A 57671-nucleotide genomic window follows, 5' to 3' on the forward strand; every position below is an offset into this window, starting at 1 on the left:
CTCAACAAGTTGAGGAATTGTTCTCTCTTGAGCGCGTTGCAATTATCCAACAAGGAAACTGGGCTTACGGTTCAATCGCAGGTATCGATCCTGAACTTGCAGACAACGGCATCGGTCTTATGCCAATTCCTGTTGAAGGCGTAGAAGATACAGGCTTACCAGTAGGCGTACCAATGTATTGGGGCGTAAACAAAAAAGCAGACGAAGCCGTCATTAAAGAATCAAAAGATTTTTTAGATTGGTTATACACATCTGATGCAGGTAAAACAGCTGTAATAGAAGACTTTAAATTTATTCCGGCCTACGAAGGCTACGACACATCAAAAATTTCTGATCCAATGTCGAAAGCAATCTATGATGCTTCCGAGTCAGGTAACACAATTGGCTGGGTATTTATGGGCTATCCAACTGGATGGGGAGAAGATGCACTTGGTTCAGGCATCCAAAAATACTTGAGCGACGAAGCAACATGGGACGAAGTTATCGACTCAGCAAAAGAAGCTTGGAAAACAGACCGAGCTAAATAAGCAACACATAAGTTAATCATCATTATGAGTGGTTCAAACAAAGTAGCCTCTGTGCTACTTTGTTTTGGTATTAGAGAAAATTGTACTGGCTTCACTTTTATAAACCGCTTCGCCGAGGAGAACCTCCGCCTGTAGCGATTAATTTACTCACTCATAAAATCTTACTGAATGAATCATGAAAGGAATGGTGCCTGTATGCGTACAAAAGATTTATCTTATTGGTTGTTTTTAGCCCCGGTATTGCTGGCACTTACGCTAGTTGTCGTTGTTCCAATGCTACTCGGCGTTTATTATTCATTCACTACTTGGAATGGCATCGACACTGGAGAGTTTGTCGGCTTCCAAAACTATATCGACTTGTTCAAAGATCAGCGTTTCCTCGATTCGCTTTGGTTCACCACAAAATTTTCGATTGTCTCTGTTATTTTAATTAATGTCATTGGCCTGTCGTTAGCACTTCTTGTTACGGGGCGCGTGCGTTCAAGTAAATTACTACGTACGACATTTTTCATGCCGAACTTAATCGGCGGCTTGATCTTAGGTTTCATTTGGCAATTCATTTTTATCAAAGTATTTGCAAGTGTCGGCGAAATTATTGGCATGGAAGGCTTGCAAGGCTGGTTGTCTACAACGAACACGGGGTTCTGGGGCTTGGTCATTTTGATGAGCTGGCAAATGGCGGGGTACATCATGGTCATCTATATTGCTTATTTAGAAGGGATGCCAAAAGAATTGCTCGAGGCGTCTGAAATTGATGGAGCTTCTCCATTCCAACGTTTCCGTTATGTCGTCTTTCCGCTTGTTGCTCCTGCATTCACGGTCAGCATGTTCTTAACACTATCGAATACCTTCAAACTGTACGACCAAAACTTGTCGTTAACAGCTGGTGGACCTTATAATTCTACGGAAATGGTTGCGATGGAAATTTTTAAGACCGCGTTTGCACAAAATGCTTTTGCCTATGCACAAGCGAAAGCTGTCATTTTCTTCGTTATCGTAGCACTCATCGCTCTTGTTCAGGTTTATCTGAACAAACGCAAGGAGGTTGAAATGTAATGAAGAAAAAATGGAATGTGAAACTAGAAGTTCTAGGGTTATTGTTGGCAATTTTGTGGCTAGCACCTTTTTACTTAATGTTCGTCAACTCATTCAAATCCAAAAAAGAAATTTTTATGGATACGATTAGCCCTCCGGAAAATTGGAGTTTTGATAATTACATTACGGCATTTGAAGAACTAGATTTCATGCAAACATTATTTAATTCTTTATTAATTACCGTCATTAGTGTGGTTTTGATCATTATTTTCTCAGCAATGGCAGCCTATGCGTTATCACGCGCTAAAAGCAAACTCAGTACAGTGCTGTTTTTCACATTCGTTGCAGCGATGTTAATACCGTTTCAATCGGTTATGATTCCGCTCGTAACAGTATTCGGTAAGTTTGAAATGTTAAACCGCGGAGGATTAATTTTTATGTATATTGGTTTTGGCGCAAGCTTGTCGATATTCTTATATCATGGTGCACTGAACAATATTCCGCGCTCGCTTGATGAAGCAGCGACAATTGACGGTGCCAACCGCTTTCAAGTATTCTGGTACATCATTTTCCCAATCTTAAAACCTATTACAGTGACAGTAGCCATTCTGAATATTATTTGGATTTGGAACGATTATTTATTGCCATCACTCGTTATCAATACGCCTGGAAGTGAAACAATTCCTTTGAAGATGTTCTTCTTCTTTGGTGAATACACCAAGCAATGGCATTTAGCACTTGCTGGATTGACGCTCGCAATCATTCCGGTTATCATTTTCTACTTTTTTGCTCAACGCGAAATCATCAAAGGGGTATCGGATGGAGCAGTAAAATAAGGGAGACAGTCAAATGGCAATCACGATTAAAGACGTTGCAAAAAAAGCGGGTGTATCGCCGGCTACCGTATCTCGCGTAATTGCTGACAATCCACGAATTAGTATTAAAACAAAACAAAAAGTACGAGAAGTAATGGAAACGATGGGCTATTATCCAAATTTCCAAGCCCGTAATTTAGTAGCGAATAATACTAGAACGCTGGGTGTTATTATGGAAAACTCGGCGGCACTTGCTTTCCAAAATCCGTTCTTTCCAGAAGTGTTGCGTGGTATATCTACACAAGCGCATGATAGCAAATACGGTTTGTATTTATCAACGGGTGCCACGCAAGAAGAGATTTATCAAGAAGTAGTTGAAATGGTCCAAGGCAGACGAGTGGACGGAATCATTCTTCTTTATTCAAAGATTAATGATCCGGTTTTAGAGTATTTAAGCCAAAGCAGCTTGCCATTTGCTGTCGTTGGGCGGCCTTACAAAAATCCGAAATCTGTAAGTCATGTCAATAACGACAATATCCAGACGGCCAAAGAAACGGTAGAATACTTAATCGATTTGGGTCATCAACACATTGCATTTGTCGGAGGGGCTTCTGATTTTGTCGTATCAATCGACCGAATGCAAGGGTATAAGCAAGCACTCAGTGAACATCAAATCTCGTTTGATGCAAATTACACGGTTAATCAAGACTTTATACAAGGCAATGAACAAGACTCGATTCGTCGTTTGATGGCGCTCGAAGTTCCGCCAACCGCTATTGTTACGCATGATGATATGGTGGCGTACGAAGTGATTGGTTATCTAGAAGATTTGGAAATACGAGTACCAGAAGATGTCTCCATCATTGGATTTAACAACCACACCATTTCAAAACACTTAAAGCCGCCGCTTAGCACAGTGGACATTTCAATTTATGAACTTGGACTACATGCAACCGAATTAGTCGTAGAGAAAATAACAGACGAATCGACACCTCCGAAACAAGTCGTGGTTCCTTCCAGACTAATTGAAAGAGGCTCTTGCCGACGTCTTTGAGAGGGATCGAATATGAACAAAACATGGTGGAAAGAAGCAGTTGTTTATCAAGTCTACCCACGTAGCTTTATGGATTCAAACGATGATGGCTTGGGTGACATTAATGGTGTCACCAGCAAATTGGATTATTTGAAAGACATGGGCATTAACGTCATTTGGATTTGCCCAATGTACAAATCACCAAATGATGACAACGGTTATGATATTAGTGATTATCAATCCATTTTAGAAGAGTTCGGTACAATGGATGATTTTGAACGTTTAATGGAAGAAGTACATGCGCGCGACATGAAACTAATTATCGACTTGGTCATCAATCATACAAGCGATGAACATCCATGGTTTTTGGAATCAAAATCATCTCGCGACAATCCAAAGCGCGATTGGTACATTTGGCAAGATAAACCATTAAATTGGGAAAGTATATTCGGTGGACCTGCTTGGGAATACGATGAACAAACCAAGCAGTATTATTTGCACATCTTTTCGAAAAAACAGCCTGATTTAAATTGGGAAAACCCCGAAGTTCGCAACGAACTCTACAAAATGATTAATTGGTGGATTGCTAAAGGAATTGATGGTTTCCGTGTAGATGCTATTAGCCACATCAAAAAACAGTACGTGAATACAGAAGAAGCAGGCGAGCAGTTATTCGTTCCTTCGTGGGATAAGTTCATGAATGTCGATGGTATCCAGCCATTTCTACAAGAATTATACGATGAAACATTCAGCAAACACGACATCATGACAGTTGGTGAAGCAAACGGTGTTTCAGCAGATGAAATCGATGAATGGGTCAACGAAGAAACCGGCAAATTCGATATGATTTTCCAGTTCGAAGACATCGACTTGTGGAACGTCGAAATCAGTAATGGCGTAAACGTACCTGAGTTAAAAAAAGTACTTAGCAAATGGCAAGAAAAAGTAAACGGCATTGGCTGGAATGCATTATTCATTGAAAACCACGATAAGCCGCGCGTCGTTTCCACTTGGGGCGACGATCAAATCTATTGGCGCGAAAGTGCAACCGCATTAGCATGCATGTATTTCTTCATGCAAGGAACCCCGTTTATTTACCAAGGTCAAGAAATTGGAATGTCGAACGCACCATTCGAAAAACTTGATCATTTCGACGACGTTCATACGCACAACTTGTATTTCCACAAAAAAGAAACGGGTATGGAACATGAATCTATCATGACATTGCTGCGCGCAACAAGCCGCGATCACTCGCGAACGCCAATGCAATGGAACGCTAGCGCGAACGCCGGATTTTCTGGCAACAGACCGTGGATAGGTGTCAACCCAAACTATACGTGGCTAAATGTAGAAGCACAAAAAGACGATCCACATTCAGTGCTCGCTTTCTATAAACAAATGATTTGGCTTCGAAAACACATGGACGTTTTCGTCTACGGAGAATATAAATTAATTGAATTAGGGCACGAATCCGTGTTTGCATACACGCGTGAATCTGCTGACGAAAAAGTACTCATCGTCACTAACCTCGGTCAACATGCTTGCTTATGCGGCATCGATTCTGAAGACTTCACATTACTTTTAGCAAATTATCAAAACATCGATCCCGCACAACTGCTTCCATACGAAGCACGCGTCTATAAAATTCCAAAAGACGCGTTTGTTGGATGAAACTAGATGCTGTTGTCGAACAAAAGCCAGAGAAAGCTTAGACTTTCTTTGGCTTTTTATTTTGGATGCTTTTGTATGAAGTTTGTGAAAAGAAGAAAATTCTTATCCGAAGTTTTAGCATCTTTACCCACGCGTTTAGAGTCTATACATGAACTGTTCAAGCTGTTATATGAACAATCAAAGTTTTTACACGATTCTCTTTAAACTCCTCTCACACAAAAAGATTCGCGTACCTACTTCAAGGGTATATCCCTAACAACGAAAAGGACAAAGGAGTCGATGACGATGGCGTTTGATTATGACTTGGATTATGAAAATCTCGATTTGCGAAAACATCCCGAGCTGTACCGCGTAGGCAAAGGCGAGCAAGGTGTACTCATGGTACAGCCATATAAAGGAGAAATTTTGCCGCATTGGCGTTTCAAGACACCGGACATTGCGCAAGAGTCGTGCGATAAAATTTCTGAGTTGTTTGAAGAGTATCGCAAGCAAGATGATTTTGTCGGCATGGACATGGCGCGAAAGTTTATTCAAATGGGCTATACGCGTGCACGACGCTATACGAATTACAAAGGTGGACGCAAATACAATGAAGACGGCAGCATTAAAGAACGCGACATTGATCCGGTAAAAGCCGAGTCAGCCGCAATTTTCAAAAAACGCTGGGATGAAATTCGTGAAGATGAAGATTATTTAAAACGCAAAAAGAAGCACCAAAAAGAATTTGGCTGAGATGCATCTTTTACAAATAGCGTGCGTCAAATAGCATAACAACATACAGAAAATAGGTGGCGCAATGAAAAAAATCGTTTTAGCTGGAGGAACAGGATTTGTTGGGCAATACTTAGAAAAAAAGTTTAGAGAGCAAGGCTATCAAGTCGTTATCATTTCACGAAAGCCGCATCATGTAAATTGGACGGATTATGCCGGTATGCTCAACGCATTAGAAGGCGCGGAAATGCTCATTAATTTGGCAGGGAAATCAGTGAATTGTCGATACACTGAAGCCAACAAACGTGAGATTTTCGATTCGCGTATGAAGACAACCGAAGCGTTAGGAGCAGCGATTTTAAACTGTGATAACCCGCCACCATTATGGATCAATTCCAGTACGTCGACGATTTACCGTCATGCGGAAGATCGGCCGATGACAGAAGCCAGTGGCGAATTTGGCAAAGGTTTTTCTGTAGAAGTTGGCAAGGCGTGGGAACAAGCACTGTTTTCGTTTTACTTACCAGAAACACGTCAAGTCGCGTTAAGGCTATCGATCGTTCTTGGCAAAGGCGGCGGTGTTATGGTGCCTTATGAAAACATGGTGCGTTTTGGTCTTGGCGGCAAGCAAGGAAACGGCAACCAACTGTTTAGCTGGATTCACATAGAAGACGTTTACAAAATCATTTTATACTTGCGCGACAATGATCAGATGAGTGGCATTATCAATACCACATCACCCACACCTGTCACTAACCGCGAATTGATGAAGGCATTGCGAAAAGCAATGAACCGCAAAGTCGGATTACCGACAACAAAATGGATGTTGAGTATTGGCGGCGTCATTATTCGCACAGAGCCAGAACTGATTTTGAAGAGTCGTTGGATTTTGCCTGCACGGCTAGAACAAGATGGCTTCCAATTTGCTTACCCGACACTTGATCGGGCGCTTCACAATATTCTTCATGAATAAAAATAAGCATATAGCACTAGAAAGTTCTTCATTAGAAAGACTTTCCATGTGCTATTTTTTTATTTCAACTTAATTCCTTTATTTCGAGATATATGGGTTTGAGATAATTGTTTAGAGGAAATACCTACAAGAAGGGGGTGACAAATTGACCATAGACGAAAAATTGATGATGGGTATTCGCAACCGAGAAGAGCAAGCATTATCCGATTTGTACGACCGCTACCACCGCGTTATTTGGAAAATTGCCCACCAGGCTGATCCCAATCATTCTGTCTGTGAGCAACTTGTTACTCATGTGTTTCGAGCAGTTTGGACAAAGCCACAAGATTTTATGCAAAATCGAAAATTAGTGGCAATACTGATTGAGTATTGTCTAGCACAAAGCGCCATTCATGTTCAAAAAATCTAACAATCTAAATCAACTCTTGCAAGTCGAGAGTTGATTTTTTTTTTTGCGGTTCTTCCTAGTTGACGAAGCTGAAAAAAGAGCGTAGGTTAAAGAATATAGAAATGATTGTTCCATTTGGAACGGTTCGAAAATGAAAGATGGTGCTAACATGCAAAACAATAAAGAGCCAGATAATTACATGAAGTTAATGTTGTCTTTTGGCCATGTCCAAAAAAATATGGTACGCCTTATTCAAAAAGCAGCAGCAGAAAAAGAGTTATCAGTTCCACAATATTCGATTTTAATGACCATCTTTAATTGCGATGAAATGACACAAAAAAAAGTTGGAGAAAAAACTTTTTTGCCGAAAAGTACATTAAGTCAATCAGTGGATGGACTGGTGAAAGAAGGCTATATCGACCGTCAACAAGTGGCGTGCAATCGTCGGGAAATGATGTTGTCACTTAGCGATCGAGGACGAGCATTAGTAAATGGCTTCCACTTGCAAGAAGACGGAGTGTATCAAGTGTTTAAAGCAGCAAGCGAGCAATTTACTGAAGAACAAGTAGAGGAACTTTTACGTGCTCATCAGAAAATCTCAGAGTACTTAACCAGAACAGAGGTAGAGGTGACGATAAAATGATTAAAGTGTTAAAAAACTTAAGTCCGTATAAATGGATTGTTTTTAGCGTTATCGCCTTGGTATTTGCTCAATCCATGGCAGAGCTGTTTTTGCCGACATTGATGGCTGACATTATTGATAATGGTGTTGTCAAAGGAGACATCCCGTATATTTGGAAAATTGGTTTATGGATGTTATTGGTATCAGCCATTGGTGCAACAGCAGCTGTTTTTGCGAGTTTTTACTCTTCTAAAGCGGCCATGGGACTTGGTCGTGACTTGCGACAAAAAGTCTTCAAGCATGTGGGGCAATTTTCACTTCAAGAGTTTGACGAAGTGGGAACGGCATCGCTGATTACACGTACGACAAACGATATTACACAAGTGCAACAAGTAACCATTATGATGTTGCGCATGGTCATTAGTGCACCGATTATGTTAGTCGGCGGAGTCATACTAGCGGTTTCAAAAGACGCGAAACTATCGCTCGTTATTATCGGTGCTATGCCATTTTTGGTTATTGCGATTTTGTTGATCTTGAAATACGCAATGCCATTGTTCCAACAAGTTCAGAAAAAAATAGACGGCTTAAACCTAGTAGTGCGTGAAAACTTAACTGGTATTCGCGTCATTCGTGCGTTTAACCGTGAAACAGAAGAAAAAGCACGTCTTCAAACAGCTAATCGTGATTTAGCGGATGTGTCGATCAAAGTCAATAAAGTGATGGCATTTTTAATGCCGGTCATGATGTTGGTGATGAACATTACCGTGGTTGCAGTTATTTGGTTTGGCGGAATTCGCATTAGTAATGGCGCCATGCAAATTGGTGATTTAATGGCGTTTATTCAATACGTGATGATGATTATGTTTGCCTTACTGACGGCATCGTTTATGTTCGTGATGATTCCACGTGCTGCCGTGTCAGCTAAACGAATCAATGAAGTACTAGAAATGCAGCCAGCGTTTAAAGATGACGGAACCCAAAAAGCCAATCTTGCCCGCGGGACTTTAGAATTTGAAGACGTCACTTTCTACTACCCAGGAGCAGAAGAAGCTGCGCTATCGCATATTAGTTTTACTGCAAAACCAGGTGAAATCACAGCAATTATTGGAGGAACAGGTTCTGGGAAGTCGACACTTGTAAATCTTGTACCACGCTTTTATGAGGTAAAGAGCGGAACGATTCGCGTTAACGGTGTTGACATTCGTAAAGCTCCTCAACAAGAAATTCGTTCGAAAATTGGTTTTGTGCCACAAAAATCGGTATTGTTCACCGGATCTATTGCGGACAATATTCGCTTTGGAAAACAAGACGCCAGTGAACAAGAGCTAAAAAATGCTGCAGCGATTGCACAAGCAACAGAGTTTATTGACCACATTGAAGGTGGGTATTCAGCTAGTGTTGAACAAGGCGGTTCGAATTTATCAGGCGGTCAAAAGCAACGGTTATCCATTGCTCGTGCATTGATTCGCAAACCGGACTTGTATATTTTTGATGATAGTTTTTCGGCACTCGATTTCAAAACGGATGCCAAACTGCGAAAAGCATTAGAAAACGAAACAAAACATGCAACGGTGCTACTCGTAGCACAACGTGTAAGTACAGTAGTTGACGCAGATCGCATTATCGTTTTAGAAAAAGGCGAAATGGTGGGCATAGGTACACATAAAGAACTCTTAGAGAATAACGAAGTGTATCGTGAAATTGCCTTATCTCAATTGTCAGAGGAGGAAATCGCATGAGTAGAATGGGTCCTCCACAAGGTGGGAATATGCCACCGCAAAAAGCGAAAAACTTCAAAGGGACGTTTCGACGTCTTGTATCTTATTTAAGACCTCGCCGTAAAAAACTAGCAGCTGTCTTTATCGTTGCAATTCTCAGCACGGTATTTACAATTGTTGGTCCTAAAATTATGGGGATGGCCATTACTGAATTATTCGAAGGTGCTTATGGACAACTGCAAGGCGTGCCAGGCGGCGGTATTGATTTTGGTGTCATCGGACAAATTCTGGCGCTGCTTGCAGGATTGTATGTACTAAGTAGTATATTCAGTTATATTCAGCAATACATGATGTCTACAGTAGCGCAAGATACCGTCTACGATTTGCGACAAGACGTCAATAAAAAACTAGGGAAATTACCACTTAAATATTTTGATGGCCGATCAAACGGAGAAACTTTGAGTCGCATGACCAATGACATCGATACCATTGGCAGTACGTTGCAACAAAGCTTGACGCAATTTATTACGTCAATTGTGACCATCGTTGGGATATTGGTGATGATGTTAACCATCAGTCCATTATTAACATTGATCGCAGTGGTTAGCTTGCCGCTATCTCTGTTCGTTATCAAACCAGTCTTAAAAAGATCACAAAAGTATTTTGCCAGTCAACAAAAAAATCTGGGCCGTTTAAATGGGCACGTCGAAGAAATGTACACAGGTCATCAAGTGGTCAAAGCGTTTGGACACGAAGAAAAGTCCAACGAACAATTTGATGCGGTCAACGAAGAACTATACGAAGCAGGACGCAAAGCGCAGTTTATTTCAGGCATCATTATGCCAATGATGACGTTAATCGGGAATTTAAGTTATGTCTTGATCAGTATTGTTGGAGGTATTTTGGTAACACAACGTGCGATTTCCATTGGGGACATTCAAGCGTTTATCACGTATTCCAAACAGTTTACACAGCCTATTACGCAAACGGCGAATATTGCTAATATTATTCAATCCACAATAGCGGCGGCTGAACGTGTGTTTGAATTGCTCGATGAAGAAGAAGAAATCACAGAAGTCACAACTTCAGTACTCGAACGTGCGAAAGGTGCTGTCGCTTTTGAAGACGTTGACTTTGGCTACGACAACGAATTGTTGATCGAAAAAATGAACATCGCTGTTTCACCAGGTCAAACGGTTGCCATCGTTGGACCAACGGGCGCTGGGAAAACAACGTTGATCAATTTATTGATGCGTTTTTATGAATTAAACGCAGGACGGATTTTGATCGATGGACTGGATTCGCGTAATATGTCGAGACACGAGTTGCGTCAAAACTTCGGAATGGTATTGCAAGACACATGGCTCTTTAACGGGACCATTCGCGATAATATTGCATACGGGAAAACAGGTGCAACAGAAGACGAAGTTCGAAAAGCAGCAAAAGCAGCACATGCCGATCACTTTATCCGCACCTTGCCAGACGGCTACGATACTATTTTAAATCAAGAAGTATCAAATATTTCACAAGGACAAAAGCAGTTATTGACCATTGCACGTGCCATTCTTGCGGATCCACCTATCATGATTTTAGATGAAGCGACGTCAAGTGTGGATACACGTACAGAAATTTTTATTCAAAAAGCGATGAACCAATTAATGGCAGGACGCACAAGTTTTGTAATTGCGCATCGCTTGTCAACGATTAAAGACGCTGATTTGATCTTGGTTATGGATCAAGGAAAAGTGATTGAACAAGGCACACACCGACAACTGCTTGACAAAAACGGCTTTTACGCCGATTTGTATCAAAGTCAGTTTGCAGCAAAATTGGCTGTGTAAAACGAAAAGGTCTACTGCTTTGGCTATTTTTCGACAGCTGAGCAAAAACACGTTATGCTTACATTAGTTTACTTGACCGCTCTAGCGGCAAGACAAACGGAAGGATGATTCACATGGCATTTCTAGACAAGCTCAACCAAATCAAAGACAAGTCGATCGAAAAAGGCAAAGCCCATTGGGAAGAAAACAAAGACGACTACAAAGAAAAAGCCACCACTTATAAAGAAAAAGCACTCGTCATGAAAGACGACGTTGCGAATAAAATAAAAGAAAAAACAAAAAAATGATTGATCGCATGGCCAAGCTAATAAAGCTTGGCTTTTTTTGTGGAGTTTTTATTGTTTTTCACTAGTTAACGAGTGATGGAATGCATTTTTTGACTTGATCGCAAGCTGTGGATCAAACGGAACTTAATTTCCAGCGGAACGTACAATAAAGAAGCACCAAGAGAGGAGCAAAGCCGTGCAAAATTTTACATTGTTCGTTAGTGTGGTGGGAACGATTGTGTTGATAGCGATGATTACTCCTTATTTTAACTGGTGGGTGAAAAGCCTTGTCGTCATTTATTACGGCAGCTTGTCTTTTATGTTTATCCACAAGTACACCACTATCAATGACACATATAAAGACATCGCACCTGTTCCTGCTGCCTACTGGGAAGAAAATTCGCAATGGGTGTGGATTGCATCAAATCTGATTTTTTGGCCATTCGGAATAATTTTGTTGTATCTTTCTTACCGTGGATTTCAACGAGTTCAAACGCTTCCTGCTAAAATCTTCATTGCTAGTGGACTTTTGCTAGGGGCTTTACTGATATTGTTCTTTAAATTCGTCTTTAATCTTGAGTACGGTTACCGTCCATAAAAATTTTTTACTTTTTTTGAAACATTTAGACAATATAACCGTATTAAGACTATAGACGCTAATACATAAAAAAATGAGTTGCGTCAATCAGCCAAAAGGGAGTGGGAAAAGCATGCAATCAATAGGAGTTATTACTGTCGTTATCGCATTAGTCATTATCGCTGCACTCGCAGGACTTGGGTATTTTTTCTGGATGAAAGTTCGTTACCGCACGGCAAAATCCAATGAAGCGTTAATCATTACTGGACCGAAACTAGGAGACCCCGCAAAAGACACCAATATTTTCACTGACGACGAAGGACGTTCGATGAAAATCATTCGAGGTGGCGGTTATTTATTGAGACGTTTCCAAACGTCCACGCCAGTTAGTTTAACGTCGTTTCAGTTGAAACTTGCAACACCACGCGTTTACACCAATGCGGGTGTGCCAATTGTGGCGGATGCGGTAGCAATGGTCAAAGTAGCGGACACATTAAACGGCATTGCCAATTACGCTGAGCAGTTTCTTGGAAAAAAACAAGAGGAAATTGAAATAGAGATTATTGAAGTGCTTGGCAGTAACTTACGTGCGATCCTGTCGAAAATGACCGTAGAAGACATCAACAGCGACCGCGAGAAATTCAACACGGACGTACAAGACATCGCACAAAAACAACTCGACTTGATGGGCTTTAAAATCACTTCGCTCGGCTTGACCGATTTGCGAGATGCGGATGAAAATAACGGATACTTGGAGAACTTAGGTCGACCGCGTATCGCAGAAGTGCGGAAACTTGCTGAAATCGCCGAAGCCAATACGGAACGTGAAACACGTATTCACCGTGCGCAAACCGATCAAGAAGCGAAAGAAGAAGAATACTTGCGCCAAATTTCTACCGCTCAGTCGAAAAAAGAAAAAGACATTAAAGACGCCGCATTTAAAGAAGAAACCGAACGTGCACGCGCCAAGTCGGAACAATCGTATGAGTTGGAAAAAGCCAAGCTGGCAATGGAAATTCAAGAAGAGCAACTAAACTTGGAATTCGTGGCAAGAGAACGTGCTGTTAAATTAGAAGAAGAAGAAAGTAAAGTTCGTAAAACAAAAGCAGACGCCACGTACTATGAAACCACACGTTCCGCTGAAGGAGACGCGCGTCGTGCTGTGGTTGATGGAGAAGCGAAAGCTAAAATCAGACGTGACGAAGGAGCTGCAGAAGCAGAAGTGATCCGCGAACGCGGTAAAGCTGAAGCCGAGTCCCGCAAATTGCTTGCTGAAGCAATGGAAGAACACGGCGACGTCATCATCACCGAAAAACTAATCGATATGCTGCCAGTCTTTGCTGAAAAAGTAGCCTTGCCACTGAGCAACATCGAATCGGTGAAAATCATTGATTCTGGCAATGGCCAAGGCATTCCGTCGTTCGGCCGAAGCGTCACGAAAACCATGGTTGACATGCAAGAGCCACTCAAAGAAATGACCGGCATCGACATTGGAGAGTTATTGAAGTCTTACGTCAATCGCAACACAAAGCCTGCAGAACAAGCACCGGTCGCGACAATGCCCATGTTACAAAAAGAAGAAGTCGAGGATTCGACTACATCCCCTGAAGAGCTATAGAAGAATAGCATGAAGTATAAAACCCAGGTGGAAATTGCTTTTAAGAGCAATTTCCACCTGGGTTTTTCATATTCCGTACTAGCTTGAAAATGTTTAACAGGTACACGTACGTGTTAAAAAAGACATGAACGCCAGATCTTTCTATGATAAACTATGTAAATCTTATATGGTTTGATTAAAAAGGAGGGATACAGATGAAAGAAGAAAAAAAGAATGGCTATGTCATACGTGCAGAACGAACACGGAAAAAAATTCTAGATGCTGCTAGAGAGGTATTTAAAGAAAATGGTTTTAGAAATACGACCATCACATTGATCGCTGAAACAGCAGAAGTGGGTTATGGAACTGTTTACTCTCATTTTAATAACGGAAAAGATGAAGTGCTCATGAACATCATGGAAGATATTATGGATGACTTTTACCAAGTGGCTTCAGTAGCTTATACGCCAACTACGAAAGAAGATGCCCTTAAGTTTACAGAAAAAAACATTTCAGATTTTCTTGAATTGGCAATTGCGCATAAAGAATGGCTTGCTCTTTTTTATAAAGCCTTTGGTCACTCTGAAATGGTGCTTACTAGATGGGAAGAAATCACAGAACGCTTTATTGAACGGATTTCTAAAAACGTAGACTTGGTTAAAGAAAGAGGATTGAGCCGAAACTCCGATTACAATTCGCGTATTGTAGCAGGCTCGCTGTACTATCCGGGTGAAAAGTTTTTATGGAAGATTGTTTTAGGGAACACGACTCAAGATCATACAGAAATCGCACGTAATATTGCTGAAATCTACAATTTTGGTTTGTATAAGTAAGATTGAAAATCCGCTTTAACAAGCAGGGTTTTTTATTTTCAAAGAAGTTGACACGATGTCAATATCTTTGTACAATAAATTAACAGAAAATATTGAAAAATAGAAAGAGGGGTCAATTCATGTGGATTGAACAAAACCAATTAGATATCAAAACCATTAAATACATTGATGAAAAGGGAAAAGCGCTACAGACAGATATTTCACTAAGTGAGCAGCAACTTCTTGAAATGTACAAGGGAATGGTAAAAGCTCGAGTTTTTGATGTGCGAGCTATGAAACTGCAGCGACAAGGAAGAATCGGAACGTATGCACCTTTACAAGGACAAGAAGCTGCACAAATTGGAAGCGCTTACGCGACGGGTGAAAAGGATTGGATTTATCCAAGCTACAGAGAGATAGGAGTCTCTATCATGAAAGGAATGCCTATGGAAAGACTCTTTATGTATACAATGGGCCACTTAGAAGGACTGGCTCAACATGCAGCTAATGTCTTTCCTGTTCAAATCATTATCGGAGCGCAATACCTCCACGCAGTAGGCGGAGCATGGGCAAGTCAATATCAAAAAGAAGACAGTGTAGCAGTTGCCTATATTGGAGATGGTGGAACTTCAGAAGGAGATTTTCACGAAGCACTTAATTTTGCAGGTGTTTACAAATTACCGATTGTATTTGTTGTCCAAAACAATCAATGGGCAATCAGTGTGCCGTTTGAAAAACAAACGGCCAGTAAAACAATTGCTCAAAAAGCTTTAGCGTACGGCATTACGGGTGTGAGAGTAGATGGCAATGATGTAGTTGCCATGTACATGACGATGAAACAAGCAATTGAAAAAGCAAAAGCTGGTGAGCCGGTATTGATCGAAGCGGTTACATTCAGACAAGGACCTCATACTACGGCGGATGATCCAACAAAATACCGCCTACCCGATGAAGAGTCAGAGTGGGGTGAGAAAGACCCGTTAGTTCGTATAAAAAAATACTTAACAGAATCAGGTAGTTGGAATGAAGAAAAAGACCAACAGCTATTTGATGAAATGGCAGAATTGGTGACACAGGCATTTACTAAAGCACAATCAGAGGAACCAAGCCAATTAACGGATGTATTTGAACATATCTATAAAGAAAAAACACCGCAGTTAGTAGAACAGCAAGTACAAGCGGAAGGAGAGAAGCGTCCATGACGATGATGACTATAGTTCAAGCGATCAATCAAGCACTTGAAAGTGAAATGGAAAAAGATGAACGAATTATTTTACTGGGAGAAGACATTGGTAAAAATGGCGGTGTCTTTCGCGTGACCGATCGATTGTTTGAAAAGTTTGGCGAACGCCGTGTAGTAGATACACCCATTGCAGAATCGGCCATTATTGGCGCAGCTGTTGGGATGGCTGCGAGAGGCTTGAGACCCATTGCTGAAATTCAATTTATGGGCTTTGTGTTCGAAGCAATGGATCAATTGGTAGCACAGGCTGCCCGTCTACGGTTCCGCTCAGGAGGAACTCAAACAGCGCCGATGGTCATTCGAGTGCCATACGGCGGAGGCATCCGGGCACCAGAGTTGCATTCTGACTCTCTTGAAAGTGTATTTGCTCATTCGCCAGGACTGAAAATTGTCATGCCAAGTAGCCCGTACGACGCTAAAGGATTGTTAATTGCGGCCATGCGTGACCCGGATCCGGTATTGTTTCTAGAGCCTATGAAGCTATATCGTGCTTTTCAAGAAGAAGTGCCAGAAGAAGAGTACACAGTTGAAATTGGCAAAGCCAATAAGCTGCGTGAAGGAGAAGACCTTACAATTATTACGTGGGGACCGCCGGTTTATACCGTTAAAGCGGTAGCAGAAAAATGGTGGACAGAAAAAGGCGTCTCCATCGAAATTATCGATCTTAGAACGGTAGCACCGCTCGATATAGAAACTATCATCGCTTCGGTAGAAAAAACCGAACACGTCATCATCGTGCACGAAGCGGTCAAAACCGGTGGAATCGGTGCCGAAATTGCAGCAGTGATTAGTGAGAAAGCATTATACAGTTTAGCAGCGCCTATTCTTCGCGTCGCAGGTTATGACACTCCGTATCCAACGGCAATGGTAGAAGAAGAGTGGCTGCCAAATGAAAAACGAATTAACGCGGCAATTACAGCTGTGTTGGAGGAATAACACAAAAGAAAGGAGGACTTACATGTCTATCTATGAGTTTAAACTTCCTGACATTGGAGAAGGGTTGCATGAAGCAGAAATTGTAAGTTGGTTGGTTAAAGAAGGCGATCTAGTAAAAGAAAATGACAGCATCGTAGAAGTTCAAACCGATAAAGCCGTTGTTGAAATATCTGCCCCTGTTTCTGGAGAAATCGACAAGCTAGGTGGTGAAGAAGGAACAGTCATCAAAGTAGGCCAAGTGCTTGTTCGATTTTCTGGGATTTCAGATGAAAGAACACAAGGAGCTACTGCACAAGACACAGAACTTCCGACGCCACTTGACGAAATCCCAGCACCGACTACTGCTACTGAAGAAACGGCAAAAAAGAATCCGAACGACAGAATAGTAGCGGCACCTTCTGTACGGAAAGCTGCAAGAGATGCGGGAGTTAACTTAAGAGAAGTAGAGCCTACTGGCAAAAGTGGTAAAATTTTAGCGAAAGATTTGCAGCGGTTTATTGAAAATGGACAGCACATTCAACAAAAACAAGCGCAAAAGCTGGATTCAGTAGCAACGACTCAAACCGCAGTGTTCTCGGCAAGTGAAGACCGTGTAGAAAAAATTACCGGAACACGCAAACTTATTTTTGAAAAAATGACAAAAGCGCAACAACATGCAGTGATGTGCACAGGAATGGATGAAATCAACGTCAGTTCACTCGTTCAAATGCGTAAAACACTCTTGCTAACCGCAGAACAACAAAAACTAAAATTAACGTATTTGCCTTTTATTATTAAAGCAGTCACACATGCATTGAAAAAATACCCGATTTTCAATTCTTCTATCGATGAAGAAAACATGGCAATTCACTATCATCAAGGGATTCATATCGGCATAGCGACAGCTACTGAAAATGGATTGCTTGTGCCGGTCATCAAACATGCCGATAAAAAATCCATTCTCGAAATAGCAAAAGAACTTGAAGAACTAACGCAAAAAGCACGTGATAAAAAGCTTAAGTCAACAGACCTTACTGGAAGCACATTTACCATTTCCAATACAGGTAGCCAAGGCGGTTGGTATGCAACACCCATCATCAATTATCCAGAAGTATCGATTCTGGGAATCCACAAAATTAAAAAAGAAGCGATTGTTGTTGGAGATGACATTCAAATCGGTCACATGATGGGAATGTCGTTAACATTTGATCACCGCGTGATTGACGGAGAGCCTTCCGGAAGATTTATGCACAGCATTAAAGAATTATTGGAAAAACCCGAGTTGCTCATTTTAGAAGCAAAATAAATGCAACGAAAAAAGGAGAGAATGAGATGAAAAAATTTCTGTTATTATTGATGATTGCGGGACTGACGTTATTAGCCGCGTGTGGTAGCGAAGAAACAGCTAGTTCAACAACCGGTACAGAAGATAATGCTGAGCCAATCGAGTTAAGAATTGGGGTAGTCGTTGGGGATTGGAGTCCTCATTACAAAGGCGCACAAGCATTAGCTGATGCACTTGATGAAAAAACAGATGGCCAAATGAAGTTAACCGTATTTCCAGACGGTCAACTTGGTGGAGAACGTGAAATGCTAGAAGCGGTTCAAAACGGATCACTGGATATGGGATTGATCAGTTCTGCTGTGTATTCCGCATTCGAACCCAAAATGTCTGTTATCGATATTCCATATTTGGTTAATTCGTTCGATGAAGCAGAAGCTTTAATGGATGGCGAAGCAGGAAAAGCATTGTCTGCATTGATGCTTGAAAAAGGCATGCGCAACTTAGCATGGGGACATAATGATTTCCGTGTCATTACAAACAACAAGCAAGCTGTGGAAAAACCAGAAGATTTGTCATCACTTAAGATGCGCGTACCTGAAAGTAAAGTACTGGCTGACTGGTATTCCGACTTAGGAACAATGGCTACACCAATGCCTTTCCCAGACATCTATGCCGCTTTACAGCAAGGAGTAGTAGATGGTCAAGATAATGGACCTATTTTATCTTACGCCGCGAAATTTTATGAACATCAAAGTTATTTGACGGTTTCCAATCATCAATATTCACCAATCGGCTTTTTCGTTAGTGAAAAAGTCTGGGCGGAACTGTCCGATACGCAACAACAAGCTTTAGAAGAAGCTGCACAAGAAGCAAGTGAAGTTGAACGTCAAGCGATTAGAGAATTTAACGAAAACTCAATTACTGCAATGGAAGAAGCCGGTTTGGAAACGTTCCGTCCAACAGATGAAGAGCGAGCGGCTTTCAAAGAAACAACAACAAACTTGGTAGATGAAGTTCGAGCAGAAGCCGGTGAAGATTTAACAAACATGATTTTGGAAGAAGCTGGCTATCAAGAATGATGAATTTGTATTCTAAGTAAAGGGGAGAGGGCATGCTAAAAAAATACCTGCAAGTTAGTACGAAAGTACAGAATAGCATTGTAACAGGCTTACTCATCCTTTTATCGTGCGTCGTTTTTATTCAAGTGCTGGCAAGAAAACTAATGCCGATTCCACTCCCCTGGACAGAAGAAGTGGCTAAAATTTCATTGTTGTGGATTACGTATTTAGGCTTAGCAGCTACGTTTCAGCAAAATTATCACATACGCATCGACTTGCTCGATTCACTTTTGAAGACGCCTAAAAGACAAAAAATGATGGATATGTTTGTGCATAGTTTAGGTGTGCTGTTTGCTGCTGGACTTGTTTATCTGGCATTTAGTTATTTCCAAGAACAGTTAGCCTTTGGACAACGCACAAGTATTTTAAGACTTCCGATGTGGGTCGTCATTCTTCCAGTGGTCATCGGCGGCGTGTTGTCGTTGATACATTTTATCGTCAAAATTATCGCCAGCTTAACGGAAATGAGGAGACGTAAATGATTCTTATGCTAGTAACGTTTATCCTCGTCCTCTTAAGCGGAGCGCCTATTGTCTTTTCTTTTGCTTTTGCATCACTTGTCTATATATTTTTTGGCTCTAACTTGGCACCGGATATGTTTGCTGCTGTACTTTACTCAGGGCTCGACTCTTTTCCATTAATGGCGATTCCACTGTTTTTATATGCTGGAGAATTGATGAGTAAAGGAGGCATTTCGAAAAGAATCGTTGCTTTTTCCGCTTCTTTAGTAGGAAAAGTAAAAGGCTTTCTTGGCATTATTACCATTTTAGCCAGTGGCTTTTTTAGCGCAGTTTCTGGTTCAGGAGTTGCGACGGTTGCAGCAGTTGGAGGAATGATGATCCCAGAGATGAGACGAGCCAATTACCCTGCTGGATATGCCGCTACGTTAACGGCTTCGGGTGCTTTTCTCGGAGCGATTATTCCACCGAGTATCCCAATGGTGATGTACGGGTTTATATCAAATACCTCGATTGGTGATCTTTTTGTTGCTGGAATTATTCCGGGCCTGCTGTTTATTGTGGGATTCATTATAGTCAATCAACTGTACGTACGGAAGTTTGACTTGACAGAAAACGAAGAATCACAGCTGATTGTCGGAAACGAAAAACGACTTCGTAAAATCATTGTTACTGGAAAAACAGCATTTTGGGCATTGCTTATGCCTGTCATTATCATTGGCGGCATTTACGGTGGCTTTTTTACACCCACAGAATCTGCAGTTGTAGCAGTGGTTTATGCGGTGCTAGTAAGTTCGTTAATCTACAGAGAACTCAACTTGAGCGAAATTTTGGAAGCCTCCAAAATTTCGGCATTAAATACAGCAATGTTAATGGTAACATTGGTTTTTGCTACAATTTTTTCACGGTTGTTGACAATCGAGCAAATTCCGCAAAGCCTTGCTGCGTTTTTACTTGAGCTAACCGATCAAACTTGGGTTATTTTGCTGATCATCTTGTTATTTTTAACGCTGATCGGCATGTTGATGGATTCAGTAACGGGTGTTATTTTAGTAACACCGATTGTGTATCCCATCCTCGTACCCATTGTGGGATTGGATCCAGTTCATGCAGGAATTATTGTGGTCGTCACATTGGCAGTGGGCCTCATTACGCCGCCAATGGCGATTAACTTGTTTTTAGCTGGCAAAATAGCCGGTGCGACGATGGGCTCTATTTTAAAATACCTACCGGGTTTTTTATTTGTCTCATTTGTTGTTATTGTGATCGTGACTTTTGTTCCCGAACTGGTCATGTTTATACCGGATTTGATGGATTAAGAAGTTGATGTCTCTATAAAAAGAAAGGCTGTCCCAAAAGTCAAAAAAATGACTTTTGGTGACAGCCTTTTGTCGTTTTGGAAAAGAAAAGGAAGGTTCAGTACGCTATACCTGAAAAAATCTTTCTGTTAATCGAAATATTCTATTTTCTTTACATGAACTAAACAAATTGAGGTAGCATAAGAAATAGAGTACAAATTTCAATACAAGGGAGGAACAAAAGGATGAAAGGAATTACACGCTTTTCGAATAACTTAATGGAACGCTATTTACCGGACCCGTTTTTGTTCGTCATTATCTTAACAGTGGTCGTTTTTGGACTGGGTTTAGGTTTAACCGATTCCTCACCGGTACAAATGGTAGCGTTTTGGGGTGAAGGATTTTGGGCGCTACTCGCGTTCTCGATGCAAATGGTCTTGGTGCTCGTTACCGGATTTGTCTTAGCAAGCAGCCCAATCTTTAAAAAAGGATTAGGCAAGCTGGCGAGTTTCGCCAAAACGCCAGGCAGTGCCATCATATGGGTAACTTTAGTATCACTTGCTGCGAGCTGGATCAACTGGGGCTTTGGGTTAGTCATTGGTGCGTTGTTCGCAAAAGAATTGGCAAAGCGCGTTGGAAACGTCGATTACCGTTTGCTCATTGCCAGTGCCTATTCAGGATTTTTAATTTGGCACGCGGGGTTCTCAGGATCGATTCCGTTATCAATCGCAACAGAAGGCCACCCGTTTGTTGATAAAATCGGCATCATTCCAACGAGTGAAACGATTTTTGCGAGTTACAACTTAATCATTGTGGCGGCATTAGTGATTAGTGTCCCGTTATTAAATCGATTGATGATGCCGAAAAAAGAAGAAACAGTTGTGGTTGATCCGAAAGTGCTGGTGGAACCAGAAGTTGAAGAACAACCGGCTAAAGCGGACATGACACCAGCAGAACGTTTGGAAAACAGCTGGGTTTTATCGATGGTCATTGGCGCGATGGGAATTGCTTTTATTGTTTATTACTTTATCCAAAATGGCTTTGCGTTAACACTCGACTTGGTGAACTTTATGTTCTTGTTCCTCGGAATTCTTTTCCACGGAACACCGCGCAAGTACTTGATCGCGGTTCAAGAAGCAGTCAAAGGAGCAGGCGCCATCATCGTCCAATTCCCGTTTTACGCAGGAATCATGGGCATGATGACAGCATCTGGTTTAGCAGCCGTCATTTCAGAAGCGTTCGTCAATATTTCAACAGTCGACACGTTCCCACTTTTCGCATTTCTTAGTGCCGGACTCGTTAACTTTTTCGTTCCATCTGGTGGCGGACAATGGGCTGTACAAGCACCAATTATGCTAGAAGCAGCTGAGATGTTGGGCAGCGATCCCGCAAAAGTCGCGATGGCTGTTGCATGGGGAGATGCCTGGACAAACATGATCCAGCCGTTCTGGGCATTACCTGCACTGGCGATCGCCGGATTAAAAGCAAAAGACATTATGGGCTTTTGTGTGATTGTCTTGGTGGTTAGTGGTGTTGTGATTGGGGCAGGATTGTTGTTTTTGTAAAGTAAAGATGGAGAGTGGCCTTGCCTATTTTTGGGTGAGGTCTTTTTTGGTGTTCTAAATAACACGAGTTTAAAAGAAATAGTTATGCAACGAAGATAATTCAATTCTATATAGATAAATACTTTATATTTCTGTTTAAGAATAAATCCTTTTGTAAGTCATAAAAGTGTATAAAGAAGATAATATTAATAAAATCGTTGAAATATTTCGTTTATTGTACCTGTATTAGTAAAATAATGTTAACATATTTATATGAAAAGTAATGTAATTTAACTAAGTCATTGTAAATAGTTTCATTTAAAATAAAACTATTTGTTTAGTAGTTAGATCTAAAATAAAAAGGAGTGGTAAAAATGTCAATTCAGACGTTAACTAATACTATCCAATTTTCACCTATAAGCAATATAGAAGAATATAACTTTCATCCTGTTTTAAAGCGTTTTTATGGCATGGGTGTTCAGGGATTAGTGCGGGAGAATATACAAAATTCTATCGATGGAAAATTAGTAGGAAGCGATAAACCTGTTATTGTAAATATTGAAACGGGAGACATGAAGAAAAATAGCATACCTGGTATTGAAGAAATAGAGGATCATATTCATAGTTTAGTAGGCCGTAATAATTATACCAAAGAAACTATAGAGCATATGAAGAAGTCAATTAAAGAAAACAATGTTAGATACATTTCATTTGAAGATTTGAATACGCGCGCTCTTACAGGTGCACGTAATGGCCAAAGTAATTCGCCAGAAGATACATTTGGTATTTATGCATATAATAAAGGATTTCATTCAGAAGAAAGTGATGCTTCTCTTGAAACAGCCCGCGGGGGATCACATGGTATTGGAAAAATAGCTTCTAATGCTGCTTCAGATATACATTTAATGTACTTTGCTAATTGTGATGAGCATGGTGATCAGCATCTGGGTGGGACTATCCAATTAATCGAGCATATTCATGAAGGTAGTTGTTATCGGGCCTCAGGGTATTTCTCTAAAGTTCAAGAGATTTATGGAGGACAAACAAAATACATACCGTTTGAAAATGATTTTGACCAGGTTTTTCAAAAGCAACAGAGAGGATTAAAAATAGTTATTCCGTTCTTTCGAAAAGAATTTGATAATGAAAAAAACATTATTAAAACTGTTTGTGACAATTTCTTTGTAGCTATATTAAATGGGAGCTTAGTAGTAAATATAAACGATCAAGAACTGTCTGCAGAAACAATTTTGCACTATATGAAAAACCCTAGCTATTATGAGCAAGATACAACGAAAATGAAGAAAGAATTTACGCAATTATATGTAGATACCTATTTAAATTCAGAGCCAAAAGATTTAGTGGTAACAAATGGAATAACCAATTTCAACTTCAAACTTTACTTTGTTTACAATGAGGAAATACCAAAAGGACGAGTAGCAATTTTTCGAACCATGGGAATGAAAATTGAAGACTTTAAAGTAGCTAGCAATGCGTCGAAACCATTTAATGCTGTATTAATCGGAGGTGCACGTGAAGATCAATACTTGAAATCATTAGAAAATGAATCCCATACTAAAATTTCTCATGAGAGTATAGATGATCCTCAGTTGAAAAGACAAGCACGTCAATTTATTAATAGTCTCTCACGCGAAATTGCTCAAATTATTGAAGAAGAAATGAAGAAAAACAACCCTACAGACGGTTTTATGGATACTGGAGATGTACTATATACAACCGAATTATCCTTCAAAGAAGAACTGAAAAAATCATTGGGTACTGTAGTAATAAATAAAGGTAAATCCATCATAAAAGCATCTATTGATTCACCTTCAAAAAGGGTTGCTAAGGGAGAAAGCAATAAGAACGGTGGGAAAAGAACGGGTGATACAGATGCGCAAATTGGTTTAACGCGCAAGAAAGATCTATCAGATGAGGCAGAAGAGTCTAAAGAAGTGTTTAGTGTGAATCCGAACTTAGTAGAACGAATTATCTTACCTAATAAAGAGGTTGTCCAGTTTAATTTTAGTGCTTTAAAAGAAATGAAAAATGTTGAAAAATGTGATATTGCATTTCGCATCGTAGACGGTAAAGGGGACGAATATCCATTTGATCTGAATAGCAATTACGATACTATCAGTGACCGGAAATCCCAAGAAAAATATACAGTCGAATCTCATATGGTAAAAGATGTGAATATTAATGAAGGCGTTATTGATTTAGAAATTGAATTTAATGCTAATTATAATCGTTCGCTAAAATTCATTTACTATGTGGAGGTATAGAGATGATTTATAAAAAAGAAGCAAACTTTCCATATCCAGTTTTAACAAATTCTTCGATGAGTTATACAGAAAGTGAATTCAAGTTGGATATTGATCTTGAAGAAAATATAAATATGTACCGTTTTGAGATTAAGCATGTAATTACATCTTCGTTCTTGTCATACCTACTAGATATAGGGAAAGCAAAGTTGATACTAATTTTACAATCTAAGGATAGTAAGTTCTACAGTTTAGAAAATGGACAGAGTTATGTAGAAATTCCGAAATCAAGAATTTCACTAAGTAGTCGAACATCTCTTCAATTGCATTTGCAATCTACTCAGGAGATATCGTTTCGAGATAATCATGATCTTAATGACTTTTATACATCTTTTAAAAATGAAATTATTGTACCAAAGCACTCTATTCTTGGTTTTTCAAACATTGTTTTATTTGACGGTAGTAGCACAAATCCGCTTGAATTGTTTGAAAAAAAACTTGATGAATCATTGAAATCAGATATAAAAATAGAACTAGGATCTGAAACGATAATTATTCACTATAGAAATAGTGAATTTCAATTTGGATCAATGCCTAAGAGTCATGCTCTAAATAATACTTATGTATATATGGGATTACGTGCAGCTTTGCAAGAATTTATCGGAAAGTATAGCGATGAAGGAGAAGACACAGTCGAAATTTCTCAAATCAATCCGCCATCTAATATGCTTGATTTTAAGTTGTATCAATTAATGACTAAGAAAATGATAAAAGATTTAAACTTACAAGTTCTTGATCAAGTAATATATTTGATTTCAGATCGCATCATTGAGAAGCATGCTACAGCTGTTAAGGAGTTGGCTACTAATGGAAGTTAAAGTGAGGCTCTTAAAAAATGGATATGATAAAAGTGATGAATTTTATGAAGATTTTAAAGAAAATCGCACCTTAAATAACGATGAGTATTTTACTGAGGAAACGGTTTCATTTCCTAGTAATGTCCCTTTTCCAATATATATGGGGAAGGGCAATGAAGAGCAAAGAAAAGAGCAATTCTTAGAAGCATTTAAAGTGTTATCAGAAAACTATATCTCCTCAGAGCGGGATATTCACTTGGACGAAAAAGCATGGCATTCATTTCTCGTGACACATCTAAGAGAGTATATGATTGAAAAGTATCCAATTATATTAGAGAACCAAAAAGAGTTTTCCAATATAGTGACGAAAAAATTTGACTGGGAAAATTATATTTATAAATGTGTTCTTGCTACAGAATATGTAGAGGATGCAAGTTCAAATTCGCAAGAGAAACTACGGTATTATAATTTAATTGTGGATAATTTAGATTTGTACAATTACATCATCAAATATGAAGTTTTTCGAAATGGAGATTTTTTATTAAAAATATTAAATGTAGTTGATGAACTTGGAATTTCAAGTATCATGAAAGCTAAAATTAAAGATCGTCCAGAGCTAGGTAAGGATGAAAGGTATGGACGTCGTGTTATTTTTGAACTTAATAAAGCATATCCTGTTGTTATGACTCCGATGCTGGAGCTGGAAGACTTAAAAGAAGCAGTACTAAAAGAATTGGGAAATTACTATGATGTATCGCATATTATTAGATATTTATAAGAACTAAAATAGAGAGGAGAAAAAAATGTGAGTATAACAAATGCATTTAATTCAGAAGGGTTAATTAATATTCTTTCTCTTTTAACATCAGATAATCGGCATTACAAGATTCCTTCAATGCAGCGTAATTATGTCTGGTCTAAACAAAATATAATTGATTTTATAGAAGATATTAGAGAGGCTATGGAAGCAGAAGAGGCAACAGAATATTTTATAGGAGGCATGGTATTTGCTCTTAATGAAGATCCAAACAGTCACTTTGTTGTAGACGGTCAACAGCGAATAACAACAATTACTCTTTTATTAGCTGCTGCAAACTATATAAGTAAAGAACAAGGAGAAGAAGGTATTGCTGATTACTGGAAAAAACTAATTTTCACAGCATATTTACATCAAGGGAAGATGAAACAAACGTCAAAATTGACACATCATAATACTGATAATCAATTTTATCAGGCTCTAATAGAGCTTTCACAGCCGATTTCTAGCTATCAACCTCAAAATGTATCACAAAAAAATATGTGGACAGCAATGGATACTATTCTGGAAGAAGTATCTGCAATGCCTCATTCAGAATTAGTAGAATTTATGGAATATCTTATCGGAAAAGTATATGTCATACCGATGGTTTGTTCTAGTTTAAATATGGCATTTCGTATTTTTGAAACTCTTAATGATCGTGGAGCTAAACTTCAACCGGAAGATCTGTTGAAAAATTTACTTTTACGAAATTTAAGCGATGAGGAATATGAAAATGGAGCTAATCACTGGACTCAGTTTATCAACGTTTTAAGTAACGAAAATGGAAAGCCTTACGTCTCAGCCTCTACATTTCTTAAACATTATTTAGCCTCAAAGGGAAGATACGTTAGCAAAAATAAAATATATGAAACCTTTGAAAAAAATGAATCTGTAGTTAATATACAAAATGCTGATGAAATATTTAATTTGTTAAATGATTTGTATAACAATGCCCAATATTATGTTGGTTTATTAAATGGCGGAGGGACTGAGGAGATTCAAGCCTGTTTAGAAGTCGGTGTTAAACAGTCACTAATAATAGGTTTAGCTTCAAGACATCTAGACGCTCAAAAACAAAAGAAAATTCATGAGTTATTAGAATCTCTTGTATTTAGTTACGTAGCAACAGGTGCTCGCTTTAATACTTTAGAAAGAAGTTTCCCAGAGATCTCTATAGACTTACAAAGTGAGGATAGATACGATCAAGCTATTGGAAAAATAAAAGATTTAATATTAGATAAAAAAGAGGCAGCTCTTTCTTCAATAGCACAATTGAAGTTAGGTACTGCTTCTGAAAAAAAGAAGGTTACTTACATGCTACGTAAACTTGCTCAATCTTTAGACGGAGGAAATTACTCAAGTCTAACTATTGAACACATCATGCCAGAAAACAAAGGGACAGGATGGAATCATGTTAAAGAAGAAGGAACAGAGTATAAACTATTAGTAAATAGGCTGGGCAATCTCACTTTACTTCCGAAACCGGTTAATAGTTCTTTGAAAAATAAATCTTTTAAAGAAAAAATCGAAGCTTACAAAACACAAAATACGCTTACACGCGCTATTGTACTACCGATAAGCAACACCGGTACCAGCAATACAGTATTCGATAAATCAATCAAGGCATACCAACCGGAAGCTACGAATTCTTGGGAAGTTAGTAGAATTGAGAAAAGAACAAGTGCAATGATAAGGTTAGCAAACCATATTTGGTATGAGAAACATAATATCTAGGTTTAAAGACTTAATAGTAATATACAAAAAATACCACTCCTTCCTTATTATTTAAAAGAGTGGTATTTTTTATTAGTTTAACTAAACATATTAATAGTAGTCAAAATTATTGGTATGGCGAATACGTCGATCAAGAATGCGCCCACAATTGGTACGACCAAGTATGATTTTTGTGAATGACCATATTTGGATGTGATAGCATCTACATTGGCCATTGCATTGGGGGTGGCGCCGAGACCGTGCCGGTAAAGCCAGCGACCATTAAAACGTGTCCCTGAGAAAGAAACAACTCTAAACGATTTTAACAATACACTACAATTTATAATTTATGCATAACTACATATACTAAATCAACATTTTGGTTATGGTTTTTTCATTTTATTAAACCATATAAATTGTTTGAAAATTGTGTCGTTACTTGGCGAGCGATATTTTGCTCCTCCACATAAGAGTCAATCCATTTTACTTCGACTAACATGTACGCTATAATGTACATAAAAGGAGATGGTGGACATGTCGTCAATTACTGCAACAACTCCAACTAATCTTAGAAAAAATCTTTTTAGTGTTTTAGAAGATGTTACAGAAGCCAACACAGAAGTTATCATTACGCTAAAGTCTGGTAAAAATGCTGTATTAATCTCTGAAGATGAATTGAATTCCTATCGTGAAATGGCTCATTTGATGTCTACGAAAGAGAATAGAGATAGACTTAATGAAGCCATTACTCAGCTAGAAAATGGCGAGGGAACGGTTCGCGAGTTACTCGAGGAAGATAAACATGCTGAAAGTCTGGTCTGATCAGGCGTGGGAAGATTACCTTCACTGGCAAACTACTGATAAAAAGATTGTGAAAAAAATTAACAAATTAATAAAAGAAATCGAGCGTCATCCATTTACGGGACTTGGTAAACCAGAACCGCTGAAACATGACTGGACTGGTTATTGGTCTAGGCAGATTACACAAGAGCACCGCTTGGTTTATAAAGTCGAAAATGATTCCGTTAAAATTGCGCAAGCAAGATTTCATTATTGAAAAGTATTTGTATGCCTACGGGCTTTAAAACTAGTAAGGAAATTTTATATCGTTGTCGTTTGCGGATCCATTTGGGTTCGCTTTTTTTATTAGTTAGTTTCATCCAATCGAATGAGTTTAACATTCCATTTACAACGTACTTTCTTTCACATACCCCTCAGTTACATTCTCCCTCCAATGTGGTAAAATTATCTAAATAGAATGACTACCATAAGAGGGGGATATCGTATGGTACATCAAACAAGAACGCAGTCGGAAGCGCAGCTGGAAAACGAGATGATTGAGCAGCTCGTGGGACAAGGATTTGAACGAGTTTCCATTCCTTCTGTCCAAGCATTGCAAGATAACTTACGCATACAAATCAATAAGCTGAATGAAGAAAACTTAGAAGGACAAGCGTTGTCTGATAAAGAGTTTGAGCGATTGCTTTTGAAAATTGAAGGCAAGAGTGTGTTTGAGTCGGCTAAAATTTTGCGCGATAAGGAAATCATTTCGCGCGATGACGATAGCATCCTTTACTTGAAATTATTCGATACGCAAAACTACCAAAATAACTTTCTCCAAGTGACGCATCAAACCACAGTGGTGGGACGTTACACCAATCGCTATGATGTGACCTTACTGATCAACGGCTTGCCACTTGTTCAAATTGAATTAAAACGGAGAGGACTTCATTTTGCTGAAGGCTTTAACCAAATTATGCGCTACCGTAAAGATTCTTACGGTGGTTTGTTTAACTTTCTGCAAGTTTTTGTGGTGTCAAACGGCGTTGACACGAAGTATTTTGCCAACTCGGACCGGGAGCCGATGAAGAGTTTGATGTTTTTCTGGTCGGACGATGCCAATAAACGCATCACGAAACTAGATGCATTTACTGCTTCGTTCTTAAACCCTGTCATGTTGCAAAATGTTTTGTCCAAATACATGATCATAAACGAAACCGATAAACACTTAATGGTTATGCGCCCGTATCAAATTTATGCAGTTGAACGCATTCTGCATCAGACCATCGAAAAAGAAGGAAATGGCTATGTGTGGCATACAACTGGCAGCGGGAAAACCTTAACTTCCTTTAAAGCCAGCGAGCTTTTAGCGCAGCAGGAAGACATCAAGAAAGTCATTTTCCTTGTTGATCGAAAAGACCTGGATTCGCAAACGATGGAAGAGTTTAATAAATTCGAAAAAGACTCTGTCGACCGAACAACCAAAACTGGAGTGTTGGTCAAGCAGTTAAAAGATCCGAACCGGAAACGAATCATTACAACGATTCAAAAGATGGCGCACGCCGTTAAAACGGAACGGTACCGTGATGTGATGAAACTGTACGAAAACGAAAAAGTCGTTTTTGTTATTGATGAATGTCATCGCTCGCAATTTGGAGAGATGAATTTACTGATTAAGCGTCATTTTAAACGCGCGCAATACATCGGTTTTACCGGCACCCCACGTTTTGTCGACAACAAATCACAAGACGGCCGCACCACGTCGGATTTATTCCAAGACTGTTTGCATACCTACTTGATTAAAGACGCCATTCATGATGGCAACGTGCTTGGCTTTTCAGTCGAATACATCAGTACGATGAAAGGCAAAGAAGGCATCGATGACGTCACCAAAGTGCCAGGCATTGACCAACAAGAATTGTGGCTAGCAGATACCCGCATAGACATGATCGCGCGTCACATCGCAAGCATTCATTCCAATAAAACACATAATAAGAAATACACCGGCTTACTGACAGCAGAAAGCATTCCCGCGGCAATTAAATATTACGATGCGTTTAAGAAAATCGATTCAGGTATGAAAGTTACGTCAATTTTTAGTTTCGGGACAAACGAAGAAAGCGTGGAAGGCGAAGAACATTCGCGTCATTCACTTGAACGCATTATGCAAGATTTCAATCAAGAATTTGGCAGCAATCACACGACGGAAAATTTCTCTTCTTATTTTGCAGATGTTTCGAAAAAAATGAAATCCGCACAAATCGATTTGCTGATTGTCGTTGATATGTTCTTAACCGGCTTTGACGCTAAAACCTTGAGTACCTTATACGTGGACCGGCCGTTAAAGCACCACGGCTTAATCCAAGCGTACTCACGGACCAACCGTGTCGAAGGGCCGAAAAAACAATACGGCAATATTGTGTGCTACCGCAATTTAAAAGAAGAAACAGATACGGCTGTTCGGTTGTTTTCTCAAACGGGAGACACGGAAACGGTTCTTATGAAGCCTTATGATCAATACTTGGCAGACTTTAAAGAACAATTAGATCAGCTTCTCGACATTGCCATTTCACCAGAAGCGGTCGACGACTTAGAAGGCGAATCCAAGCAAAAAGAGTTTGTCATTTCATTCCGTGACTTAACTCGCATCCTCACAAAGTTAAAAACATTTGTGGAATATGATTTTAACCAACCCGACATGGGCATTAGTGAACAAACCTATAAAGATTTCAGAAGCAAATACTTACTTCTTTATGAAAACGATAAAAACACCAAAGATAAAGTGTCCGTCATCAACGACATCGATTTTGAAATCGAATTGATGCAGACGGACAAAATCAATGTCGATTATATTCTTGAGCTCTTGCGCAATACCAACTTTGAAAATAAAAACGAGCGTGACGCAGCGGTGCGTCGTGCGATTAAAGAAGTGAACGAAGCATCAAGCGATGAAATGCGCTTGAAACGAGATCTATTATTGGAATTCTTACAAGGTGTAGCACCAACGCTTACGAATAAAGACTCGATTGATCAGAAATACCACGACTTTGAAAACGAGCGTCGCAAACGAGAAATCCAAGCGATGTCTGAGAAGGTGCAAGTGGCAGAAGACCGGCTCGAGTATTTTATGAAAGAATACGAGTATACGGGCGTATCCCCTGACCAAGAAATCAATGACGCGATCAAAGCACCGTTTAAAGAAAAGCGAAAACGTGTTCAGGCGTTAAAGGATTTTATCTATGATAATGTGAGGAAGTATTCGTAGCTTGGAAGAAATCGCTGCAGGCGGACGCTTCCCAGGGGCACGGCTTCAGCCGCTTCCCTCGCTCTGCTCAGTCCAGGGTCTTCAGCTCGTGCTGTTCCCGCAGGAAAGCCAAGGCACGAGTAATTTTCGGGCCACGGCTTTGCACGAAGCTAGCGAAGCGATGCAGGAGCACATCTTTGCTCTTCGCCGCCTTTCGCTCTTTCTTCTAAGTATGATTCGCTCGAGTTAGCGCAAATCGTAAATAGGCTCGAGTATAATAGTAGAAGATGATAAAACGCTTCGGACGCTTTGGGGATGCCTCCCACAATAAGCCAAACGAAAAAAACGTCAGTCTTATTGCTCCGGCTACCCCGTGGACGCGCCGAAGCTTAGTGCGTAAAATCTAACAAAGCAACTGATGAGAGACTATAATAGTAAAAGACCTGCAAGTAGCGGGCACAACAAACTTCGCGCCACGGTGACAGACACAATTGTTCCTCAAATTGTGACTGACGCGGGGGCGCAATTGTAGAAGGATAGAACATATCGATCACACCAAAGGAGAATCACAATGACAACTTCAGAAAAACAACGTCAGCAACAAGCTGAATTGCATAAGAAACTATGGACAATGGCCAATGATCTGCGTGGTCAAATGGAAGCGTATGATTTTAAAAACTATATACTCGGACTTATTTTTTATCGTTACTTGTCAGAAAAGACAGAAGCTCGGATTGCGAAGTTATTAGAAGAAGATAACATTTCGTATGAAGATGCTTGGAAAGATGGAGAGTACCGCGAAGGATTGATCGAAACTTTGCTCGAGGAAATTGGCTTTGTCATCGAACCAAAATTCCTGTTTTCATCGATGGTAATGGAAATTCCAAAAGGCGATCAAGGGAAGTTCGATGTAGAACTATTGCACAAAGCGATTAAAGCAATTGAAGAATCGACTTTGGGAACAGATAGCCAACAAGACTTTGAACATCTTTTTGATGACATGGATTTAACGTCGACAAAATTAGGGCGTGACGTAAAATCGCGTTCAAAACTGATTGCGAAAATCATCTTAAGCATTAATGATATTCCATTCTTACACGACGATGTAGACATTGATGTATTGGGCGATGCTTATGAGTATTTGATTTCCCAATTTGCGGCGAACGCTGGTAAAAAAGCGGGCGAGTTTTATACGCCGCAACAAGTATCGAAAATTCTGGCGAAAATCGTGACACATGAAAAGCCAGACTTAAAGAACGTGTACGATCCAACGTGTGGATCTGGTTCACTAATGTTGCGTGTGGCTAAAGAATCGAATGTACGCTTGTTTTACGGTCAAGAATTAACGACGACAACGTTCAACTTGGCACGTATGAATATGTTGCTGCATGATTTGCGTTATACCGATTTTGATATTCAAAACGAAGACACCTTAGAAAACCCGAAACATGTCGACATGCGCTTTGAAGCCGTTGTGGCCAATCCGCCATATTCCGCCAATTGGAGTGCAGACGCTAAATACTTAGACGATGAACGTTTTATTGATTACGGCCGACTGGCACCGAAATCAAAAGCGGATTTCGCCTTTGTGCAGCATATGATTCATCAACTAGACGATAACGGAACGATGGCTGTTGTATTACCGCATGGTGTGTTATTCCGTGGTGGAGCAGAAGGCGTCATTCGTCAATTTTTGATCCAAGACAAGAACTATTTAGATGCAGTGATTGGCTTGCCAGCAAACGTGTTTTTCGGCACCTCTATCCCAACATGTGTTTTAGTTTTTAAAAAGACGCGCAAAGAAGATGCCAATATTATCTTCATTGATGCTTCAAATGAGTTTGAAAAAGGCAAAAACCAAAACAACTTAACTGATGAAAACGTCGACAAGATTGTCGATACGTACAAAACGCGTGAAACAATTGAGCGCTATTCATACGCAGCGAGCTTAGAAGAAATTAAAGAAAACGACTACAACTTAAATATCCCACGCTACGTGGATACGTTTGTAGAAGAAGAACCGGTCGATTTGAAAGCAGTACAAGTAAGATTGAAAGAAATCGATAAAGAAATCGAAGAGATTGATCGTGAGTTAGAAGAGTATTTTAAGGAATTGGGGGTTGGTTTTGGTGAACGTACCTCAGTTGAGATTTAATGGGTTTGATGGGGAGTGGAAGCAGCAAGAATTAAGTGAGCTTTTAGAGTTTAAGAATGGAATTAATGCAGATAAAGACAGCTATGGACATGGAACAAAATTCATTAATGTTTTGGATATCTTGAATAATTATTATATTCTTAGTGATAAAATTATTGGTTCAGTAAATGCTTCAGAAAAGCAACTTGAGACATATGCTATTACTTATGGAGATATGCTGTTTTTGAGAAGCTCAGAAACACGTGAAGATGTTGGTAGGTGTAATGTTTATTTAGATCAAGTAAAGCCAGCTGTCTTTGGAGGATTCGTAATTCGAGGTAAAAAGATAGCTGACTATTCTCCATTTTTCCTAAAAGCAGTGCTTAATAACTCTTCAGCTAGAAATCAAATATCCAGTAAAGCTGGAGGAAGCACTCGTTATAACGTTGGTCAAAGCATATTAAGCGAAGTAACTGTACGAGTTCCTAAAATTGAAGAACAACAAAAAATATCTTCCTTTTTGATGTTGCTTAATAAAAAAAATGAGACACAACAAGAGAAAATTGAGAAGCTGGAGCAGTTTAAAAAAGGCATGATGCAGAAGGTTTTCTCGCAGGAGTTGCGGTTTAAGGATGAAGATGGTGGGGAGTTTGGGGAGTGGGAATTACAAACTCTTAACAATTTCACTAAACGAGTAGTCCGCAAAAATATAGGAATCCAGTCTACACGTCCCCTTACTATTTCTGCACAACAAGGTTTAGTAGATCAGAAGGAATTCTTCAATAAAAATATAGCAAGCAAAAATACTGAAGGGTACTATCTTTTGAAAAATGGCGAATTTGCTTATAACAAAAGTTATTCAAATGGTTATCCATGGGGAGCTATTAAAAGGTTAGATAAATATAAAGATGGAGTTCTATCTACTCTTTATATTTGTTTCGAACCTATAGAAAATGTTAACAGTGACTTTCTTTCTATTTATTTTGAAACAACTTTTTGGTACAAAGAAGTTTCGTTAATTTCAGGAGAAGGCGCAAGAAATCATGGCCTACTGAATATTGGTGTAAATGATTTTTTTGAGACACAACATAATATGCCGCGTATAAAAGAGCAGCAAAAAATAGCTGGAATTTTTATGCAACTAAATAGAAAAATTGATAAGGAAAAAGAGAAGTTGATGGTTTTGGAGGAGCAGAAGAAAGGTTTTATGCAGGGGATGTTTTGTTAAAGAAAAATTAAAGGAAATTTATAATAATAATTAGAAACTACTTACTCCACAAAAAAATTGCTAAGTTGGTGATAATATGAGTACTACTCCAAGTCCAATTTCTACAGGTGCAGGAGGTTCTACCTTTGAACATAGCGTTCAAACTGAATTTATTTGTCTCATGATTGGGAGCGGAAAAGTTCCCATTAATAGATTTGAAGCCGGTTATATAATCGATCATATTTCTTTTCAAGCTGGATACAAAGATGTTGAAACAGACGATATGGTAGTTACTTTTCAACCAAAAGATGGTTCGGTAAATAGAATCTTTGCACAAATGAAAACTACTATCAGGCTAACAGATAATTCATTATTCAAAGAAGTTATTGATGGATTTTGGAAAGATTGTAATAATCCTAGCGTTTTCAATAAAATTAATGATATTTTCACAATAATTATGGGACCTCCTACTAATGTTAACACTTTTAATAATGCTTCTTTATTGTTAGATAGAGCAAGAAGTAGCTTGGATTACCAAGACTTTCACTCGAAAATAATAGCTTATGACAATATGGAACAAATATTTAATGTATTTAAAAGTGCAGTAGAAGATGCGAAGGGAGAAGCCCCTTCGGAAAGCGAAATGTGGGAATTTTTAAGATGCATTTATATATTATCTTATGATTATAATAACGATCCTAGTCACTCTAAGCGAAATATTCTACACTTTTTAGATATAACAAAAAAAAGAGTTCAAGGTGTAGAAGAGAGTTTAAGTGTCTGGAATAACTTATTTGCGATGGTTGCAGAAAATAATTTTAAAGCAGGGATTCTTACATCGCAATCTATTTTCAATAAATATCCTTCACTAATTGACTGGTTTGATCAAGCTGCAATTCCTGTCAATCCAGTGAAAATTAAAATTGATGAATATAAAATCGGAATGTTACAAACCATAATTTCTAGTACAAGTATTGTTGACGAAGAAATTAGAACTCTATTACTTGAATCAATGGAGGACGTTTATACTAAATTAATGGAATTAGATATCGACGTCATAAAAGGCTTCTTAAATAGATATCACCACCCTCGGGAGAGTAATCCAAACTTGAGTGTGAACGGTATCGGAGAATTGTTTGAACTACTAACATATATTAATTGTCGAGTAAAAAGCTGGTCCATTCAGAATTTTGAAGTTGCAAATTTAAAAGTAGTAGAGCAAGACAAAAGCGGATGGGTTCAATTAATATATTCTACCAACAAATTTACATTTCCAATGATAATTTTGGACTTAGGTATGAAGCTTTACAATCAAACCCCATATAATAATTACTTTGAAAATAGATGGATTATAGAAAATGCCAATATGGATTCCGACAATGAAAATTTGTGTGACATATGTGGCCTAGGTAAAGATTATCCTTTTTCGAAATTGTTAATTGATTTTGGAAAAATTGTAAAAATAGACTATTTTAAAGATGTCCCTGGAAATTCGAATGGTTATAAAGATTTAGGGAATGTTAAGATTTGTTGCGCTAAATGCATTCGTAAAGTACGTGAGTCTGTAAATGTAGAATCATTAAATGATACGTTATGGGGAGTGTTGGCAGGTGATTAATTTAGTTAAAGAAATTCTAAAAGAAAAAAATGCCATAGAAATTGAAAAAAAGTGGATAAATTTAGATGAAGTATACATTTTACCTCAAGGCATATTTGGATTAGTAGAGTTAAGAGATACCGAAGAGTTAGAAAATAAATGGGAAAGTTGCGCCTTAGAGTTGGCTACAAAAGTACAAGGTAGGTTATCGGATAGTTTTGATTACTTAAGGTGGGATATATATTTGATTTTGTTTGTCAATAGTGATACACCTACACTTGTAAGAAAAATAATTGAAAATGATAGAAGATTTTTTAAAAAAATTGTTATTAACAACAGAGAATCAGATACTAATAGGCTTCCTTTCGTTTTTGATTTTAGTACTCCACCTAATGATTCCTCATTAATAATTCATCAAGAATCTATGTTCTTAGACAGCTTGAAAAATATTTTACCCCATAGTGTAAAAAAAATATTTGCAGAAGATTTTTTTGAAAATGGTCCAGAGTATGAATCTATAGACATCTACAAATTATTAAAAAATAAAAAGGATGCTGAACTGAAATGAAAATATCTCGTCTAATCATTGAAAGTTTTAGAGGCTTTAATGAGAAAAAAGACTTTAAACTAGCTAATTCTCAATTAATTTTATTGTATGGTCCAAACGGTCACGGCAAAACCTCCTTTTTTGACGCTATAGAATGGGGACTCACAGGAAAAATAAACCGATATGATCTTGCTTCAGACGAAAGAAATCGTTCAAAATTTGTCGGTAATTCTTTTTCGATAAAAGTTCCTTATGTCCAAATTACCCTCAACACTGAAGAATTAGAAGTTGTAATTGCCAGAAGAGGAGTTAAAGATGATTCAAAGTCTGATTACGGAACTAATTATTTGGAAGTTGAGTTACCCGGAAACCATTATTTAGTTGGTAAAGAAGCACAAGACTATTTGTTTGAAAGTATAATTAATAAAGAATGGTTAAAAAAAATAAATTCAGAAAACTTGAATAACATTTATAACTTAACACATTATTCAAGTCAAGAAAAAATGAGTCATTTTTTAAGAGGGGCAAAGGAAGGCGATCGCTATAATGCTCTCTCAACTATTTTAGGAACTGATCAATATAACGTATATAAAAAAAAGTTTAAAGATGCTCAAACCCTTTTCAAGGAAGATATAGAAAAATTAGATAAATCAGTGTTTGAAGAAGAAATAAAGTATACGAACATTTCCAAAGAAATAATAGAACTTGAAAATAAAATAAAATTACATAATTCCGATTCAAATTACACAAAAGAGATTTTAGCTAAGTTTAATACACTAACATCAAAAGAGTTGAAATTAGAATTAGATATTGATGAGACTTTAAAAGAAATTCATAGTTTCAACAGTAAAATATTTAAAGAGAGAAATAATCAAAATCAAATTTTTCAAAATGCGAAACTGTTAAACCACGATTTACCAAAATATAGAGAAGCTTTAAACAAACAAGTCAGTAATAAAGAAAAACTACTGATTTTCAGAAGATTTAGGGAGATAAATGAAAAATTAGTGGATTTTAGATGGCTAAATCGAAATTACAAAGATTATCAAGAAGGTTTAAATAGTTATAACGATAAAGTTGATCTAAAAAGAGAATTGCAAGAAAAAGTCAATGCGATAGATATGAGTATTAAAAGCAACGAATCATTTATTTCTAGAGTAAGTATTTCTATAGAAGATTCAATTGAAAGTCATAACTTTAATGCGCTTAGGAACATAATAACTGATGGTGAAATAAAAACTGATATAAAAAGTAAGTCGTTAGATATTATTACGGAACTTGAAGGAAGTATTTATAACATACAAATAAAAGAGAAAAATAGAGACGATTTGAAGATCATAAAAGATTCTTATAAAGAACGATTATTAGAATTAGAGAAAATTGACGAGAAATACGGAGCTTTACTGCGACATGTTTTGGATTATGTACAAAAGGTCAGTGAAATAAGTCGCTGTCCAGTATGTGGAAATGACAACATATCTTCTAAACATTTGGAAGAATATGCTAAGAAATCCCAAGAAGAAGTTAATAGAGACATCCCAGTAGTATTAGAAAAGTATAATATTTCCAAAGAACAATACATTAAAGTTGAAAATGAGTTAAATACTTTAAAAAAGACGCTCAACAAAAAAATAGATAATATAAAATATGAAGTTAAAAAAATCACCGAAAGTAATCGTATGCAAAAACAAAAATTCCCTGGTTTATACGACGATTTAAAGAATCTAGGGAATACTATTAAATATATTGAAGAAACTAATGAAAAATATTCTGGGTTGCTAAAAAAATATAATCTAAACAACTATACAAAAGAAAAAATCAAGATAGTTTTAGATCAAATCTTAAAAGAGAAAAGTGAAATTCAGCAAGAGTATAGAAATATTGATGAAGTGAACATTGGAAAATTTATTAAACAAATAGAAGTTGAAATTCAAGGTGATAGAGTTTTTATAGAAAATTATGAATTTCGAATAAGAGAAATTAGTGGTGGAGAATTCAAAGGCGATTTGGAATATATCAGTAAATTTGTAACTGATATGTTGAATCAATGTAGTTTTGAAAAAGAAAAGCTGGATGAAAGAACAACGCTTCTAGGTAATCTCATTGAAGCTATAGAAGATATGAAAACACAAAGTTTATTAAAACTAAAAACGAAAAAATTTAAAGAAGTAGAAAAAGTGATTTATATATTAAAGAAAGAAAAAGAAGATATCGAAGAAAAAGTCAATGGACTTGAAGGTGCAATAAATAGTATTCCTTTAGCTATCGAAAATCTAAATGAAAAGTCAATTACTGAATTATTTGACCTTGTACAAAAAGTTTATTCGAAATTAAATTCCCATCCAATATTTAAAAAGGTAAATTATAAAACAGAAAAACGATTTGGAAATTTTAAATTGCTTCTTAATGTTCTTTCGGATAGTGAGATTGAGGTAAATCCATCATATATATATAGTGCTGCTCAAGTGAACACTATAGCACTATCTATATTTTTATCCATGGCCATAAAGCAAGAGTGGTGCAATTTAGATTTAGTTGCTATTGATGACCCTATCCAGAGTATGGACAGCTTAAATTCTTTAGCTTTTATTGACTTATTAAGAAATTTAACTGATCAGTCTGAATACAATAAGCAACTCATTATTTCTACACACGATTCTTCTTTCTTTGAACTGATGAAAAAGAAATTCCAATCTGTCGATGTAGCGCTAATACAATTTAATGGATATAGCGAGAATGGTCCTACATTCGGCAATCTAAATGGAGAAAAAGAATCGGCTGCTCCCGAATTAATTGAGTTTAATAAAGGGGAAAAAATAAATAATCTAAAAGAAATAATTTCAAGTATTTGAAATTAGAAGAATCGCGTCCCAAGGAAACTAACAATTCTAAACGGTTCTGACAATACACGACAATTTATATTCGGTACATTTACACATCTGCTGCATCAACTGTTATTGACGTCTGATTTTGTCTAGAAATTGATGGTTCTTTTTGTCCCAAACCTGACGGGTTTGTTGTCTAATAAATAATAATCCTTCTTTTAATCAAGCGATAAAGTTATGGGGAATTGAAAGGCAATGGAATGAAGAAAACGAAAGAATATACCAAAAGCTTAGATGTATTTAAAGTTAGACGAGATGGAAAGGGAGGAGAAGTAGTATATGGAAAACATAAGTGTGAATTTTAATTATCAATTAAATGAAACAGAATCAGCAATAATTAATGCAAGTTTAGGTGAGGGTGAAAGGGAAAACACTCACGAAAAATTGAACGGTATAGCAAAAGCTTCATTTGAAGAATACTTAAAATTAATTGTGGGTGGTACGTCAACACTAAATCAAACAACTTTTTTAAGGGCTGCGTTTCGATAAGTGACAGGGCTGGTATAGCCCAGACTGCTGTGTAGACGGACATGGTTGTACCAATTCACGTAATCAAACAGTTCAAGCGCTAGCTGGTTAAGCGTGTCAAAGCACATTCCGTTGATGAGTTCCGTCTTCAAAATCTTGAACGTGGCTTCCGCCACCGCATTATCGTAAGGGGTTCCTTTTTGGCTCAGCGACCGTTCGATTTGGTGCGTCTTTAATAGCGCATCGATGCCGGTGTTCTTGAATTCAGATCCGCGGTCCGTATGGAACAGCTTCACGGCTCCCAAGTCGCCTTTGACCGATGCGAAGGCACGTTGAACCAGGGCAGCGTCTTTACGCTCGCCCAGACTGTACCCCACAATTTCACGGTTGTATAAATCGAGAAGGAAACAAATATAGTTCCAGCGGCCGCCAACCTTTACATACGTCAGGTCGCTGACCAACACGGCGTTTTTCGCTGCCGGATTGAATTGGCGGTTCAGCACATTCCGGTATGTCGCTTCATTGGGAGGCGTGACCATCGGTTTGTAGGATGGCAGCGCGTATTTCGATTGGATGCCAAGTGACGCCATGAGGCGTCCAATACGGCGTCTCGAGATCACCCATTTCTTTCTGTTCGCCAACTCTTTTTTCAGCTTGCGTGTGCCATAGACGCGGCGATTCTCGTGAAAGATCGCCCAGATTTCGTCTTTCAACTCCTGTTCTGCTTGGGCTTTTTGGTGTGCTTTTTCTACCGAAACGGAAGTCTCATAGTAAAAGGTGCTGCGGGCAATTTGGAGGACAGTGCACATTGCTGATACTGAATAGAGGTGTTGATTCTGTTGGATAATCTCTATTTTCGTCCCATGATCAGCGCCGCTTGCTTTAAAATATCCACTTCCATCTCCAACTGCTTATTTCGTTTTTTGTAGGCAAGCAATTCCGTTTCCAAAGGGCTTCGGTTATCTTTTTCCTCGAACGAGCCAGTTTGATTGGATTGGGCAATCCACCGATCGAGGGCGGAAGCCGTCAGGTCGTATTCCCGGACAATATCCGGTCGGCTTTTTCCGCCTGCGTGCAGCGCGACGACCTGTTTTTTGAATTCTGGGGAAAATGTTCGTCTTTTTTGTGGCATGGTAGATTCTCCTCACGTATAGTGGACTATTCTACGCCCCCTTATTTTTTCTGTCCAACTAAGTGTAGACTATCCAACAATTCTAAACAATTCGGACAATACGCTACAATTTATATCATATACATTACTGCAACCGCTGCGTCTATGTTTAAGGCGCAGCTTTTTTATATTATTCATCTGTATAAATTGTGTGGAAATTGTTTCGCTCCCTGGGACGGAATATTTAAAAAAATTAGAGACACCCAAAATGTAATAATTCAATTTGATAGAGTCTGATTTCGTATCATGTACCTCAACAGATTCATAATTAGAGCAAATTTAATTTCAAATAAGCCACTCTATTCAGGAGAACCTGAATAGAGTGGCTTATTTCTTTACGTACGCTTTATAAATGAAAATATCATCTTTTTATTTCCTTTCATTCGATTAAATAAGAGTAATTTGTTTAGGAAATATAATAAAAAATAGTAAATGTATTTTGATGAAAAAGTAAAGTATAACTAACTTTTTTAGTATATTTATTTCATTTAATTGTAATATATAGTTAATTACTTAGTGTAAAATGCTATAATCTATTTAGTAGTTAAAGACTATAAGTGAATAAAAAAGGGGTGGCGAAATGCACGGTGCATATTTCAGTTACATTAAGTTAAAGCAAATAAAGTTATTAGAAAATCTCGAACTAAATAGTGATGAAACTGAAGTGCAACTATATATTGAACAAGCAAAATTAATGCAATTAGTCCTCCAAATGATTAAAAATACTTCAGAGGTTCTTGAATCTCTGCCAGAAGAAAAGTTCGAAACATATGATTCAACGGAAAAGGAAATTGATTTGCAAAGACTATATTTGAAACAAAACTGGTCTATAAAATATAGTGAAGAAAATCCTGAAGTAAATTTTACAGAAGAGATATCAACAGTTTATAAATTCAGGCGTTTTTTAGTAGGAGGTGAATTATCCGGCATCAAAGCCTACCTTTCGGAAGAAGTAGTACGAAAAAATGATATTGAACATGGAGATATGGTTAGAGTGTATCCAATTGGTGTTTTGCCTAATGGAGAAACTAAGTATGCCTTTGCTCTTGAAGAAAAGATGGGAGAAGAGGCTCCGAAAAACAGAAAACAACTTGATTATTGCTTGGTAGAAGAAAGTTCTTCAAATCTAATATGTAAATCTAATAAAGACGGCGTCTTCCGTGAAGATGACATTTTTCCGGTTTTTCATATTCCAGATAAAGATGTATTTAAGCACGATTTAGCTCCAGGAGATATTGTAGACATTTCAATTGAAAATAATGAGTGGCATAAAGGAAAAGTAATTTGGAAACATGAAATCAAATCTAAGCAAGTCTCAAAAAGATCTAACGAGAAAACGGCTAAGAAAACAAAAGCGAAATCTGGCAAACAAAATATAGAAGTAAAAAGATCCTTAGAAGGCAAAACGCTTCTGATCGTTTCGAATAAACATGACCAATCTAGCTATGAATCGCCTATAGCAAAACGCGGTGGGAAATTATTAATGGCCGATAGTGACTATTCGGTAGATATACTGAATTCTCTAGTTGCAAAATCAGATGCTGTTATCTTAATTACTTCCACTTCTTCTCATAGAGCAATGTGGACAGTAAAGGATAAAACAAAAGAGCTTGGTATCCCTTTCATTCCTTCCAGACATAAGGGAACGACTCATAATGTGAATTTGGCAGAGCAGATATTTACGAAGGAAGAAGTTTAATTAAATAAAACAATGTGACCTATCCTGACTTTCAAAAAAACTTTAAAAAGCTAGTATTTAATCTTTTTAGAATGTCATTTTGGTCCCTGTTACTGGCATTTAAGGATTGTAGTGTTTAGCAATTAAGCAAATGCATAATACAACGCATATTCAACGCTTTATACGGAGTGGCGGGTTATGCTATGCAAAGCCTTCTCATGCATTCCTTTGCGTAAAGTTGTACCCGCAGAGGCTCCGTGTCAAGCGACATCGGGTTAGGAATTTATACATTCATCCGAATATCCTTAATTGCCATTTTATACATTTCTTATCTGCCAAATACAGGTCTCAAAAAGAATTAAAGAATTTTATACTTGACGAACAAGATTAAATCAAAAGAGGAGAATTAACTAATGGTTATTTTAGTGCCGACAATAGAAAACATCAGGAAATTAAGACAACGACCCACACAAGGTGAAGAAAACTTACTTGCGCTATTACAGAAGTTAAATGATGAATATACCGTTTATTTTCAACCTTTTTTAAATGGCAGTATGCCTGATTTTATTATTCTTCATAGAATAAAAGGTATATTACTAATTGAAGTAAAAGACTGGAATTTAAAGTTATACAATATTATGGATAAAAAATGGTCATTAAAAAGCAACGATAAGGCAAGAATAAAGTCACCCCTTAAGCAAGTAAAAGATTATAAGGATCATATACACTCTTTTATAAATGGCTTTGTCGAAGAGAGCGTTCATGATCCAAGGAAATTTGGATACGTTCAGACTGCAGTTTACTTTGATTTACTTAATGAAAAGGAATCGTTAGAGTTTTGCATGGAATGTAAATCTTATAATGAAAAAATTCATATTTTAGGAAAAGATTCGATAAATACCGATAGATTTAGAGAACTAAGTTATTTCAAAAGAAATCTTTCTGATGAATTCACATCAAGATATTACGAAGAATTTCAATTACTTTTTGCTCCCTCAGTTCATATGCTTGAACTTGGTCAGGAAATTAAATATAGTAAAAGCCAGAATAAATTAATTAAAAGCAGGAAAGAAGAAATTAAAATTAAAGGGGTAGCTGGCTCAGGAAAAACATTTGTCTTAGCAAAAAGAGCTGTTAGTGCTCATATAAGAACTAAAGGTAGAGTTTTAATATTGACTTACAATATAACTTTAAGAAACTTTATTCGAGATAAATTGAGTCAAGTTAGAGAAGAGTTTTCTTGGGATATGTTTCATATAGACAATTATCACAATTTCATTGGAACAATGAGTAATGAGTATGGAATCGATTCAATCGCATACGATGATACGAAATTATTTGATGGTGTAGAGACACAAAAATACCAATCAATCTTTATAGATGAGATTCAAGATTACAATCTTGAATGGCAAACAATAATTAAAAAATACTTCCTTGCTGAAAACGGAGAATTAGTAGTATTTGGGGATGAAAAACAGAATATTTACGGAAATATATTAGATGAACAGAATACTAGCACAATTGTAGAGGATAAAGAATGGAAAGTATTGAATGAATCATACCGTTTATCTACAGTAATCAATGATTTGTCGATTAACTATTATGAGAAATATCTGAAAAATAGATATTTACGTTTGGAATATACTATGCAGCAAGAACTAAGTTTTAATATTGGAGATATAAGTGAAGTGAATATAAATGGCTCTAAAGATATTTTAAGATACTGTGAATATATTTTAGAGTATATACGAAAGCATAAAATCCCTAACAATGATGTCGTAATTTTAGCACGCCATATTAGCACATTAAGAGATATCGAAAATATTTTCAGAATTCAATATGGTCTAAGTGTAACTAAGACTTTTGAAAAGCTAGAAACTTATAATCATTTACTTGCAAAGTATGGAGAAGACAGTTGGCAATTTAAGGAGGAGATAAGAAAAGTTCGAAAAAATGAGAAGTTTGCATTTCAAATGAATAGGGGGACTATAAAAATGTCTACTATTCATAGTTTTAAAGGATGGGAGGCTGAAAATGTATTTTTATTCTTAGAAAATCCATTGGGAGAAGAAGAATTAGTAGATGAAGAAATTATTTACACTGGTATTACACGCTCAAAAAACAGATTAATATTTTTAAATAAGCATGATACAAAATATAAACAATTATTTAGTGAGAATCGTGAAATCGTAAAAGAAATTAATATTACTTTAAATTCCCTACCAAATAAAGACTTCTTTGATGAAGAAACAACAAATTTCGATTCTATAAAGGATCTTCATAGTATTGAAATAAATGAATCTGCAAATGAGAACTTTATTGAATTTGCTGGAGACTATGAAAGCGAATCAGATTATTGGGAACGTATTGCTGAAGATTCTGATATGACACTAGAAGAATACTTTAATTCGATGGATTAATATTTCATGATACTAGATCTTATCAGTTTATAGCTGATTGGAAAATCGCGCCCCAGGGAGAGAACCAATTCTAAAAGATTCGGATAATACGCTATACTTTATATCATATACATTACTGCAACCGCTGCGTCTATGTTTAAGGCGTAGCTTTTTCATATTATTCATCTTTATAAATTGTTTGCAAATCATTCCGCTCGCTGGGACGAAATATTTACGAGCGTTTGATAACTTGCTCCTATATAATGGTGAAAAGTCTTTGGATAGGAGTGGACCTTCTTATGGAGATGATTCTTGCAATATGTATCGGCCTGGCTTTAAGCGCAACAGTTGGGTTCCGGATTTTTACGCCTCTATTTATCACCGGTGTTTTTGAGCGGGCAGACTGGATTACCGTGTCAGAAGGATTTAGCTGGCTCGGCAGCACCCCTGCGTTGATTGCTTTCGGAGCGGCAATCGTATTTGAAATAGCGGTTAATTATATTCCGGTTGTCGGGTCAATGATGAAACTTATTGCCACACCGATCGCGGCACTTGCGGGTATCCTGCTAACAGCGTCATTCATCGGAGATATGAATCCGCTGCTAGAATGGAGCATCGCCATTATTGGCGGCGGGGGAGTTGCCATGGCATCACATACTACGATGACTGCTGTTAAAGGGGTAAGCGAAACCGCGCTGCTCAGTCCTGCTGTCGCCATTGCGGAAGATGTAACTGCAACGACAGTACCGATTGCCATTTTCTTGATTCCGGTGCTGGCCATTGTTTTTGTTGTGCTGATTCCACTGCTGATTTTTGTTTATTACCCTAAGCGGAAACGGCGGAAGAATAATCAAAATACTGTATAAATCTATATGAAGAACTAAATTTCATGGCAAAAATGCGTCCCTAGGAAAGAAAACACTCTAAAACATTCCGACAATACACAGCAATTTATACTCTATAAAATGCCACACCCGCTGCTTCAACATTGCGAGTGTGGTTTTTTTGATTTAATTCTTCTCTATAAATTGTGTAGGAATTGTACGGTGCGATACGACAACCAGATAATGCAAATGCTTCATTTATGCTAAATAAATCGGTTTGTTGGAGTAGTTTTAAGGGAAAGTTGGTATATAAGGGAGTTTTTAGCCATAATATGCAGCTCTTAATCAATTTCTGGTAATTAAAAATCGCGACCCTATGTTAAAAAATATTCTAAAAGATTCTGACAATACACGACAATTTATAATCCATATATTTCCACACTCGATGCATTAACATTTCAGGTGTGGTTTTTCGATTCTATTCATTCGTATAAATTGTGATTGAATTGTTTGTAACACAGGGACCATTTGGTAAAGGTGGTAAGTAAGAATAAGTAAAACTAAAGGAGAGAGGCATATGCTCGATACTTCTGCACAAAAATCAATTGATAATTTAAAGAAGATTCTTACCAATGAAGACATGACCTTTAATGAACAGACAACGAAGCACTTTCTTATTCTTCCCTTCCTCACTTCACTCGGATACGACATAACAGATCCGAATGTCTTGAAGCATGAGTTCAAGCCGGCCAACCTACGCGGGAACAACGACAAAGTGGATTATGCGTTGGATTTGGGTGACTTCAAAATCATCATTGAGGCCAAGCCTTTAAACACCAATATTAAAAGGCATTACCATCAACTGCAGAAATACTACAATTCCACACCGGAAGTACAACTGGGAATCATTACAGACGGACGAAATTATCATTTTTTTACAGACTTCTACTATGAAAATCTAATGGATATCGAACCCTTTTACTCCTTAGATGTTTTAAATCTCACCGATTATGATTTTTACTTCTTGAATTTACTCAGTTACACGAAGATATCAGCAAACAGCATTCGAGAAGCCACTGAGGAAATTATCTTTCGGGATAAACTGCTCACCTCATTTAAGAAGACACTTGAAGAACTTCCGCCTGAATTCATCAAATTGGTTGTCAAAGACTTTTACCCACATGCTGTTACAAAGAAAGTGATTGAAAAAGCGACGGTAATTGCCAAGCAGGTAGGAGCGAACAGATTGGATTTGAGCATTATCGACGAGTCCATCATTATGTCTAATGAGCGAGTAGAACAATTGGATAGCCCAACTACTGTGCCGGCTGAAGAAGTAGCACCTGAAACACCAGCCGATTCGGAAGTGAAAGAAGATAAGCCTGCTAAGAAGGAACCAGAAGTGTCAGCCCCTCAATCAGAAGAACTAGAGACCACATTAGTGGAAATTGAAACGACACCTCCTCCAACTAAGAGGCCGTCATTACGAAAAGGTGAGCGTGTCTCCTTAACTATGGATGACCCTCCGCTAACGAAACTCAAAGTCGGACTAGGCTGGGATGTCAGCAGCCAGCAAGGAACAAAGTTCGATCTTGACGTTCATGTATTCCTTTTGAATGAAAATCAAAAAGTGCCGAAGGAAGAATTTTTTATATTCTACAACAACCCTCAATCGCCAGATGGCAGCACGAATTTATTGAAGGATAGTCGTACTGCAGGAAACAATACTGAAACGGTCTTCGTGGAACTGGATAAAGTATCAAGCGAAGTAGAAAAAATTGTGTTTATTGTAACTATCTACGATGCTTTAACTCGAGAGCAGAATTTCAGCATGGTGAACAATGCCTTTATCCGGATGACGAATGCAGAAACCGGGGAGGAAATGTTCCAGTTTGATTTGGCCAATGGTGGTGGTCCGGAGACTTGTCTGATAGTTGGGGAAATCTATCGTTACAACGAAGATTGGAAGTTCACGGCAGTCGGAAACGGTTATCAGTCTGATATTCAGCAATTATGCACCAACTTTGGAGTTCAATTAGCATGAAAAAACGGAGAACAGGGACTTCCCTGTTCTTTTTAGTTTCTATTAGTAAAATGATTACACCTTACCCGTTGCATCTATGTTGAGGATGCAACTTTTACATATTATTCATCTGTATAAATTATTTGCAAATTGTTCCGCTCCTTGGGACGAAATATTTTAGATGGACAAGCGATTGGAGCAGAATTTGTCATTGGAAGAGCTGCTTTATGGGGTGCTTCAAAACTTACTGGACTCGTCGCACGGAATTGGGACAATATTTCAAAAGGCATCAAGAATTTCGGATCCAGTATCGCAAACAAAGTCAGAGATGGCTGAAATGCGCTGAAAGGCGTATTTGGCTGATAATAATATGAGGAGCGTGTAATTGCATCATGGATAAACAAACAGGTGACTATATCTTAAAAAAAGCTAAGAAGTATAAAAAATGGGGCGAAGGAATGCTCGTCAATCCATTCTATTGGGTTGAAAATGGTGTACCTTATTATGTCGTCGTCTATCTATCCAGAGGGAAATCCGTTGCTTCCGCATTTTTCAGCACACAAGATGGAGAAGTGAAAGAAGAAGCATTGCGTGCGCACCCGCCTCTGGCAATATTTTCAGAGCTGAGTACAAATATCTTTAACATTGGTGAAGAACGGGCAGCAATTGGAACGGGCTATTTCATGGATTTGCTGGCGGTCCCTTTTCTCAGTGACGATGAACAAGCTGCCAAAGGCAGAGAAGTTTTTGCTGATCTTTCTAAATACCAGCAGGAGTTTATCGCCATCATGAAAGATTTTACTAGTTATTACGACGATGAAGTATTAGTAAGGGAAAAACTCGAACAGACAGATATTGATCATGTGCAAAAAACGGTGATCACTCTTCAATTGCTGCAATATAAAATTGGTGTAACTGTGCAACAACATGGAGAAGAACTTAAGAAATTCGAAGAGTATCTACAAACAAGGGAAGAGTGGCAAAAACTCGCAAAAGACAAACGCGCGTTCATAAAAGGCATGCTAAGCAATCTGAAAGAAGCACGTAAAGAACTGGACGCACTCAATGTCATCGAACAAGAAGATCCTGATACGATGTTCCAGTTAAACTACGATCGCATGTTAGAAGAAAGTAACATCGCCATGGAAAGCCAGAAGAAATATATACGCTTTCCAAAATGAGGAAAAAGCGCTTGCCATAAGGCAGCGCTTTTTTCTAAGATTCTTTTTACTCTCCTTGCTGATCTGTAATAGGCAGCTGTCCTGAGATAAAAATGGTGGACGAAACCGGTGAAAACGATGCACCAGGCAGTGGAGGCTATAAAGAACATTAATGGTCACTTCCCTGTGTCAAAAACAATTCTAAACGATTCTGACAATACACGACAATTTATAATCCATACATTGCCACACCTGCAGCCTCAACACTGCGGGTGTGGTTTTACTGCTTTACTCATCTATATAAATTGTGTAAGAATTGCGCGGGAAAATCGTCTACCAGGCAAAGAAAAAATTCTAAACGATTTTGACAATACACTTCAATTTATACTGTATACATAGCGACAACGTCTACATTAACACTTCGGCTATGGTTTTTATTTTTATTAATCCGTATAAATTGTTGGGAAATTGTATGGTTCCTAGGGAAGCGAATTAATGGATGGAAAAGAATTTAAGCTGACCGACCATCGAATTGGGTACTTGCCTGAAGAACGCGGAATGTATTCGAAGTTTAAAGTGAAAGATCAATTGGTATATTTTGCGGAGCTGCGGGGCGCTACTAAAAAAGAAGCTAAGCGTTCCATGAAGAAATGGGCCGAAGAGTTTTGGATTGATATTTATTTGGATCAAAAGCTTGAGACGCTGTCAAAAGGAAACCAGCAAAAAGTGCAAATTGCACAAGCCTTTATTTGTGAACCGGATATTTTGATCTTGGATGAACCTTTTTCGGGGCTGGACCCTGTCAATTCGAAAATCTTTCAGGATTCTTTGTTGAATTACATAAGAGAAGACCGAATCATCATCTTTTCTTCCCACCATATTGTGCCGTTCCCAGGAAAGCGAAATTGTAAGGCGCTTTGCCATAATGCTGATGTTGCCAGCCGTTTTTCCGGCTTTATTTGTAGGAATTTAAATCATGGAGACCCATATTATACGTAGGGCCTTTGCGAATCGCAAAATCATCGATGCCCAAAATCAGCCGGCTGCTGGTTTTAGCCTGTTCCTGGCAGACGGCTTGGACACGTGCACTTTCCATTTTCATCCACTTTTTGAACACACGTTCCACGGTAGTATACGGTGTGTGCGTCTGCTGGGCCGTATGGGAAACGGTAGCGCCTACCACATGCTTCGGAAGGGAATCTTCAAATTTCTTTGTATATCTTTTCCCAGGTGCGAAGCACCCATATTTCCAGACGAAGAAACGTCACACCGTCTACACATCAACCGAATCGCCGGAACCAAGAGAAAAACGCGGCTGCCAAAAGCAGGCACATGGCGCACTTTCCGTTGATAGGCATATCCTTTCCGGATGACATCTTTTCCGTAGCATTGCGGACATGATTGCAGGTGATTGGTCGGCTGGACGTGAATCCGAAAGTCTGGGTCTACTTTTTGGACATCCGAAATCAAAAGTTTTTTTATATCGAGAAGAAGATTGGTAAAATGAGAGTGCGTCTGTATACCTCTTTCGTTGTTAGGTGGTACTTTCAACTATAGAGGATACAGGTATTTTTTTGGATTATTTTCACGTCAAGAACAGACTTTAGTGTTGAGCCAGAATTGGACTGAAATATAAATTAACAGACTACCTAAGAGGCTTTTCATGACAACTTGTTGTAGTAGTCTGTTTTTTGTTTGCTTACGAATAAAGAGAGATACGTTACTTTGAACTTTGTAGAAAAGGTTTGTAAGTCAAAGGTTCTTTAACTTCATGACCATACCATCAAGCTTTCTACCGATTTGTTCTTCTAGCCAGCGTGATGTTTCAATCAATAAAGTAATATTAAGACTTGTATCTACACCAATTTTTTCAAACATATTGACTAGATCTTCCGTGCACACATTACCAACGGCTTCAGGAGCAAATGGACAGCCACCGAGTCCTGCTATAGAAGAATCAAAATTACGTATACCCGCTTCATAACCTGCAAATGCATTTGCGACTCCGAGCCCTCTTGTATTGTGCAAATGTAATCCGAGAGTGATATCGTCACTGAAATATTTTTTAAAACGTTCCACGGTCTGTTTGATTTGTTTAGGATTAGCCATACCAGTAGTATCAGCCAGCGTGATTTCAGTAGCACCTGCCTGTACAAATTGTTCTGCTACCTGTAATACGCGTTCAAGCGGTACTTCACCGGCAAATGGACAACCGAATGCAGTACCGAGGATACCATTAATCGATCTGTTGCTTTGCTTACCCTCCTCAATAACAGTTATCAATTCGGAAACACTTTGATTAACGGTTTTTTTGGCGTTTTTTAAATTAAACTCATCACTAGTCGATGTCACAATATGTAATGCATCAACTTCTGTGCCAAGTGCTCTTTGCAACCCAGCGTAATTTAGAACCAGTCCCGCATAACTAACACCCTCTGTTTTAGGTACTAGTTTCATCAGCTCTTCTGCGTTTGCCATCTGTGGGACGACTTTAGGATTTACGAACGATACAGCTTCAATTTTTTTCGCGCCTGCTTCTACCAAGCGGTTAATCATTTCTACTTTTGTCTCTAAAGATATTAGTTTCTTTTCATTTTGCAGTCCATCTCTGGGTCCGACTTCACAAATATTAATCATTTTTTTCTCCTCTCCATAATTCTCTGTTTATTTTGTCTTCATTTGCAAAAACATAATCCCTCCCTTGCAGTATATGTTCTTTCATAGCTGATTTTGCTCGTTCCGGTTCACGATTCCTGATTGCCTCGATTAGTGTTTTATGCGATTCGAGTGATTGAAGTAATTTAGTTTCTGAATACCAGTAGAAAGATCGGAAGATTAACGGTACGACAATTACTTTTCCAATGTGAAAGCGCAGGTGTTCATTATTGGTCGCTTCAAAAATAGCTTCATGGAAAGCTTGATTAGTCTGCTGGATATTCTGGATACTGGTGAGATCTGATTGGGTATGTTTAGCAATTGCTTTTTCATAAAGCTCATTTGTTTCTATAATTTTTTTTAGATTTTCTGCCGAACAGTTTAAAGCGGCTTCACCAGCTGCCATACTTTCAAGAATTGAGCGAAGATCATAGATTTGTCTTATGTCAGTCAATGAAAACTCTCGTACGATCACTCCTCTCCGTTGGAACGGAGTAACTAATCCGTCAGATTCCAATTGCTGAATGGCTTTCCGAATTGGTGTACGGCTAATGTTCAGCTGAATGGCTAACGCTTCTTCAGTTAAGCGCTGTCCTGGTTCGAAATCTCCTATAATAATAGCACTTTTAATAATAGTATATGGATCCATAAACTCACCTCATTGTATATTGTATACAATAGTAAGGGATGTTACAAATTTAGTTGGATTTATTATAGTATATAATAAATCCTTTTCACTTATTTAAGCTGTTAAATGAAGGTTTATTAGATTATTTTTAGTTTTTATTAATAATGTGTAAATTTTTAAAAATAAAATTATTGACCTATTGTATACAGAATGTTAAAGTTGCAATGCGTTCAGATAATTTAATCTATTCTGAAAATAGGTATTATAAATGGAGGGAGGAGGGGGTGTAAAGCAGGAAGGAAGGAAATAAATACTAACCTAGCTAAATCAAAATACGAAATTAACACCATTTTTAAAATAGTTTTGTTTGCACTACTTCATAATTTGATAACTGGAGGTTGTTATGAATATTGAAAAGTCTAGTGGTTTTGCACAAAACTCTGGGATGGGTCTGAATCCGGTCATACTGGTTGTAGATTTTATGAAAGGTTTTACAGATCGGGATTCACCATTAGGTTCTAATCTTGATAATGAAATAAAAGCTACAAACGAATTACTGAATATTGCTCGAAAAGAATGTGTTCCAATTATTTTTACATCTGTATCTTATGATCCTGGTTTTCAAGAAGGAGCGCATTTCATTCGTAAGATTCCTGCTTTAAAGATTTTGAGTGCAGGAAGTGAAGCGTGTGAAATTGATCCGCGTCTTGAGCGAAATGAACAGACTGAATTGTTAGTCGTAAAGAAATTTGCAAGCGCTTTCTTTGGAACAGCGATTTCATCTGTGCTATCTCATCAAAGGATAGATACGGTGATAATTGTTGGATGTTCCACTTCGGGTTGTATACGCGCCACTGTAGTAGATGCACTTCAACATGGCTATTTAGTCGTCGTACCTGAAGAGTGTGTAGGTGATCGTTCTCAATCAGCCCATGATGCAAGCCTCTCCGATATTCAAATGAAATATGGAGATGTAGTTAGTTTAGAAACGGTAAAAAAATATCTAACACATTTAAAGGGGGATATAAGCAATGTATAGAGTGGCAGTAGACGTCGGTGGAACTTTTACAGATATAGTATTACAAAATGAAAAAACTGGTGAATTTTTTGGTACAAAAACACCCTCTACGACGCATGATCAGTCAGAAGGATTAATTACAGGAATCAGGAAGATTTGTAAGGAACAAAATATAGACGTCAATGACATCCATTCAATCATCCATGGGACGACTGTTGCAACTAATGCAGTTCTTGAAGAAAAGGGAGCAAAGGTTGGATTGATCACTACAGCAGGTTTTGAACAAATTTTACATGTAGCGCGCTCTTGGACGCCGGCACCTGTAAGTGCTTGGATGGGTTTCTTAAAGCCTGAACCTCTAGCAGATCTAATTCACACTGCTGGAGCAAAAGAACGAATGACTGCTCAAGGTACTGTACATCTAGTGCTTGATGAAGAAGATATTAAAGAGAAAATCAAAGGATTTTATGATCAGGGAATTCAGAGTTTAACGATTAGCTTATTAAACTCCTATGCCAATTCAGATCACGAAGAGCGTATTAGAGAAATAGCGGAAGAGATCAATCCTGATATTCCAGTTTCTATTTCCCACGATATACTCCCTGAATTCAGAGAGTACGAGAGAACATTGACAACAGTAATGAATTCTTATGTTCGACCATCCATGCAATTATATTTGAACAATGTAGCAACTAAACTAGCAAATGAAAAAGTAGAAAGTCATATTAGTATCGTTCGATCCGACGGTGGATTGATGAGTATCGAAGCGGCATCTTCAAGACCGGTTCATACGATGCTGTCAGGTCCGGCAGGTGGAGTAACTGCATCAGCGATGATTGGTAATCAAACGGGATATAAAAACATTATTTCATTCGATATGGGTGGAACTTCAACAGACGTTTCATTGACATACAATGGAGTGCCTAAAGTAGTAAGAGAAACGCTAGTTGGTGTATTCCCGGTTAAATCTCCTTCTCTAGGTGTAGTCAGTATCGGAGCAGGCGGAGGGTCAATCGCTCACGTTCCATTAACAGGAGCATTGCGAGTGGGACCAAGAAGTGCGGGTGCAACACCTGGACCTGCTTGTTATAGCAAAGGCGGAACGGATCCGACTGTAACAGATGCCAATATGGTATTAGGTTATCTGCCAGCAAGTTTAGTTGGTGGAGAGATGAAGTTGGATATCGAAGCATCTAAAGAAGCGATCAAGCCAATAGCTGAGAAACTGGGTGTCGATGTATATGCGGCAGCGCTAGGAATTTATAATATCGTCAATGAAAATATGTACGGTGCTACGCGTGTCGTATCTGTAGAAAAGGGTTATGATCCACGTGAGTTTTCTTTATTAGCACTAGGTGGAGCAGGGCCGTTGCATGCAAATGCGATTGGAGATTTATCGGGAAGTTTCCCGGTTATCATCCCTCCAACTCCAGGAGTACTATCAGCTTTAGGTTTCTTACAAGCGGATATCCGAAATGAATACTCTAAAACGTTCATTAAGCTATTGAGTCAATTGCAGACAGAGGACGTTGTTTCTGAACTGACAGGACTTGGAGATAATTGTGATCAGTGGCTTGCAGGCGAACACGTTCCTGCTAATCAGCGTACGACCAAATACGAAGTGGATGTTCGATACTTGAGACAAGGCCATGAAATTCCGTTTGAAATTGATTTGAATAAGTTGAAAGAAGAAGGCTTAGCTCTAATCAAGAATAGATTCGACGAGATGCACCAAGTTGCTTTTGGATTCAAAATGGATACTGAAGTGGAAATCGTCAATGTTCGTGCAGTAGCAATTGGAAAAGTGGACTCGCCAAAACTTCCAACAGTTAAACCTGGTGATTCAGATGCATCAAAAGCTATTGTTGATGACACGCATGAAGCGTATTTCGATAATGCGTTCCAGAAGACATTGATTTATGACCGTCACTTCCTTGTACCTAACAATAGAATAACAGGTCCCGCAATTGTCACACAAAAAGATAGTACGACTCTTATCCTCCCAGGAAATGTTGCTGTGGTAGATGAGAACTTAAATCTATTAATCCAAAGGGAGGCATAATATATGACGAAAATCGATTCGATCACAGTAGATATTATTGAAAATGCCCTAAAGAACAGTAAAAATGAAATGGATGTCACGCTATTTAAAGCAGCAATGTCTCCAGTTATACGAGAGCAGCATGACTGTTTCCCAATGATTACAGATGCTGAAGGCAACATGGTAGTAGGGAACTTTGGCTCCCACGTTCCTGAAGTTGTAAAGCAATTCCCTGAAGGCGTACAAGAAGGCGATGTCATTTTTGTAAGTGACCCGTATACGAGCGGTGGATCTGTTTCACACGTAAACGACTGGATGATTATTTTGCCGATTTTCTATGAAAGTACGCTCGTCGGATACTCTTCTATGTTTGGTCACGTGATTGATGTAGGAGGCCCAGTACCATCCAGTATGCCAGTTGATGCACGAAGTATTTACGGAGAAGGAGTAAGATTTCCTCCGGTTAAATTATTTGCCAAAGATGTACTGAATGAAGCGGTCATTGCTATCATCAAAGCCAATTCAAGAACTCCGCTTGAGAACTATAGTGATTTAATGGCACTTGTAGCGTCATGTAGAACAGCAGAAAAGCGTGTACAGGAAATTTGTTCTCGCTTCGGAATTGAAACATATTTCGCAGCGATGAATGCAGCACTTGAACGTACAAACTTGATGATGCGTGATCTGATTACGAAAATATTACCAACAGAGCCTGTGTCATTTGAAGACTTCATTGATGACGATGGATTAGGTAATGGACCATTTAAGATGAAACTGACAATCTGGCGTGAAGATGATCATGCGTACTTTGATTGGACAGGAACAGATCCACAGTCACCAGGACCGATTAATTACTATTTGAGTGAGCCAATGTTTAAAATGTTCATCGGTTCATTCCTGATTTCAGCATTTGACCCAGACATCAACTTTAACGACGGATTCTATGACGTACTGCACGTCATATCTCCAAAAGGAACATTGATGAATCCTGAATTCCCAGCTGCATTAGGATGTAGAACACATGCGTTAAGCCGTATGTTCGACGTATTAAGTGGAGCACTTTCAGTGAATGCACCAGATAGCAGTCCGGCAGCAGGATATGGAACAAGCCCTTACTTTATCTTCTCAG

Annotated in this window: 49 protein-coding genes and 1 pseudogene (2 of these 50 only partly in view); 45 read left to right on the forward strand and 5 right to left on the reverse strand. The window is 38.2% G+C overall.

Annotated elements, in window-relative coordinates:
* From I858_RS03035 to I858_RS03155, 26 genes are all read left to right on the forward strand, one after another.
* Nucleotides 1-527: the end of an ABC transporter substrate-binding protein gene (locus I858_RS03035; protein WP_049694453.1), read on the forward strand. Its footprint begins 778 nt before the window's first position; the window shows 527 of its 1305 coding nt (coding positions 779-1305); its start codon lies off the left edge, out of view; its stop codon occupies nt 525-527.
* A 195-nt stretch (nt 528-722) separates the two neighbouring features.
* Nucleotides 723-1583: a carbohydrate ABC transporter permease gene (locus I858_RS03040; protein ID WP_049694454.1), complete on the forward strand. Its 861-nt coding sequence runs from the start codon at nt 723-725 to the stop codon at nt 1581-1583.
* Complete coding sequence (locus I858_RS03045; RefSeq protein ID WP_049694455.1) at nt 1583-2398, forward strand: carbohydrate ABC transporter permease; 816 nt, start codon at nt 1583-1585, stop codon at nt 2396-2398. The genes I858_RS03040 and I858_RS03045 overlap by 1 nt, the downstream gene beginning before the upstream one ends.
* A 13-nt stretch (nt 2399-2411) precedes the next feature.
* The gene (locus I858_RS03050; RefSeq protein ID WP_049694456.1) at nt 2412-3431 is read left to right on the forward strand and encodes a LacI family DNA-binding transcriptional regulator; all 1020 of its coding nucleotides are present in this window, start codon (nt 2412-2414) and stop codon (nt 3429-3431) included.
* Nucleotides 3432-3443: 12 nt separating this feature from the next.
* Entirely contained in the window at nt 3444-5081 is a 1638-nt protein-coding gene (locus I858_RS03055; RefSeq protein WP_049694457.1) for a glycoside hydrolase family 13 protein, read from the forward strand.
* A gap of 285 nt (nt 5082-5366) precedes the next feature.
* Nucleotides 5367-5813, forward strand: a complete 447-nt coding sequence (locus I858_RS03060; protein WP_049694458.1) for a DUF4385 domain-containing protein — start codon at nt 5367-5369, stop codon at nt 5811-5813.
* 64 nt (nt 5814-5877) lie between these two features.
* The gene (locus I858_RS03065; protein ID WP_049694459.1) at nt 5878-6765 is read left to right on the forward strand and encodes a TIGR01777 family oxidoreductase; all 888 of its coding nucleotides are present in this window, start codon (nt 5878-5880) and stop codon (nt 6763-6765) included.
* A 145-nt stretch (nt 6766-6910) separates the two neighbouring features.
* Nucleotides 6911-7174, forward strand: coding sequence for a hypothetical protein (locus I858_RS03070; protein ID WP_049694460.1), 264 nt, complete (start codon nt 6911-6913; stop codon nt 7172-7174).
* A 148-nt stretch (nt 7175-7322) separates the two neighbouring features.
* On the forward strand, nt 7323-7796 hold the full coding sequence (locus tag I858_RS03075) for a MarR family winged helix-turn-helix transcriptional regulator (protein WP_049694490.1): 474 nt from the start codon (nt 7323-7325) through the stop codon (nt 7794-7796).
* Nucleotides 7793-9517: an ABC transporter ATP-binding protein gene (locus I858_RS03080; protein ID WP_049694461.1), complete on the forward strand. Its 1725-nt coding sequence runs from the start codon at nt 7793-7795 to the stop codon at nt 9515-9517. Before I858_RS03075 ends, I858_RS03080 begins: the two co-directional genes overlap by 4 nt.
* Nucleotides 9514-11337 (forward strand): ABC transporter ATP-binding protein, encoded by a 1824-nt coding sequence (locus I858_RS03085; protein ID WP_065524415.1) that lies wholly within the window; start codon nt 9514-9516, stop codon nt 11335-11337. Before I858_RS03080 ends, I858_RS03085 begins: the two co-directional genes overlap by 4 nt.
* A 113-nt stretch (nt 11338-11450) precedes the next feature.
* Nucleotides 11451-11624: a hypothetical protein gene (locus tag I858_RS17160; RefSeq protein ID WP_204249437.1), complete on the forward strand. Its 174-nt coding sequence runs from the start codon at nt 11451-11453 to the stop codon at nt 11622-11624.
* 175 nt (nt 11625-11799) lie between these two features.
* Complete coding sequence (locus I858_RS03090; RefSeq protein ID WP_049694463.1) at nt 11800-12201, forward strand: hypothetical protein; 402 nt, start codon at nt 11800-11802, stop codon at nt 12199-12201.
* Between the two features lie 112 nt (nt 12202-12313).
* Entirely contained in the window at nt 12314-13798 is a 1485-nt protein-coding gene (locus I858_RS03095) for a flotillin family protein (protein ID WP_049694464.1), read from the forward strand.
* Between the two features lie 194 nt (nt 13799-13992).
* Complete coding sequence (locus tag I858_RS03100; RefSeq protein WP_049694465.1) at nt 13993-14610, forward strand: TetR/AcrR family transcriptional regulator; 618 nt, start codon at nt 13993-13995, stop codon at nt 14608-14610.
* A gap of 119 nt (nt 14611-14729) precedes the next feature.
* Complete coding sequence (gene pdhA, locus I858_RS03105) at nt 14730-15791, forward strand: pyruvate dehydrogenase (acetyl-transferring) E1 component subunit alpha (RefSeq protein ID WP_049694466.1); 1062 nt, start codon at nt 14730-14732, stop codon at nt 15789-15791.
* Nucleotides 15788-16768 carry an alpha-ketoacid dehydrogenase subunit beta gene (locus I858_RS03110; RefSeq protein WP_049694467.1) on the forward strand — a complete coding sequence of 327 codons (981 nt, stop codon included), beginning with the start codon at nt 15788-15790 and terminating at the stop codon, nt 16766-16768. The genes pdhA and I858_RS03110 overlap by 4 nt, the downstream gene beginning before the upstream one ends.
* Before the next feature lie 22 nt (nt 16769-16790).
* Nucleotides 16791-18053: a dihydrolipoamide acetyltransferase family protein gene (locus I858_RS03115; protein WP_049694468.1), complete on the forward strand. Its 1263-nt coding sequence runs from the start codon at nt 16791-16793 to the stop codon at nt 18051-18053.
* A 26-nt stretch (nt 18054-18079) separates the two neighbouring features.
* Complete coding sequence (locus tag I858_RS03120) at nt 18080-19111, forward strand: TRAP transporter substrate-binding protein (protein ID WP_049694469.1); 1032 nt, start codon at nt 18080-18082, stop codon at nt 19109-19111.
* A gap of 32 nt (nt 19112-19143) precedes the next feature.
* Entirely contained in the window at nt 19144-19632 is a 489-nt protein-coding gene (locus I858_RS03125; RefSeq protein WP_049694470.1) for a TRAP transporter small permease, read from the forward strand.
* Nucleotides 19629-20927 carry a TRAP transporter large permease gene (locus tag I858_RS03130; protein WP_049694471.1) on the forward strand — a complete coding sequence of 433 codons (1299 nt, stop codon included), beginning with the start codon at nt 19629-19631 and terminating at the stop codon, nt 20925-20927. Before I858_RS03125 ends, I858_RS03130 begins: the two co-directional genes overlap by 4 nt.
* A 224-nt stretch (nt 20928-21151) precedes the next feature.
* Nucleotides 21152-22471: a short-chain fatty acid transporter gene (locus tag I858_RS03135; protein WP_049694472.1), complete on the forward strand. Its 1320-nt coding sequence runs from the start codon at nt 21152-21154 to the stop codon at nt 22469-22471.
* A gap of 353 nt (nt 22472-22824) precedes the next feature.
* The gene (locus I858_RS03140) at nt 22825-24735 is read left to right on the forward strand and encodes a hypothetical protein (RefSeq protein WP_049694473.1); all 1911 of its coding nucleotides are present in this window, start codon (nt 22825-22827) and stop codon (nt 24733-24735) included.
* A gap of 2 nt (nt 24736-24737) precedes the next feature.
* Complete coding sequence (locus I858_RS03145; protein WP_049694474.1) at nt 24738-25592, forward strand: hypothetical protein; 855 nt, start codon at nt 24738-24740, stop codon at nt 25590-25592.
* Complete coding sequence (locus I858_RS03150; protein WP_049694475.1) at nt 25582-26349, forward strand: hypothetical protein; 768 nt, start codon at nt 25582-25584, stop codon at nt 26347-26349. The genes I858_RS03145 and I858_RS03150 overlap by 11 nt, the downstream gene beginning before the upstream one ends.
* 27 nt (nt 26350-26376) lie before the next feature.
* Complete coding sequence (locus tag I858_RS03155; protein ID WP_049694476.1) at nt 26377-28104, forward strand: DUF262 domain-containing protein; 1728 nt, start codon at nt 26377-26379, stop codon at nt 28102-28104.
* Between the two features lie 77 nt (nt 28105-28181).
* On the opposite strand, the pseudogene I858_RS03160 reads toward I858_RS03155, so the two are convergent.
* A pseudogene (locus tag I858_RS03160) lies at nt 28182-28369 on the reverse strand (sodium/glutamate symporter); the annotation flags it as partial.
* Nucleotides 28370-28617: 248 nt separating this feature from the next.
* Here I858_RS03160 and I858_RS03165 point away from each other — a divergent pair.
* The 9 genes from I858_RS03165 (at nt 28618) to I858_RS03210 (ending at nt 40966) form a co-directional block, all read left to right on the forward strand.
* Complete coding sequence (locus I858_RS03165; protein WP_049694477.1) at nt 28618-28905, forward strand: type II toxin-antitoxin system Phd/YefM family antitoxin; 288 nt, start codon at nt 28618-28620, stop codon at nt 28903-28905.
* A complete protein-coding gene (locus I858_RS03170; protein ID WP_049694478.1) occupies nt 28886-29140 on the forward strand; it encodes a Txe/YoeB family addiction module toxin in 255 nt (84 codons plus the stop codon). The genes I858_RS03165 and I858_RS03170 overlap by 20 nt, the downstream gene beginning before the upstream one ends.
* Nucleotides 29141-29368: 228 nt before the next feature.
* Nucleotides 29369-32128: a type I restriction endonuclease subunit R gene (locus tag I858_RS03175; RefSeq protein ID WP_049694479.1), complete on the forward strand. Its 2760-nt coding sequence runs from the start codon at nt 29369-29371 to the stop codon at nt 32126-32128.
* Nucleotides 32129-32678: 550 nt separating this feature from the next.
* Complete coding sequence (locus tag I858_RS03185) at nt 32679-34262, forward strand: type I restriction-modification system subunit M (RefSeq protein ID WP_049694481.1); 1584 nt, start codon at nt 32679-32681, stop codon at nt 34260-34262.
* Entirely contained in the window at nt 34237-35469 is a 1233-nt protein-coding gene (locus I858_RS03190; protein ID WP_049694482.1) for a restriction endonuclease subunit S, read from the forward strand. Before I858_RS03185 ends, I858_RS03190 begins: the two co-directional genes overlap by 26 nt.
* 76 nt (nt 35470-35545) lie before the next feature.
* A complete protein-coding gene (locus tag I858_RS03195; RefSeq protein WP_049694483.1) occupies nt 35546-37066 on the forward strand; it encodes an ABC-three component system protein in 1521 nt (506 codons plus the stop codon).
* Nucleotides 37059-37613: an ABC-three component system middle component 1 gene (locus I858_RS03200; RefSeq protein WP_049694484.1), complete on the forward strand. Its 555-nt coding sequence runs from the start codon at nt 37059-37061 to the stop codon at nt 37611-37613. Before I858_RS03195 ends, I858_RS03200 begins: the two co-directional genes overlap by 8 nt.
* Nucleotides 37610-40444 carry an AAA family ATPase gene (locus tag I858_RS03205; RefSeq protein ID WP_065524414.1) on the forward strand — a complete coding sequence of 945 codons (2835 nt, stop codon included), beginning with the start codon at nt 37610-37612 and terminating at the stop codon, nt 40442-40444. Before I858_RS03200 ends, I858_RS03205 begins: the two co-directional genes overlap by 4 nt.
* 312 nt (nt 40445-40756) lie before the next feature.
* A complete protein-coding gene (locus tag I858_RS03210; protein WP_065524413.1) occupies nt 40757-40966 on the forward strand; it encodes a hypothetical protein in 210 nt (69 codons plus the stop codon).
* Here I858_RS03210 and I858_RS03215 read toward each other — a convergent pair.
* Nucleotides 40933-42077, reverse strand: a protein-coding gene (locus I858_RS03215; protein ID WP_157886468.1) for an IS3 family transposase whose coding sequence is annotated in 2 segments (ribosomal slippage) — nt 40933-41831 and nt 41831-42077 — 1146 coding nt in all. Because the reading frame shifts where the segments join, the coding sequence is not laid out codon by codon here. The two genes, I858_RS03210 and I858_RS03215, sit on opposite strands and share 34 nt — an antisense overlap.
* A gap of 619 nt (nt 42078-42696) precedes the next feature.
* Here I858_RS03215 and I858_RS03225 point away from each other — a divergent pair.
* From I858_RS03225 to I858_RS03255, 7 genes are all read left to right on the forward strand, one after another.
* Nucleotides 42697-43815, forward strand: coding sequence for a DUF2325 domain-containing protein (locus I858_RS03225; RefSeq protein WP_049694924.1), 1119 nt, complete (start codon nt 42697-42699; stop codon nt 43813-43815).
* A 392-nt stretch (nt 43816-44207) separates the two neighbouring features.
* Complete coding sequence (locus tag I858_RS03230) at nt 44208-46214, forward strand: nuclease-related domain-containing DEAD/DEAH box helicase (protein ID WP_049694925.1); 2007 nt, start codon at nt 44208-44210, stop codon at nt 46212-46214.
* Between the two features lie 278 nt (nt 46215-46492).
* Nucleotides 46493-47059, forward strand: coding sequence for a DUF4126 domain-containing protein (locus I858_RS03235; protein WP_049694926.1), 567 nt, complete (start codon nt 46493-46495; stop codon nt 47057-47059).
* 535 nt (nt 47060-47594) lie between these two features.
* Entirely contained in the window at nt 47595-49061 is a 1467-nt protein-coding gene (locus tag I858_RS17165) for a TerD family protein (protein WP_049694927.1), read from the forward strand.
* 141 nt (nt 49062-49202) lie between these two features.
* Nucleotides 49203-49376, forward strand: a complete 174-nt coding sequence (locus I858_RS16885) for a hypothetical protein (RefSeq protein WP_157886469.1) — start codon at nt 49203-49205, stop codon at nt 49374-49376.
* A 56-nt stretch (nt 49377-49432) separates the two neighbouring features.
* On the forward strand, nt 49433-50221 hold the full coding sequence (locus I858_RS03245; protein ID WP_049694928.1) for a hypothetical protein: 789 nt from the start codon (nt 49433-49435) through the stop codon (nt 50219-50221).
* A gap of 474 nt (nt 50222-50695) precedes the next feature.
* Nucleotides 50696-51199 carry an ABC transporter ATP-binding protein gene (locus I858_RS03255; RefSeq protein ID WP_053221282.1) on the forward strand — a complete coding sequence of 168 codons (504 nt, stop codon included), beginning with the start codon at nt 50696-50698 and terminating at the stop codon, nt 51197-51199.
* Between the two features lie 177 nt (nt 51200-51376).
* On the opposite strand, the gene I858_RS17665 is transcribed toward I858_RS03255, so the two are convergent.
* From I858_RS17665 to I858_RS03270, 3 genes are all read right to left on the reverse strand, one after another.
* Nucleotides 51377-51751: a transposase family protein gene (locus tag I858_RS17665; RefSeq protein WP_071645344.1), complete on the reverse strand. Its 375-nt coding sequence runs from the start codon at nt 51749-51751 to the stop codon at nt 51377-51379.
* A gap of 201 nt (nt 51752-51952) precedes the next feature.
* A complete protein-coding gene (locus I858_RS03265) occupies nt 51953-52837 on the reverse strand; it encodes a hydroxymethylglutaryl-CoA lyase (protein WP_049694931.1) in 885 nt (294 codons plus the stop codon).
* On the reverse strand, nt 52830-53504 hold the full coding sequence (locus I858_RS03270; RefSeq protein WP_049694932.1) for a GntR family transcriptional regulator: 675 nt from the start codon (nt 53502-53504) through the stop codon (nt 52830-52832). The genes I858_RS03265 and I858_RS03270 overlap by 8 nt, the downstream gene beginning before the upstream one ends.
* Nucleotides 53505-53886: 382 nt before the next feature.
* On the opposite strand from I858_RS03270, the gene I858_RS03275 reads away from it, so the two are divergent.
* The 3 genes in view from I858_RS03275 to I858_RS03285 are tightly spaced (at most 3 nt apart) and all read left to right on the forward strand, a layout consistent with a single transcriptional unit that may run on beyond the window.
* On the forward strand, nt 53887-54522 hold the full coding sequence (locus I858_RS03275) for an isochorismatase family protein (protein ID WP_049694933.1): 636 nt from the start codon (nt 53887-53889) through the stop codon (nt 54520-54522).
* Entirely contained in the window at nt 54515-56563 is a 2049-nt protein-coding gene (locus I858_RS03280) for a hydantoinase/oxoprolinase family protein (RefSeq protein WP_049694934.1), read from the forward strand. Before I858_RS03275 ends, I858_RS03280 begins: the two co-directional genes overlap by 8 nt.
* Before the next feature lie 3 nt (nt 56564-56566).
* Nucleotides 56567-57671: the 5' portion of a hydantoinase B/oxoprolinase family protein gene (locus tag I858_RS03285; protein ID WP_049694935.1), read on the forward strand. 662 nt of this gene lie beyond the right edge of the window; the window shows 1105 of its 1767 coding nt (coding positions 1-1105); its start codon is at nt 56567-56569; its stop codon lies beyond the right edge, outside the window.

It is taken from the genome of Planococcus versutus, from assembly GCF_001186155.3.
Classification (GTDB): domain Bacteria; phylum Bacillota; class Bacilli; order Bacillales_A; family Planococcaceae; genus Planococcus; species Planococcus versutus.

Bases quoted from the DNA above. Each gene is read 5' to 3' on its own strand.
- I858_RS03040 (WP_049694454.1), top strand. From the start codon at position 723: ATGCGTACAAAAGATTTATCTTATTGGTTGTTTTTAGCCCCGGTATTG.
- I858_RS03045 (WP_049694455.1), top strand. From the start codon at position 1,583: ATGAAGAAAAAATGGAATGTGAAACTAGAAGTTCTAGGGTTATTGTTG.
- I858_RS03050 (WP_049694456.1), top strand. From the start codon at position 2,412: ATGGCAATCACGATTAAAGACGTTGCAAAAAAAGCGGGTGTATCGCCG.
- I858_RS03055 (WP_049694457.1), top strand. From the start codon at position 3,444: ATGAACAAAACATGGTGGAAAGAAGCAGTTGTTTATCAAGTCTACCCA.
- I858_RS03060 (WP_049694458.1), top strand. From the start codon at position 5,367: ATGGCGTTTGATTATGACTTGGATTATGAAAATCTCGATTTGCGAAAA.
- I858_RS03065 (WP_049694459.1), top strand. From the start codon at position 5,878: ATGAAAAAAATCGTTTTAGCTGGAGGAACAGGATTTGTTGGGCAATAC.
- I858_RS03075 (WP_049694490.1), top strand. From the start codon at position 7,323: ATGCAAAACAATAAAGAGCCAGATAATTACATGAAGTTAATGTTGTCT.
- I858_RS03080 (WP_049694461.1), top strand. From the start codon at position 7,793: ATGATTAAAGTGTTAAAAAACTTAAGTCCGTATAAATGGATTGTTTTT.
- I858_RS03085 (WP_065524415.1), top strand. From the start codon at position 9,514: ATGAGTAGAATGGGTCCTCCACAAGGTGGGAATATGCCACCGCAAAAA.
- I858_RS17160 (WP_204249437.1), top strand. From the start codon at position 11,451: ATGGCATTTCTAGACAAGCTCAACCAAATCAAAGACAAGTCGATCGAA.
- I858_RS03095 (WP_049694464.1), top strand. From the start codon at position 12,314: ATGCAATCAATAGGAGTTATTACTGTCGTTATCGCATTAGTCATTATC.
- I858_RS03100 (WP_049694465.1), top strand. From the start codon at position 13,993: ATGAAAGAAGAAAAAAAGAATGGCTATGTCATACGTGCAGAACGAACA.
- pdhA (WP_049694466.1), top strand. From the start codon at position 14,730: ATGTGGATTGAACAAAACCAATTAGATATCAAAACCATTAAATACATT.
- I858_RS03110 (WP_049694467.1), top strand. From the start codon at position 15,788: ATGACGATGATGACTATAGTTCAAGCGATCAATCAAGCACTTGAAAGT.
- I858_RS03115 (WP_049694468.1), top strand. From the start codon at position 16,791: ATGTCTATCTATGAGTTTAAACTTCCTGACATTGGAGAAGGGTTGCAT.
- I858_RS03120 (WP_049694469.1), top strand. From the start codon at position 18,080: ATGAAAAAATTTCTGTTATTATTGATGATTGCGGGACTGACGTTATTA.
- I858_RS03125 (WP_049694470.1), top strand. From the start codon at position 19,144: ATGCTAAAAAAATACCTGCAAGTTAGTACGAAAGTACAGAATAGCATT.
- I858_RS03130 (WP_049694471.1), top strand. From the start codon at position 19,629: ATGATTCTTATGCTAGTAACGTTTATCCTCGTCCTCTTAAGCGGAGCG.
- I858_RS03135 (WP_049694472.1), top strand. From the start codon at position 21,152: ATGAAAGGAATTACACGCTTTTCGAATAACTTAATGGAACGCTATTTA.
- I858_RS03140 (WP_049694473.1), top strand. From the start codon at position 22,825: ATGTCAATTCAGACGTTAACTAATACTATCCAATTTTCACCTATAAGC.
- I858_RS03145 (WP_049694474.1), top strand. From the start codon at position 24,738: ATGATTTATAAAAAAGAAGCAAACTTTCCATATCCAGTTTTAACAAAT.
- I858_RS03150 (WP_049694475.1), top strand. From the start codon at position 25,582: ATGGAAGTTAAAGTGAGGCTCTTAAAAAATGGATATGATAAAAGTGAT.
- I858_RS03165 (WP_049694477.1), top strand. From the start codon at position 28,618: ATGTCGTCAATTACTGCAACAACTCCAACTAATCTTAGAAAAAATCTT.
- I858_RS03170 (WP_049694478.1), top strand. From the start codon at position 28,886: ATGCTGAAAGTCTGGTCTGATCAGGCGTGGGAAGATTACCTTCACTGG.
- I858_RS03175 (WP_049694479.1), top strand. From the start codon at position 29,369: ATGGTACATCAAACAAGAACGCAGTCGGAAGCGCAGCTGGAAAACGAG.
- I858_RS03185 (WP_049694481.1), top strand. From the start codon at position 32,679: ATGACAACTTCAGAAAAACAACGTCAGCAACAAGCTGAATTGCATAAG.
- I858_RS03195 (WP_049694483.1), top strand. From the start codon at position 35,546: ATGAGTACTACTCCAAGTCCAATTTCTACAGGTGCAGGAGGTTCTACC.
- I858_RS03205 (WP_065524414.1), top strand. From the start codon at position 37,610: ATGAAAATATCTCGTCTAATCATTGAAAGTTTTAGAGGCTTTAATGAG.
- I858_RS03210 (WP_065524413.1), top strand. From the start codon at position 40,757: ATGGAAAACATAAGTGTGAATTTTAATTATCAATTAAATGAAACAGAA.
- I858_RS03225 (WP_049694924.1), top strand. From the start codon at position 42,697: ATGCACGGTGCATATTTCAGTTACATTAAGTTAAAGCAAATAAAGTTA.
- I858_RS03230 (WP_049694925.1), top strand. From the start codon at position 44,208: ATGGTTATTTTAGTGCCGACAATAGAAAACATCAGGAAATTAAGACAA.
- I858_RS03235 (WP_049694926.1), top strand. From the start codon at position 46,493: ATGGAGATGATTCTTGCAATATGTATCGGCCTGGCTTTAAGCGCAACA.
- I858_RS17165 (WP_049694927.1), top strand. From the start codon at position 47,595: ATGCTCGATACTTCTGCACAAAAATCAATTGATAATTTAAAGAAGATT.
- I858_RS03245 (WP_049694928.1), top strand. From the start codon at position 49,433: ATGGATAAACAAACAGGTGACTATATCTTAAAAAAAGCTAAGAAGTAT.
- I858_RS03255 (WP_053221282.1), top strand. From the start codon at position 50,696: ATGGATGGAAAAGAATTTAAGCTGACCGACCATCGAATTGGGTACTTG.
- I858_RS03265 (WP_049694931.1), bottom strand. From the start codon at position 52,837: ATGATTAATATTTGTGAAGTCGGACCCAGAGATGGACTGCAAAATGAA.
- I858_RS03270 (WP_049694932.1), bottom strand. From the start codon at position 53,504: ATGGATCCATATACTATTATTAAAAGTGCTATTATTATAGGAGATTTC.
- I858_RS03275 (WP_049694933.1), top strand. From the start codon at position 53,887: ATGAATATTGAAAAGTCTAGTGGTTTTGCACAAAACTCTGGGATGGGT.
- I858_RS03280 (WP_049694934.1), top strand. From the start codon at position 54,515: ATGTATAGAGTGGCAGTAGACGTCGGTGGAACTTTTACAGATATAGTA.